This is a genomic window from Caballeronia arationis, from assembly GCF_001544975.2.
Classification (GTDB): Bacteria; Pseudomonadota; Gammaproteobacteria; order Burkholderiales; family Burkholderiaceae; genus Caballeronia; species Caballeronia arationis.
The window spans coordinates 55,818-113,488 of the sequence record NZ_FCOG02000009.1 but is presented as its reverse complement, the minus strand read 5'-3'; the positions used below and the strand labels follow the sequence as shown (position 1 = coordinate 113,488).

At 64.0% G+C, this 57,671-nt stretch carries 48 protein-coding genes and 3 pseudogenes (1 of these 51 only partly in view); 19 read left to right on the top strand and 32 right to left on the bottom strand.

What is annotated here, in order from left to right:
• Nucleotides 1–181: 181 nt before the first annotated feature.
• The 13 genes and pseudogenes from AWB81_RS07825 to AWB81_RS07760 form a co-directional block, all read right to left on the bottom strand.
• A complete protein-coding gene (locus tag AWB81_RS07825; RefSeq protein ID WP_062633876.1) occupies nt 182–1,924 on the bottom strand; it encodes an ABC transporter substrate-binding protein in 1,743 nt (580 codons plus the stop codon).
• A gap of 88 nt (nt 1,925–2,012) precedes the next feature.
• Nucleotides 2,013–2,294 (bottom strand): DUF2160 domain-containing protein, encoded by a 282-nt coding sequence (locus AWB81_RS07820; RefSeq protein WP_062633874.1) that lies wholly within the window; start codon nt 2,292–2,294, stop codon nt 2,013–2,015.
• Nucleotides 2,294–3,106, bottom strand: a complete 813-nt coding sequence (locus tag AWB81_RS07815) for a carbohydrate ABC transporter permease (RefSeq protein ID WP_062633873.1) — start codon at nt 3,104–3,106, stop codon at nt 2,294–2,296. Before AWB81_RS07815 ends, AWB81_RS07820 begins: the two co-directional genes overlap by 1 nt.
• The gene (locus AWB81_RS07810; protein WP_062633871.1) at nt 3,099–3,989 is read right to left on the bottom strand and encodes a carbohydrate ABC transporter permease; all 891 of its coding nucleotides are present in this window, start codon (nt 3,987–3,989) and stop codon (nt 3,099–3,101) included. Before AWB81_RS07810 ends, AWB81_RS07815 begins: the two co-directional genes overlap by 8 nt.
• Entirely contained in the window at nt 3,986–5,074 is a 1,089-nt protein-coding gene (locus AWB81_RS07805) for an ABC transporter ATP-binding protein (protein WP_062633869.1), read from the bottom strand. Before AWB81_RS07805 ends, AWB81_RS07810 begins: the two co-directional genes overlap by 4 nt.
• Nucleotides 5,061–6,152: an ABC transporter ATP-binding protein gene (locus AWB81_RS07800; protein ID WP_062633944.1), complete on the bottom strand. Its 1,092-nt coding sequence runs from the start codon at nt 6,150–6,152 to the stop codon at nt 5,061–5,063. Before AWB81_RS07800 ends, AWB81_RS07805 begins: the two co-directional genes overlap by 14 nt.
• Before the next feature lie 542 nt (nt 6,153–6,694).
• A complete protein-coding gene (gene oxlT, locus AWB81_RS07790) occupies nt 6,695–7,999 on the bottom strand; it encodes an oxalate/formate MFS antiporter (protein ID WP_062633865.1) in 1,305 nt (434 codons plus the stop codon).
• Nucleotides 8,000–8,386: 387 nt separating this feature from the next.
• Nucleotides 8,387–9,261: pseudogene (locus tag AWB81_RS07785) on the bottom strand (OprD family outer membrane porin).
• Nucleotides 9,262–9,501: 240 nt separating this feature from the next.
• Entirely contained in the window at nt 9,502–10,485 is a 984-nt protein-coding gene (oppF, locus tag AWB81_RS07780) for a murein tripeptide/oligopeptide ABC transporter ATP binding protein OppF (protein WP_062633859.1), read from the bottom strand.
• Nucleotides 10,478–11,482, bottom strand: coding sequence for an ABC transporter ATP-binding protein (locus tag AWB81_RS07775; RefSeq protein ID WP_062633857.1), 1,005 nt, complete (start codon nt 11,480–11,482; stop codon nt 10,478–10,480). Before AWB81_RS07775 ends, oppF begins: the two co-directional genes overlap by 8 nt.
• 4 nt (nt 11,483–11,486) lie before the next feature.
• Nucleotides 11,487–12,311, bottom strand: a complete 825-nt coding sequence (locus tag AWB81_RS07770; RefSeq protein ID WP_159938849.1) for an ABC transporter permease subunit — start codon at nt 12,309–12,311, stop codon at nt 11,487–11,489.
• A gap of 87 nt (nt 12,312–12,398) precedes the next feature.
• Complete coding sequence (locus tag AWB81_RS07765) at nt 12,399–13,319, bottom strand: ABC transporter permease subunit (RefSeq protein ID WP_062633853.1); 921 nt, start codon at nt 13,317–13,319, stop codon at nt 12,399–12,401.
• 46 nt (nt 13,320–13,365) lie between these two features.
• Nucleotides 13,366–14,951: pseudogene (locus tag AWB81_RS07760) on the bottom strand (peptide ABC transporter substrate-binding protein).
• Between the two features lie 527 nt (nt 14,952–15,478).
• Here AWB81_RS07760 and AWB81_RS07755 point away from each other — a divergent pair.
• Nucleotides 15,479–16,351, top strand: a complete 873-nt coding sequence (locus AWB81_RS07755) for a LysR substrate-binding domain-containing protein (protein WP_235025746.1) — start codon at nt 15,479–15,481, stop codon at nt 16,349–16,351.
• A 19-nt stretch (nt 16,352–16,370) separates the two neighbouring features.
• Here AWB81_RS07755 and AWB81_RS07750 read toward each other — a convergent pair whose 3' ends face one another.
• Nucleotides 16,371–16,844 (bottom strand): VOC family protein, encoded by a 474-nt coding sequence (locus AWB81_RS07750; protein WP_062633850.1) that lies wholly within the window; start codon nt 16,842–16,844, stop codon nt 16,371–16,373.
• 392 nt (nt 16,845–17,236) lie between these two features.
• Between AWB81_RS07750 and AWB81_RS07745 the strand changes: the two genes are divergently transcribed.
• From AWB81_RS07745 to AWB81_RS07730, 4 genes are all read left to right on the top strand, one after another.
• Nucleotides 17,237–17,998 carry an SDR family NAD(P)-dependent oxidoreductase gene (locus AWB81_RS07745; protein ID WP_062633847.1) on the top strand — a complete coding sequence of 254 codons (762 nt, stop codon included), beginning with the start codon at nt 17,237–17,239 and terminating at the stop codon, nt 17,996–17,998.
• A gap of 74 nt (nt 17,999–18,072) precedes the next feature.
• Entirely contained in the window at nt 18,073–19,806 is a 1,734-nt protein-coding gene (gene ggt, locus AWB81_RS07740; protein ID WP_087134855.1) for a gamma-glutamyltransferase, read from the top strand.
• Between the two features lie 329 nt (nt 19,807–20,135).
• Nucleotides 20,136–21,551 (top strand): NCS2 family permease, encoded by a 1,416-nt coding sequence (locus tag AWB81_RS07735; RefSeq protein WP_062633845.1) that lies wholly within the window; start codon nt 20,136–20,138, stop codon nt 21,549–21,551.
• 152 nt (nt 21,552–21,703) lie between these two features.
• On the top strand, nt 21,704–22,372 hold the full coding sequence (locus AWB81_RS07730) for a gamma-glutamylcyclotransferase (protein WP_062633844.1): 669 nt from the start codon (nt 21,704–21,706) through the stop codon (nt 22,370–22,372).
• On the opposite strand, the gene AWB81_RS07725 is transcribed toward AWB81_RS07730, so the two are convergent.
• The 4 genes from AWB81_RS07725 to AWB81_RS45645 form a co-directional block, all read right to left on the bottom strand.
• A complete protein-coding gene (locus AWB81_RS07725) occupies nt 22,361–23,557 on the bottom strand; it encodes a fumarylacetoacetate hydrolase family protein (RefSeq protein WP_062633843.1) in 1,197 nt (398 codons plus the stop codon). The genes AWB81_RS07730 and AWB81_RS07725 overlap by 12 nt on opposite strands.
• Before the next feature lie 40 nt (nt 23,558–23,597).
• Nucleotides 23,598–25,394 carry an IlvD/Edd family dehydratase gene (locus tag AWB81_RS07720; protein ID WP_062633940.1) on the bottom strand — a complete coding sequence of 599 codons (1,797 nt, stop codon included), beginning with the start codon at nt 25,392–25,394 and terminating at the stop codon, nt 23,598–23,600.
• Between the two features lie 136 nt (nt 25,395–25,530).
• Nucleotides 25,531–26,523 carry a LacI family DNA-binding transcriptional regulator gene (locus tag AWB81_RS07715; protein ID WP_062633938.1) on the bottom strand — a complete coding sequence of 331 codons (993 nt, stop codon included), beginning with the start codon at nt 26,521–26,523 and terminating at the stop codon, nt 25,531–25,533.
• 352 nt (nt 26,524–26,875) lie between these two features.
• Nucleotides 26,876–27,025, bottom strand: a complete 150-nt coding sequence (locus AWB81_RS45645; protein ID WP_159462911.1) for a hypothetical protein — start codon at nt 27,023–27,025, stop codon at nt 26,876–26,878.
• A 238-nt stretch (nt 27,026–27,263) separates the two neighbouring features.
• Here AWB81_RS45645 and AWB81_RS07710 point away from each other — a divergent pair, with 238 nt between their 5' ends.
• On the top strand, nt 27,264–27,989 hold the full coding sequence (locus AWB81_RS07710; protein ID WP_062633842.1) for a DeoR family transcriptional regulator: 726 nt from the start codon (nt 27,264–27,266) through the stop codon (nt 27,987–27,989).
• Between the two features lie 24 nt (nt 27,990–28,013).
• Here the strand turns inward: AWB81_RS07710 and AWB81_RS07705 are convergent, their stop codons facing one another.
• Nucleotides 28,014–28,637 (bottom strand): AraC family transcriptional regulator, encoded by a 624-nt coding sequence (locus AWB81_RS07705; protein WP_143753699.1) that lies wholly within the window; start codon nt 28,635–28,637, stop codon nt 28,014–28,016.
• Between the two features lie 119 nt (nt 28,638–28,756).
• Nucleotides 28,757–28,930, bottom strand: a complete 174-nt coding sequence (locus AWB81_RS45640) for a hypothetical protein (RefSeq protein WP_159938847.1) — start codon at nt 28,928–28,930, stop codon at nt 28,757–28,759.
• Between the two features lie 396 nt (nt 28,931–29,326).
• Between AWB81_RS45640 and AWB81_RS07700 the strand changes: the two genes are divergently transcribed.
• The gene (locus tag AWB81_RS07700) at nt 29,327–30,145 is read left to right on the top strand and encodes an EAL domain-containing protein (protein WP_159938845.1); all 819 of its coding nucleotides are present in this window, start codon (nt 29,327–29,329) and stop codon (nt 30,143–30,145) included.
• Between the two features lie 57 nt (nt 30,146–30,202).
• On the opposite strand, the gene AWB81_RS07695 is transcribed toward AWB81_RS07700, so the two are convergent.
• The 8 genes from AWB81_RS07695 to deoC all read right to left on the bottom strand — a co-directional run bounded on the left by AWB81_RS07695 (nt 30,203) and on the right by deoC (nt 39,915).
• Complete coding sequence (locus AWB81_RS07695; protein WP_062633836.1) at nt 30,203–31,258, bottom strand: ABC transporter permease; 1,056 nt, start codon at nt 31,256–31,258, stop codon at nt 30,203–30,205.
• Nucleotides 31,255–32,784 (bottom strand): sugar ABC transporter ATP-binding protein, encoded by a 1,530-nt coding sequence (locus tag AWB81_RS07690; protein ID WP_062633833.1) that lies wholly within the window; start codon nt 32,782–32,784, stop codon nt 31,255–31,257. Before AWB81_RS07690 ends, AWB81_RS07695 begins: the two co-directional genes overlap by 4 nt.
• A gap of 73 nt (nt 32,785–32,857) precedes the next feature.
• Nucleotides 32,858–33,862: an autoinducer 2 ABC transporter substrate-binding protein gene (locus AWB81_RS07685; RefSeq protein ID WP_062633831.1), complete on the bottom strand. Its 1,005-nt coding sequence runs from the start codon at nt 33,860–33,862 to the stop codon at nt 32,858–32,860.
• Nucleotides 33,863–33,921: 59 nt separating this feature from the next.
• Nucleotides 33,922–34,965 (bottom strand): ABC transporter permease, encoded by a 1,044-nt coding sequence (locus AWB81_RS07680; RefSeq protein WP_062633829.1) that lies wholly within the window; start codon nt 34,963–34,965, stop codon nt 33,922–33,924.
• A gap of 3 nt (nt 34,966–34,968) precedes the next feature.
• Nucleotides 34,969–35,919, bottom strand: coding sequence for a ribokinase (rbsK, locus tag AWB81_RS07675; RefSeq protein WP_062633827.1), 951 nt, complete (start codon nt 35,917–35,919; stop codon nt 34,969–34,971).
• Nucleotides 35,916–36,386, bottom strand: coding sequence for an RbsD/FucU family protein (locus tag AWB81_RS07670; protein WP_062633825.1), 471 nt, complete (start codon nt 36,384–36,386; stop codon nt 35,916–35,918). The genes rbsK and AWB81_RS07670 overlap by 4 nt, the downstream gene beginning before the upstream one ends.
• A 75-nt stretch (nt 36,387–36,461) precedes the next feature.
• Nucleotides 36,462–38,858: an aldehyde dehydrogenase family protein gene (locus AWB81_RS07665; protein WP_062633818.1), complete on the bottom strand. Its 2,397-nt coding sequence runs from the start codon at nt 38,856–38,858 to the stop codon at nt 36,462–36,464.
• 43 nt (nt 38,859–38,901) lie between these two features.
• Nucleotides 38,902–39,915 carry a deoxyribose-phosphate aldolase gene (gene deoC, locus AWB81_RS07660; protein WP_062633816.1) on the bottom strand — a complete coding sequence of 338 codons (1,014 nt, stop codon included), beginning with the start codon at nt 39,913–39,915 and terminating at the stop codon, nt 38,902–38,904.
• A 205-nt stretch (nt 39,916–40,120) separates the two neighbouring features.
• Between deoC and AWB81_RS07655 the strand changes: the two are divergent.
• From AWB81_RS07655 to AWB81_RS07620, 8 genes and pseudogenes are all read left to right on the top strand, one after another.
• Nucleotides 40,121–41,013 (top strand): annotated as a pseudogene (locus AWB81_RS07655) (LysR family transcriptional regulator).
• A 307-nt stretch (nt 41,014–41,320) separates the two neighbouring features.
• Complete coding sequence (locus tag AWB81_RS07650; RefSeq protein WP_062633814.1) at nt 41,321–43,015, top strand: toll/interleukin-1 receptor domain-containing protein; 1,695 nt, start codon at nt 41,321–41,323, stop codon at nt 43,013–43,015.
• Nucleotides 43,002–43,856 carry a FecR family protein gene (locus AWB81_RS07645; protein WP_062633812.1) on the top strand — a complete coding sequence of 285 codons (855 nt, stop codon included), beginning with the start codon at nt 43,002–43,004 and terminating at the stop codon, nt 43,854–43,856. The genes AWB81_RS07650 and AWB81_RS07645 overlap by 14 nt, the downstream gene beginning before the upstream one ends.
• 282 nt (nt 43,857–44,138) lie before the next feature.
• On the top strand, nt 44,139–44,810 hold the full coding sequence (locus AWB81_RS07640; protein ID WP_062633810.1) for a glycoside hydrolase family 19 protein: 672 nt from the start codon (nt 44,139–44,141) through the stop codon (nt 44,808–44,810).
• Between the two features lie 159 nt (nt 44,811–44,969).
• On the top strand, nt 44,970–46,622 hold the full coding sequence (locus AWB81_RS07635; protein WP_062633807.1) for an FAD-dependent oxidoreductase: 1,653 nt from the start codon (nt 44,970–44,972) through the stop codon (nt 46,620–46,622).
• Nucleotides 46,623–46,753: 131 nt separating this feature from the next.
• Complete coding sequence (locus AWB81_RS07630; protein WP_062633805.1) at nt 46,754–49,951, top strand: efflux RND transporter permease subunit; 3,198 nt, start codon at nt 46,754–46,756, stop codon at nt 49,949–49,951.
• Between the two features lie 22 nt (nt 49,952–49,973).
• Nucleotides 49,974–51,170, top strand: a complete 1,197-nt coding sequence (locus AWB81_RS07625) for an efflux RND transporter periplasmic adaptor subunit (protein ID WP_087134853.1) — start codon at nt 49,974–49,976, stop codon at nt 51,168–51,170.
• On the top strand, nt 51,167–52,609 hold the full coding sequence (locus tag AWB81_RS07620; protein ID WP_062633802.1) for an efflux transporter outer membrane subunit: 1,443 nt from the start codon (nt 51,167–51,169) through the stop codon (nt 52,607–52,609). Before AWB81_RS07625 ends, AWB81_RS07620 begins: the two co-directional genes overlap by 4 nt.
• A 22-nt stretch (nt 52,610–52,631) precedes the next feature.
• Here the strand turns inward: AWB81_RS07620 and AWB81_RS07615 are convergent, their stop codons facing one another.
• Nucleotides 52,632–52,943, bottom strand: coding sequence for a hypothetical protein (locus tag AWB81_RS07615; RefSeq protein WP_062633799.1), 312 nt, complete (start codon nt 52,941–52,943; stop codon nt 52,632–52,634).
• A 195-nt stretch (nt 52,944–53,138) separates the two neighbouring features.
• Here AWB81_RS07615 and AWB81_RS07610 point away from each other — a divergent pair, with 195 nt between their 5' ends.
• From AWB81_RS07610 to AWB81_RS07595, 4 genes are read left to right on the top strand one after another with little or no spacing between them, the layout of a single operon-like run.
• The gene (locus tag AWB81_RS07610; RefSeq protein ID WP_062633797.1) at nt 53,139–53,918 is read left to right on the top strand and encodes a COG4705 family protein; all 780 of its coding nucleotides are present in this window, start codon (nt 53,139–53,141) and stop codon (nt 53,916–53,918) included.
• 19 nt (nt 53,919–53,937) lie between these two features.
• The gene (locus tag AWB81_RS07605) at nt 53,938–54,357 is read left to right on the top strand and encodes a hypothetical protein (protein WP_062633937.1); all 420 of its coding nucleotides are present in this window, start codon (nt 53,938–53,940) and stop codon (nt 54,355–54,357) included.
• Nucleotides 54,358–54,376: 19 nt separating this feature from the next.
• Nucleotides 54,377–55,039, top strand: a complete 663-nt coding sequence (locus AWB81_RS07600) for a response regulator (RefSeq protein WP_062633795.1) — start codon at nt 54,377–54,379, stop codon at nt 55,037–55,039.
• A complete protein-coding gene (locus tag AWB81_RS07595) occupies nt 55,036–56,346 on the top strand; it encodes an ATP-binding protein (RefSeq protein ID WP_087134852.1) in 1,311 nt (436 codons plus the stop codon). The genes AWB81_RS07600 and AWB81_RS07595 overlap by 4 nt, the downstream gene beginning before the upstream one ends.
• A gap of 93 nt (nt 56,347–56,439) precedes the next feature.
• Here AWB81_RS07595 and AWB81_RS07590 read toward each other — a convergent pair whose 3' ends face one another.
• The 3 genes from AWB81_RS07590 to AWB81_RS07580 form a co-directional block, all read right to left on the bottom strand.
• Complete coding sequence (locus AWB81_RS07590) at nt 56,440–56,721, bottom strand: DUF4148 domain-containing protein (RefSeq protein WP_159938843.1); 282 nt, start codon at nt 56,719–56,721, stop codon at nt 56,440–56,442.
• Nucleotides 56,722–56,771: 50 nt separating this feature from the next.
• A complete protein-coding gene (locus AWB81_RS07585) occupies nt 56,772–57,062 on the bottom strand; it encodes a DUF4148 domain-containing protein (RefSeq protein WP_062633790.1) in 291 nt (96 codons plus the stop codon).
• Nucleotides 57,063–57,298: 236 nt separating this feature from the next.
• Nucleotides 57,299–57,671, bottom strand: the 3' end of a protein-coding gene (locus AWB81_RS07580; RefSeq protein ID WP_062633789.1) for a heavy metal sensor histidine kinase. It continues 1,031 nt past the right edge of the window; 373 of the gene's 1,404 nt are visible here — the last part of the coding sequence; its start codon lies beyond the right edge, outside the window; its stop codon occupies nt 57,299–57,301.

The following is a 57,671-nucleotide window of genomic DNA, read 5'->3' as shown; positions in this document are numbered from 1 at the left end:
TCGCGCCGGTAACGCTCGGATAAAACGGACGAGGAGACCACCTGCCGGCAGCAGCGTCAACGCGCATCCAGGGAAACTTCCAGACGCGGCGGGCCAACCGCGCGATGCGCGTGCTCATATAAAAAAACGGGCGACCTGCCGGGTCGCCCGTTTTACATTGCGTCGCCGATTCGTGGATGACTCAGCGTACCTTGCCGCTCTTCCACGCCGACAGCAACTCTTCGTACTTCACCGTCTCGCCCTTCGGCTTCTCGTTGGCGAGCTTCTTCCACGGCGCGTGCTGGTCCGACAGCCACTTCGACGGATCGCTCTCCGCGTTCAGTTGCGGCGCGCAGACCTTCATGCCGGCGCGCTGCAGACGCGCGAGCACCTGGTCCATTTCCTTCGCGAGGTTGTCCATCGCGGCTTGCGGCGTCTTCTCACCCGCGACCGCCGTCGCGACGTTCTTCCACCACAGCTGCGCCATCTTCGGATAGTCGGGCACGTTGTTGCCGGTCGGCGTCCATGCAACGCGCGCCGGGCTGCGATAGAACTCGATCAGGCCGCCGTACTTGTCCGCGTTCTTCGTGAAGTAGTCGCTATGAATGTCCGAATCGCGGATAAACGTGAGACCGACGATCGACTTCTTCAGCGACACGCTCTTCGACGTCACGAACTGCGCGTAGAGCCACGCGGCCGCGCGCTGGTTGGCGGGTGTCGACTTGAAGAAGGTCCACGAGCCGACGTCCTGATAGCCGTTCTGCATGCCATCCTTCCAGTACGGGCCGTGCGGCGACGGCGCCATGCGCCACTTCGGCGTGCCGTCCGCGTTGGTCACGTTGCCGGGCTTGAGCATCGACGCCGTGAACGCGCTGTACCAGAAGATCTGTTGCGCGATCTTGCCTTGCGCGGGCACGGGGCCGGCTTCGTTGAACGTCATGCCCGATGCCTCGGGTGGAGCGTATTTCTTGAGCCAGTCGATGTACTTGGTCGTTGCATACACGGCAGCCGGGCTGTTCGTGCCGCCGCCGCGCGACACCGACGCGCCCACCGCATGGCAGCCGTCCGGCGTCACGCGAATGCCCCATTCGTCGACGGGCAGACCGTTCGGGATGCCCTTGTCGGCTTCGCCTGCCATCGAGAGCCACGCGTCCGTGAAGCGCCAGCCGAGCGACGGGTCCTTCTTGCCGTAATCCATGTGACCGAAAACCTTCTCGCCGTCGATGGTCTTCACGTCGTTCGTGAAGAAATCGGCGATGTCTTCATAAGCGCTCCAGTTGACCGGCACGCCGAGGTCATAGCCGTACTTGGCCTTGAACTTGTCCTGCAGGTCCTTGCGCGCGAACCAGTCGGCGCGGAACCAGTAGAGGTTCGCGAACTGCTGGTCCGGCAACTGATAGAGCTTCTTGTCGGGCGCGGTCGTGAAGCTCGTGCCGATGAAGTCCTTGATGTCGAGGCCCGGATTGGTAAAGGCCTTGCCCTCGCCTTCCATGTAGTCGGAGAGCGGAATGATCACGCCATAGCGATAGTGCGTGCCGATCAGGTCCGAGTCCGAAATCCAGCCGTCGTAGATGCTCTGGCCCGACTGCATCGACGTCTGCAGTTTCTCGACGACATCGCCCTCCTGGATGATGTCGTGCTTGACCGCGATGCCAGTGATCTCCGTGAACGCCTTGGCGAGCGTCTTCGACTCGTACATGTGCGTGTCGAGCGTCTCCGATACGACGTGCACTTCCTTCACGCCCTGCGACTTGAGCTTCGCCGCTGTATCGATGAACCACTTCATCTCGTCGATCTGCTGCTGCTTCGAAAGCGTGCTCGGCTGAAACTCGCTGTCGATCCACTTCTGCGCCGCTGCCGTATCCGCAAGCGCGGCGCCACTCGCCAGCGCCCCCGCGAAGATGCCTCCGACTGCAAGCGCGACGATCCGTCTCCTGTGTTTCATTGTCTTCTCCTCACTCTCTCACCCCTTGGATCATCTGCCGGCCCCCGTTCGGGGTAACAACGGAACCGGATAACCGGATATCGGACTGCTAGCCCTTCCACATGATCCCGACGAGCACGAGCATCGAAACTGCAAATCCCGGCCACGCGCTCGCGCCCTCCGCGCTCACGCCGATCCACGCCAGATTGAGATACGCCGCCGTCAGCAAGCCGATGAACAGGCGGTCGCCGCGCGTCGTCGCGATCGGCAGGAAGCCCTTGCGCTCGACCGTCGGCGAGCGGATTTCCCAGACCGTCATGCCGGCCAGCATCACGGCGATGCACGCGAAGAAGATCGCGACTTCGGGCGTCCAGTACATCCAGGTGATCATCAGACTCTCCCCATCGCAAAGCCCTTCGCGATGTAGTTGCGCACGAAATAGATGACGAGCGCGCCGGGAATGATCGTCAGCACGCCCGCCGCCGACAGCACGCCCCAGTCCATGCCCGCGGCCGAGATCGTGCGCGTCATCACGGCGGCGATCGGCTTTGCGTTCACGGTGGTGAGCGTGCGCGCGAGCAGCAGTTCGACCCAGCTGAACATGAAGCAGAAGAACGCCGTCACGCCGACGCCCGACTTGATGAGCGGCAGGAAGATCTTGATGAAGAAGGCCGGGAACGAATAGCCGTCGATATACGCGGTCTCGTCGATCTCGCGCGATACGCCCGACATGAAGCCTTCGAGAATCCACACGGCGAGCGGCACGTTGAAGAGCATGTGCGCGAGCGCGACGGCCACATACGTGTCCATCAAACCGACGCTCGAATACCACTGGAAAAACGGCAGCAGGAACACGGCCGGCGGCGTCATGCGGTTCGTGAGCAGCCAGAAGAACATGTGCTTGTCGCCGAGAAAGCGGTAGCGCGAAAACGCGTACGCCGCCGGAAGCGCGACCAGTACCGACATCACCATGTTCATCAGCACGTAGATGATCGAGTTGATGTAGCCCCAGTACCACGAGGGATCGGTGAAGATGACCTTGTAGTTCTCGAAGGTGATCTGGCGCGGGAACGTCGAGAACGCAGAGAGCGTTTCTTCATTCGTGCGCAGCGAGATCGACAGCATCCAGTAGAGCGGGATCAGCGCGAAGAGAATGTAGACGACGATCGTCAGCGTGCGCATCCAGCGGCGGTCGTCACGCATGGTCGTCTCCCGTCGTCGACGGACCGCCCTTGCCCACTCGCTCCATCCAGTTGTAGAGAATGAAGCAGAGCAGGAGGATGATCAGGAAGTAAATCAGCGAAAACGCCGCGGCCGGGCCGAGATCGAACTGGCCCACCGCCTTTTGCGTCAGGTACTGCGAGAGGAACGTGGTCGAATCGCCGGGACCGCCGCCCGTCAGCACGAAAGGCTCCGTGTAGATCATGAAGCTGTCCATGAAGCGCAGGAGGACCGCGATCATCAGCACGCCGCGCATCTTCGGCAATTCGATATAGCGGAACACGGCGAAGCGGCTCGCGCCATCGATCTCCGCCGCCTGATAGAACGCATCCGGAATCGCGCGCAGGCCCGCGTAGCACAGTAGCGCGACTAGCGGCGTCCAGTGCCAGATGTCCATCACGAGCACCGTGACCCACGCGTCCGAAGGACTCGCCGTGTAGTTGTAGTCGATGCCCGCATGATTGAGCCAGTAGCCGAGCAGGCCAATATCGGGCCGCGCGAAAATCTGCCAGATCGTCCCGACGACGTTCCATGGAATCAAAAGCGGCATCGCGAGAATCACGAGCGCGGCCGACGCGCGCCAGCCCGTCGCAGGCATGGCAAGCGCGAGTCCGACGCCAAGCGGTATTTCCAGCAGCAGCACGCACAGCGAAAAGATCACCTGACGGCCGAGCGCGCCGCGCAAATCCGAATCGTTGATGATGTTGCGGAACCACTCGGTGCCGACGAACACGTGTTGCGTCGGGCTGATGATGTCCTGCACCGAGTAGTTCACGACCGTCATCAGCGGCAGCACCGCGGAAAACGCGACGCAGATGAACACCGGCACGACCAGGAGCCACGCCTTCTGATTGATGGGCTTCATCGTCCGATCCTTTCGTCGTTGCTGAAGAACACGGTTTCGGGCGCGGCGAGCCGCAGCCAGACCGGCCCTTCGGCGAGCGTCACGTGCGTTTCGACCTTCGCCTTGAACACGTGGCCGTCGCAATCGGCGGTGACGAGCTGGTAGTTGCCGAGGCTCTGTGCGCGCAGCAGCCGCGCCTTCACCGCGCCGGGCTCTTCGCTTGCCGCGATACGTGTGAACTCGGGACGAATGCCGAGCTTCAGTTCGCCGTTCGCGCTCTTGAGCGTGGCGAGCGTGTTGCCGTCGACGTGCAGGCGCTGCGAGCCGACCTTCACGGCATCGGCATCGAGCGAGATCGGGCAGAGGTTCATCCCCGGACTGCCGATGAAATAGCCGACGAATGCGTGATCCGGGCTCAGGAACAGCGCCTCCGGTCCGCCCTTCTGCACGACACGGCCATTGGTCATCACGACGACTTCGTCCGCGAACGTGAGCGCTTCGACCTGATCGTGCGTAACGTAGATCAGCGTGAGCTTCAGTTGGTGGTGGATCTTCTTCAACTGGCGCCTGAGCATCCACTTCATGTGCGGATCGATGACGGTGAGCGGCTCGTCGAAGAGAATCGCCGCAACGTCCTTGCGCACAAGGCCGCGCCCGAGCGAGATCTTCTGCTTGGCATCGGCCGCAAGGTTGCTCGCCTTGCGTCCCAGTTCGCGCGTCATGTCGAGAATCTCCGCGACCTCGTGCACGCGCGCCTTCACTTCGGCCGGAGGCAGCTTGCGGTTGCGCAGCGGGAACGCGAGATTGTCGAAGACGCTCATCGTGTCGTAGATCACGGGGAACTGAAATACCTGCGCGATGTTGCGCTCGCGTGCCGAGAGCGCGGTCACGTCGCGGCCGTCGAAGAGCACCTTGCCTTCGGACGGCGTCACGAGGCCCGAGACGATATTGAGCAGCGTCGATTTCCCGCATCCCGACGGCCCGAGCAGCGCATACGCGCCGCCGTCCTCCCACACCATGCTCATCGGCTGGAGCGCGTAGTCATCAAGCGTCGCCGGGTTCGGGCGATACGCGTGCGCGAGATTCTGGAACTCAATGCGCGCCATGGCTCGCCTCCGGGTGGGACACGAGCTTCGCGTCCTTGTCGAATACGAAGAGTTCGGCTGGGTTGATGAACACGTCGAGATCGGTGCCGAGCGCGATCTGATGCACGCCCTGCAACTGCGCGACGAGATCGATGCCGCCGGTTTTGGTGCGCAAGTGCAGATAGGTTTCCGAGCCGCTCAGTTCGGCGAGTTCCAGCCGGCACGGCACGGCGATCGCGCGCGGCGAGCGTGCCGCAAGCCGCAAATGTCCGGGACGAAAGCCGATGCGGCAGATGCCGCCGCCCGCGTTCACACGCACCGGCACATCGACGCCGATCGGCAGGCGCGCGAGGCCTTCGGCGGTAATGTCGCTCGTCAGCATGTTCATCGGCGGATCGTTGAAGACGGCGGCGACGTCGACGGTCGCGGGCGCGTCGTAGACGTCGAGCGTGCGGCCGTACTGCAGTACGCGACCCTTGTCGACGATCGCCGTATAGCCGCCGAGCAGCAGCGCTTCGAGCGGCTCGGTGGTCGCGTAGACGACGGTCGTCTTGCCGTCGGCGAAGAGCGTCGCGAGTTCGGCGCGCAGTTCCTCGCGCAGTTTGTAGTCGAGATTGACGAGCGGTTCGTCGAGCAGCACGAGCGACGAGCGCTTCACCAGCGCCCGCGCCAGCGCGCAGCGCTGCTGCTGCCCGCCCGACAACTCGCCGGGACGGCGCGTGAGCAAGTGCTCTATATGAAGCTTCCCGGCGACTTCGTTCACGCGCGCATTGACTTCTTTCGCGGCGATGCCTTGCAGCCTGAGCGGCGACGCAATGTTTTCGAACACGGTCATCGCCGGATAGTTGATGAACTGCTGATAGACCATCGCGAGATTGCGCTGTCTGACGCCGACGCCCGTCACGTCGCGTCCGTCGACGAGCACGCGGCCGCTCGTCGGCTTGTCGAGGCCGGCCATTACGCGCATCAACGTCGTCTTGCCGGCCTGCGTAGGCCCGAGCAGCACGTTGATCGCGCCCGGCGTGAGGCTCAGATCGACGCCATAGAGATGCGTCTGTCCGCCTGCAACGACGGTGACCCGCTCCAGTTCCAAGACCAAGTTGCGCTCCTTGTGGATGCCTGTTTTGCTGCCCGCGCTACCACCGATGGCCGTGCGCGCGTCGTCGACGGCCCGACGCCAGATGGCGTTCATCGAAACGGCCCGCACAGGGCGCGGGAGCCGTCGCGTGAATTCAGGTGTCGAGCAGACGGGCGGCCGAGGCGGCGCTCGGGCCGGCTCGGGCAACGCACGGGCAGGAGCCGCTCGGACGGCGGCCAGAGGTGCTGCTGGGCATATGGTTCATCCATGTCTCGTTCGTTTTTTATTTGGACACCGATGCTGCGTTCGTGGCCCTGATTTTCAAAAAGGAACCCAAAACAACAAGGAGCATGTTCCTTTTTGTTCGTTTACGTTGAAATCGGGGTTAACCATACGAATCCATGCGTCCTCGACCCACGAAAGGCTGACGAGGAACGAAGGCAAGTGTAATCGGGCGGCGCGTTCTCGCGTATATGACAGGCTCGCTGTAAACGAACACGGCGGACGCCGTGAGCGTCCGCCGCGAGGGAAAAGCTTAAAGAGGCTTAAAAGAGCGAACCGCGTCAGTCCTTTACGGTCGTTGCGTATGACATGTCGACGTCCCCGCGTGAATGCTTCTGCACGTGGGCGTTGCGCATCGGCTTGAGCACGAAGATCGCGAGCAGGGCCGAGAGCGCCGCCATTCCGGCGGCCAGCGTGAACACCGCGTGCCAGCTTCCGGTCATCGTCGTGATGACGCTGCTGAACGGCACCAGCAACGCGGCGGTCCCCTTCGCGGTGTAGAGCAGGCCCGCGTTGGTCGCGGCAAACTTCGGTCCGAAGGTATCGCCGCAAGTCGCCGGGAAGAGGCTGTAGATTTCACCCCAGGCGAAGAACACGATGCCCGTCAGCACGACGAACGCCACCGGGCTGTGCCCGTACTTCGACAGCATCATGATGCCGACCGCCTCGACCGCGAACGCGATGAACATCGTGTTTTCCCGGCCGATCCGGTCCGACACCCAGCCGAAGAACGGACGCGTCAGACCATTGAGCACGCGGTCGATCGTGAGCGCGAAGGTCAGCGCGGGCAGCGTCAGGCCGAGGATCGACACCGGCGAATCGTGCAGGCCGAAGTCCTTGGCGATCGGGCCGAGCTGCGCGGTTGCCATCAGGCCGCCTGCCGCCATCATCACGAACATCAGGTACATGACCCAGAAGATCGGCGACGTAAGCACCTGTTTCGGACTCGCGTTGTAGACGGCGCGCTTGAGCGCATTCTTCGCCGGAGCGAGCATGCTGGCGGGCGGCGCGAAGAGCGCCATGCCGAGCAGGAACACGATGATGCCCTGGCCGAGGCCGAACCAGAGGAACGTCTGTTCGTAGCCGCTGCTCTTGATCATGTGCGCGATCGGCACGACGGTCGCCGCCGACCCCGCGCCGAAGCCCGCCGCAGTAATGCCGGCCGCGAGCCCTCGACGATTCGGGAACCACTTGAGCGCGTTGCCGACGCAGGTGCCGTACACCGCGCCCGCGCCCACGCCGCCAACGGCTGCCGCGAAATACAGCATCGGCAGCGACGAGGCATAGGAGTTCATCACCCACGCGATCGCGCACAAGAGGCCGCCTATGACGACCACCGGACGCGGTCCGTACTTGTCGACGAGATAGCCTTCAATCGGCACGAGCCAGGTTTCGGTCACCACGAAAATCGTGAACGCGACCTGAATGGCCGCGCGTCCCCAGTGGTACTTTTCATCGATGGGGTTCACAAACAGCGTCCAGCCGTACTGCATGTTCGCGATCATGGCCATGCAGATCACGCCGAATACGAGTTGTACCCACGGCGAAGCCAGCCGCGACGCTCCTGCCTGACGTTCCGTTTCCATTGCCTGTCTCCTTGGCGTATTGCCTTGTCGTTCGAGATGCCGAGCGGCACCCTCCGTCTTGCCCAATTTTCCTGAGCGATTAGATATACACAGTATGTGATATATCAAGTAAGTCAAGCGAAAGAATCGATGGGGTTTTCACTAGGAAACCCTTCAACGTAAGGTTTTGAAAGCATGCGCTTAACAAAATTGGCGGGGCGAAAAAAAAGGCCCGCAGGAAAGCCTGACGGGCCTGAGACGTGACGCGAGACATGGCGATCCACGGCACGCACTCACGTTATAGTCGAAAGCTTGTTGTAATGCTAAAGTTTGTGATTGTAGGTTTCCCTAGGATGATCGTCGCTGCAGTTTCGGGCATGCTTCCAAGCCCCTTTCAGCGCTGTAAGGTCAGAATACGTTCACCGGCACATTCACCATCCGGCGACAGACGTCGCTGGTACTGTCGGAGTAGTACTTGCTGCCGTGGTGATGCTTGACCGAGGTGTCCTTCAGTTTTCCGCTCGCGACCGTATAGCTCGGGATTACGCCGAATTCGTAATGCGTGCCGTGTACCGGTTCGCCGTTTTTCCAATAGAGATCGTGGAGCGAGCTATTCGGATCGGCATAACGATTCGCGGAATCCGTTGCGTCTGCTCCCCAGCCATAGGCCGTCCACATCGTCATTTTCAGCCCGGGCACACCGTAATCCTTGAAATTGAGCGAATACGACAGGCTCAACGACTTTTCATGCGGCGCGTTGTAATCGACGTCGAGCGAATTCGACAGATAGTCGCCCGCCGACTGCCCGACATAATCGAAGAACTGATTGCTGGCGATTTGCTGGAATCCGACCTGCACCGTATGCGCGCCTTCACGTCCCACACACCCGGATACGTCCAGGCGACCTGATTCTGTCCGGTGCCATCTGCATTCAAGTGCACGCGATTACCCGCGCCCTGCCCGCCGTTCAGTTTCAGTGCACTGAAAAGCGAAGCATCAAAACCGACGCCGAACAATCCGCGTGTATAACCCGATTCGAAAACCGCCTGATTGCCGATAACCCACGCATCCTTGTTCTTGGCGCCTTCCATTTCGAAATGCTCCGAATAGGAGCGGAAAAGCAGCTTGAAATGCGCGTCCTCGATAAATCCATTCGATTTCGCCTGATTGCTGATCGGCGCATCGGCTTCGGTATTCGGCGGTGAGCTCGGCGGCGCTTCGGTATGGCGCGAAGGCGGATCGGTTTCGGTTTCGTCGGCATGCGCGAGAACCGTCCCCGCCATTAAACCGCTGAACAGCAAAATCGACAACGCGAGTGAATGCTTTTGTTTTTTCACGGATGGATCTCCACTTTTCTTGTTTCAACTGATTGCTAACGCCGTTGCAAATCGATGGAATGCACGAAGCCGTGCCCGGCGACCGGTGAAGGTCGGGGCATCGATGGCGACGACAAGGGACGGGTTGGTCTGAGGCGGGTCGTTCTTTAGTTCATGGCTTCCACAGTTCGTCGGGTAATGAAGGGATCAGGCCAGCAGGCACGCCGCCGCCGCACTGTCCGAGAGCGCCCGCAGCGCGGGCGTTTCGATCGCGCAGCGCGCCTCGGCAATCGGACAGCGCGTATGGAACACGCAACCGGAAGGCGGACTGATCGGGCTTGGGATATCGCCTGAGAGAACCTGCACGACCTTGCGGCGCTCGATTGCCGGATCGGGCACCGGCACCGCCGACAGCAGCGCGCGCGTGTACGGATGGCGCGGCTCGGCATAGAGCGAATGCTTGTCGGCGAGTTCCATCACGTGGCCGAGATACATGACCATCACGCGATCGGAGATGTGCTTGACCACGGCCAGATCGTGGGCGATGAAGATGAGCGCAAGGCCCATCTCCGACTGCAGCGACTTCAGCAGATTGACGATCTGCGCCTGAATCGACACATCGAGGGCGGACACCGGCTCGTCGCACACGACGAGCTTCGGCTCCACGATCAGCGCCCGCGCGATGCCGATGCGCTGGCACTGGCCGCCGGAAAATTCGTGCGCATAGCGGTTGATCATCTGCTCGCGCAAACCGACTTTCGCCATCATCGCGCGCACACGCTGCATCATCTCGTCCTTCGACATCCCCGGGCGATGCTCGCGCAGCGGCTCCGCGATGATCTGCCCGACCGTCATGCGCGGATCGAGCGACGCAAGAGGGCCCTGAAAGATCATCTGGATGTCGCGGCGCACGTCGTGCCACGCACGCGGTGACGCGCCGGAGAGCGTCTTGCCCATCCACACGATCTCGCCTTGCGTCGCGGGAATCAGGTTGAGGATCGCGCGTGAAAGCGTCGACTTGCCGCAGCCCGATTCGCCGACCACGCCAAGCGTTTCGCCCGCCTTCAGGTCGAAGCTGACGCCGTCGACGGCTTTGAGCGTGCGCGAAGGCGCCCACGGCAGCCGGCTCTTGCCCTTCACCTTGAAATGCACCTGAACGTCGCGCACGGAGAGAATGGTTGGCTCAGACATGACGCACCTCCTCGTGCAGCGACTTCATCTGTTCGATGGGGCGATAGCACGCGCGCAGCCAGTCAGAATCGCCGTGCAAGGGTTCAAGCGCAGGCGCGCGCTCGCCGCAGCGCGCGTTCGCATCGACGCAGCGCTCCTGAAACGGACAGCCCGCGGGCGGATGCGCCATGTTCGGCGGATTGCCGGGAATGCCCTGCAACGCGGCGCCGTTCTGATCGAGACGCGGCAGCGCGCGCAACAGTCCGATCGTGTACGGATGCGATGGCCGCGCGAACAGGTTGGTCGCGCGGCAGTGCTCCATCACGCGGCCGCCGTACATCACCATCACCTTCTCGCACAGACCCGCCACCACGCCGAGATCGTGCGTGATCAGCACGATGGCCGTGCCGAAGTCGTGCTGGAGATTGCGCAGCAGCTGAAGAATCTGCGCCTGCACGGTGACATCGAGCGCGGTCGTCGGCTCGTCGGCGAAGAGCACTTGCGGTTCGCACAGGAGCGCCATCGCGATCATCACGCGCTGGCGCATCCCGCCCGAAAGCTCGTGCGGATACTGGTCGATCCGATGCGCCGCCTCTGGAATGCGCACGGCTTCGAGCATGCCGATCGCGCGCGTTTTCGCCGCGCGGCGCGTCATGTTCGTGTGCAGCTCCAGCACTTCGGTCATCTGCCGCTCGATCGTCAGGTACGGATTGAGCGAAGTCATCGGGTCCTGAAAGATCATCGAGAGACGGTTGCCGCGGATGCGGTTCAGCGCCTTCGCCGGCATCGTGAGCAGGTTCTCGCCCTGATACATCGCACGGCCGCCGGAGCGTCCGTTGCTGGCGAGCAGGCCGAGCATCGCGAGCACGCTCTGGCTTTTGCCCGAACCCGATTCGCCGACGATGCCGAGCGTCTCGCCCTCTTCCAGATCGAAACTCACGCCGTTGACTGCGCGCACAGTGGCGTCGGGCGTGGTGAACGCGACTTCGAGGTCGCTTACCTTGAGCAAAGTCGACATCGCGTCACCGGTCCTTCGGATCGAGCGCATCGCGCAGCCCGTCGCCGACAAAATTGATGCAATAGAGCGTCACCGACAGGAGCGCCGCCGGAAACAGCAGGATCCACGGCGAGCTTTCCATCACACCGACACCATCCTGGATCAGCACGCCCCAGCTCGTCATCGGTTCCTGCACGCCGAGTCCGAGAAACGACAGCACGGACTCCGTGAGGATCACGCCCGGCACGGTCACCGTCGTGTAGATCGCGACGATGCCGAGCAGGTTGGGCACGACATGCCGCACGATGATCCCGCCCGTCGACACGCCGCTCGCGCGCGCCGCTTCCACGTACTCCTTCGAGCGGATCGCGAGCGTCTGCCCGCGCACGACGCGCGCCATGTCCATCCACGAGAACACGGTGATCGTGAGCACGACGAGGTAGAACTCGCGGCCGAGGAGCGTCACCATCAGGATCGCGATCAGCAGGTAGGGAATCGCGTACATCATGTCGACGATGCGCATCATCGTGTTGTCCACGCGACCGCCGACGAAGCCCGCAATCGCGCCCCACACGATGCCGAGCGTCACCGACGTGAGCGTGGCAAGCGCGCCGATGAGGAGCGACACGCGTCCGCCGATCAGGCAACGCACGAGCAGGTCTCGGCCGGTTTCGTCAGTGCCGAAAAGATGCCAGTTCGCGAACGTCGGCGTGGCGCTCATCGCGTTCCAGTCGGCGGAATCGAACTGGTTCGGCAGCAACATCGGACCGACGACGCATGCAAGCGTGATGAGCGCGAGCAGCACGAGGCTCGCGACGGCGGCCCTGTTGCGCCGAAAGCGCATCCGCATCCTGCCAGGGGCTACGGCCTTCGACGGGCGCGGCAGCGGCTTTTTCGAGCAGCGGCGCGAGGGAAGATTTCATGATGGGTTTCATGCTCAATAGCGGATTTTCGGATCGAGCCACGCGTAGGCGAGATCGACCAGCAGGTTGAGCAGCACGGCCACGACCGTGACGAGCACCACGAGACCGAGGACGAGGGTGTAGTCGCGATTGGCCGCGCCGTTCACGATCAGCTTGCCGATGCCCGGCAGCGAGAACACCGACTCCGTGACGACCGCCGAGGTGATCGATGCGATCGCGAGCGGCCCGAGCACCGAGACGACCGGAATCAGCGTCGGACGCAGCGCATGACGCAGCACGATGGTCCGCCGCGAAAGGCCTTTTGCAAACGCGGTGCGGATGTAATTCGTGTTCATCACTTCGATCAGGCTCGCGCGCGTCACGCGGCCCACGGTTGCGACGCCGATCATCGTGAGCAGCGTGACCGGCAGCACCATGTAGCGGATGTCGAAGCCGTTCCAGCCGCCTGCCGGAAGCCACTTCGGCAGGATCGCGAACACGAGGATCAGCACCGGTCCGATCACGAACGAAGGGAACGCACTGCCCGCGTTGCTCACGAGCATCAGCAGGTAGTCCGCGGGACTATTGCGATAGAGCGCGGCGAGGATGCCGAGCGACACGCCGATCAAGATCGCGAGCAGCATCGAAATGCCGCCGATTGCAAGCGATACAGGCAATGCACGCAACACCAGCTCGTTCACGCTCCAGTCCGCGTAGCGAAACGATGCGCCGAGGTCGCCGTGCAGGAGACTGTCGAGATAGAGCAGGTATTGCTTCCAGAGCGGCTCGCCGAGATGGTATTTCGCCTGCAGGTTCGCAAGCACTTCCGCCGACACCTTGCGCTCGCCGTCGAACGGGCCGCCGGGGGTTGCATGAAGCAGCAGATAGCAGACCGTGACGACGATCAGCAGCGTGGGCAGCGTCAGCAGTACGCGCCTCAGTGTGTAAGACCACATGTTTTTCTCCTCGCGGACGGCGCCGCCTCAAGCGGCGCCTCAGGCGTCAATGCTTGACGATGTAGAGGTCCTTGCTGCGACAGCGGTCCATCGGATTCTTGAGCGAATATCCACCGACATAGCTCTTCACCAGCCGCACGAGCGTGTATTGCAGGAGCGGCAGCATCGGATAGTCGTCCATCGCGAGCTTCGCCGCCTCGGTCTGCAGTTGCGCGCGCTTCGCCTGATCCGTAGTGGCGTTCGCTTCCCGGATCAGCGCGTCGGCCTTCGGATTGCAGCTGAAGTTGTCATTCTGTTCCGAATTGCACTGCACGAGCGTGAGGAACGTGGTGGCGTCGTTATAGTCCGCGACCCAGCCGTTTCGCGCGATCTGATAGTCGCCCGCGTGGCGCTTCTTGAGCAGCACCTTGAATTCCATCGACTCGACCTCGGTATCGAGCCCGAGCTTCGTCTTCCATTCCGATGCCGCGAAGATCGCCATCTTCTTGTGGTATTCGCTCGTGTTCATCGCGAAGCGCACTTTTGTGCCGGGCTTAACGCCGGCATCCGCCAGCAGCTTCTTCGCTTCCTCGACGCGCTTCGCCATCGGCCACGCCGACCACTCGTAGTTCGTCACGTCCGCGCCCTTGATGCCCTTCGGGATCACGCCGTAGGACGCCAGCTGGCCGTCGGCGGTCACGCGTTGCGCGAGAATGTCGCGGTCGATCACCATCGAAAGCGCCTTGCGTACGCGCACGTCCTTCAGCAGCGGGTCCTTGTTGTTGAACGAGTAATAACGCAGGCCGAGCATCGGCGCATTCCTGATGTCGGCGGGAAACTGCTGCTTGTACTTCGAGTACGTGCCCGACGGCAGTTGATACACCCAGTCGTTCTCGCCCGACTGGAACAGCTTCACGTCGCTGTTTTCATCCTCGATGGGCAGATACGTGACCTGAGTCAGCGGCACGCGCGACGCGTCCCAGTAGTTCGGGTTCTTCACCAGCACGAGCTTGCTGTTGACTTGCACTCCTTCAACTGATAAGCGCCGTTGCTCACGAGCTTGCCGGGCTTCGTCCAGTCGCGACCGTACTTCTCGACCGCGGCCTTGTTGACGGGACCGAGCGTCGTGTTCGACACCAGGTCGGGCAGGAACGGCACCGGATTCGGCGTCTTCAGTTCGAGCGTGTTCGCATCGATCGCGCGCACGCCGAGTTCGCTCACGGGCTTCTTGCCCGCGATGATTTCGGCGCCGTTCAGCAAGAACTTGCCGAAGGTTTCGGCGGACGGCGAAGCCAGTTTCGGATCGACGAGACGCTGGCAGCCGTACACGAAATCGTTTGCGGTGACGGCCTCGCCAGTGGACCATTTGGCATTCTTGCGCAGATGGAAGATCCAGGTGGTCGCGTCCTTCTGCTCCCATTTCTGGGCGACGCCCGGCTGTACGTTGCCCTCTGCATCGGTGACGGTGAGGCCTTCGAAGAGGTCCTCCGATACGTTGTTGGCCGGCACCGACTCCACGAGATTCGGATCGAGCGTTTCGACTTCCGACGCGTTGTTGCGCACCAGTTCCTGTTTCGCCGCGAGCTGCACACCCGAGGGAACGTTGGCCGCGTTCGCGCACACCGCGACGGTGCCGAACACGGCAGCGAGCATCGCGGACAATGCGCGGCTGCGTGCCGAAAAACCGTTCGATTGGAAAGCGCGCACGAGATGCGCGGGTCGCGTCGCGGGAACTGCTAAGAACGTCATGGGGATCCTCTTGCCTAGTCTCCGTTTGTTGTAGCGGGCCGCGATAAGACGGCCCCGATTCTTATTGGCGGAACGTCGTTTAGCTTTGTCTGGCTAAACTCAATCCTGGCGATGCTTAGCCAACCTAACGTTCCGCTTACTCTGCCGCTTCGTGCATGCGCCATTGTGCGCCCCTTGCGGCAGCATTTCAGGTTGGCGGCGAGTATTTAACAACAATATGGCGGAATCCACTCACATGTACTTATAGCCAATGCGTTTTGCGAATACTTGCCACGTTTTTTTGACAAATGGCGTGTTCCATTGTGCTAGCGCCCAATGGTCGGCGCAGTAAGTCTTTGTTTCCTATAAGATTCGGGTCCCAGTTTGTCATGCATTGTGATCCGTCAAGAATGATCCGTTTTCGCCAGATCGAAGCCTTTCGCAGCCTCATCATGACCGGCACGAGTGTCGGTGCCGCACGCAAGATGCACGTCACGCAGCCCGCCATCAGCCGACTGATTGCCGATTTGGAAGCCGATCTCGGCTTTAGCCTGTTCAGTAGAATCGGCGGTCGTCTGAATCCCACGACCGCGGGGCTGCGCTTCTACAAGTCGGTCGAAGAGAACTTCCTGGGGCTGGAACGACTCAAGCAGGTCGCAGACATGATCCGCGACGAAGCCTCCGAAGGCCTCACCGTCGCGTGCATGCCGGTGCTCGCGACCACGCTCCTGCCGCCGATCCTCGCCGACTTCGTCGAGCGCCATCCGGGCGTGCCGATTCGCGTCGACTCGGTGAAGGTGCCCGAAGTGCTGGTGAGCCTGCAGAACCACAAGGCCGATGTCGCGATCAGCCAGGCATTTCCGGCTGTCGCGGGCATTGAGGTGCAGACGCTGCTCAAGACGCGCGCGCTGTGCGCGATGCCGGCCGGCCACAGGCTCGCGAAGAAGAAGGTGGTGCGCGCGCAGGATCTGCGCGGCGAACGGATCATCGGCTGGCTTCCGAATTCGCGGCAGGCTTACGAGGCCGAGCAGTCGACCATCTCCTCCGCCGAGGAGCGCCCGCACTACACAGTACTGACCGACACCGCCCACACACGCTATGCGATGGTCGCGGGCGGCCTCGGCGTGTCTATCGTCGAGCCGTTCGCGGCGAAGGTGTGGCGCGCGCACGGCGTCGTCGTGCGGCCGTTCGAGACGCCCCCCGAATACGTGATCGAATACGAATACGCGCTCTCGTATCCGAGCAGCGGCATTCGTTCGGATCTTGTGGCGTCGTTCAGGGAGTCGGTGCTGCGCGTCGTCGAGACCTACTCGTTCGACGACTGAGCGCGCGGCGCCCGGGCCGTCACCCTCCGTCGCTGAAGAGCTTTTCGGCGCGCACGCGCATCTCTTCCGGCGACACGTCCTCGATATGCGTCGCGATCCACCAGAGATGGCCGAACGGGTCGCGCAGCTTGCCGCCCCGGTCGCCGTAGAACTGGTCCGCGACCGGACGGATCAGCGTGGCGCCTTCGTCGACGGCGCGTTGCGCGACCGCGTCGACGTCCTCCACGTACAGATGCAGCGTGACGGGCGTGCCGCCCACCGAGAGCGGTCCGCGCACGTCCATTTCGGGAAACTCGTCGGAGAGATAGACGACGTTGCCGCCGATCGCCAGTTCCGCATGCCCGACGCGTCCGCCCGGCGCATCGAGCCGGAACACTTCGGTCGCGCCGAATACCTTCGTGTAGAACTCGATCGCGGCGGCGCCGCCCGCCACCGTCATATAGGGCGTCACGCCGTGGCGGCCCTCGGGAATCGGATCGACTTTCGCATTCATCGCTGTCTCCTGTTCGTTTCTGGACCGCTCGCGTGATGCTTTGCAACGCCTTGCCTTGCCTTGCCTTGCCTTGCCTTGCCTTGCCTTGCCTTGCCTTGCCTTGCCTTGCGACAAGCATAACGCTTTTGCGCAGGGCGAACGGACCGTCGGCATTGGGTTGCGCATGCCGCGCCAGCACGGCAATCTCACTATTCGAAACGACGTGCGGCCCTTGCTGGCACGGTCCCGGCGCAACCGTGATCACCGATGAATTTTAGGCGCAAACGATAGTCCGACGCGTTATGTAAGTGCAGAATAGGCGGCGACCACATTTCGAATCGCTCGTCCGCGCATCTCGGCCCGCTTCTCGCGCGGCGAGGTTTTTTCTTCATCCACGCATTTCGGGAGCACTCATGCACGATCTGAAAGGCAAAACGGTCCTGATCACGGGAGCCAGCACCGGCATCGGCGCAGCGGCCGCGCGCGCGTTCGGCCGCTACGGCGCGAACGTCGCGATCCACTACAACCAGTCGAAGGAAGCCGCCGACGCCGTCGCGCAGGAAGTACGCGCGCTGGGCGTGAACGCGATCACCGTCGGCGCGGACGTGCGCGACACGAAGGCGATCGATGCCGCCGTCGCTCAGGTCGCCGACGAATTCGGCAAGCTCGACGTACTCATCAACAACGCCGGCAGCCTGGTAAAACGCGAACCGCTCGAAAGCGTGACCGACGAACTCTTCGACGAAGTCCTGCACATCAACGCGCGCTCGGTCGTGGCATTCACGCGCGCGACCCTGCCGTCGCTGCGCGCCAATGGCGGCGGCTCGATCATCAACGTAACTTCGGTCGCGGCGCGCAACGGCGGCGGCCCGGGCGCGCTGCTCTACGCGGCGTCGAAAGGCTTTGTCAGCACGCTCACGAAGGGCATGGCGAAGGAGCTGATGGCCGACCGGATTCGCGTGAATGGCGTAGCGCCCGGCGTGATCCAGACGCCGTTCCAGGACCGTTTCACGTCGCCGGAACAGCTCGAAGCGTTCCGCAAGTCGATTCCGATGGGCTTCATCGGCGAACCCGACGATTGCAGCGGCGCGTTCCTGTACCTCGCCTCCGAGACGATGTCGCGCTACGTGACGGGCCAGATCATCGACGTGAACGGCGGCCAGCTGATGCCGTAAGCCCCCGCTTTTCCGACGGCGGCCGCGATCATGGTATAAGCCCATCTTCACCGCAAGCCTAGGAGACAGAAGGGATGTCGTCGAAACTGGAACAACGCATGCGCTCATCGGTGCTCGGCGCGTTCACGGCCGCCGCGCTTTTCGTATCGACGGGATTCGTCGAGACCACGCCGGCCTACGCGAAAACCGATACCCAGCCGGCGGTACTGACCGCGTCGGCGGTAGCCGTCGCGGACAAATACGCTGCGGCAACCGCCGAGCAGATCTTCAAGCAGGGCGGCAATGCCGTCGATGCAGCCGTCTCCATCGCGTTCACGCTTGCCGTGACGTATCCGGAAGCCGGCAACATCGGCGGAGGCGGCTTCATGACGCTCTACGTCGACCACCGGCCGTACTTCCTCGACTATCGCGAGCGCGCGCCGCTCACCGCGACCAAGAACATGTATCTCGACGACAAGGGCGAGGTCATCAAGGGCATGAGCCTCTACGGACATCGCGCGGTGGGCGTGCCCGGCACGGTCGCGGGCATGTGGGAAGCGCAGAAGCGCTTCGGCAAGCTGAAGTGGAGGCAGGTGCTCGCGCCCGCGATCGCGTACGCGCAGAACGGCTTCGAAGTGGACGACCAGTTGCAGGACCGGCGCGACAAGGCGTCGAAGGAGTTCGCGGGCAAGACCAACTTCGACCTCTACTTCGGCAGCATGAAGCAGGGCGCGGTGTTCAAGCAGCCGGATCTGGCCGCGACCTTGCAGCGCGTCGCCGACAACGGCGCGAAAGGCTTCTACGAAGGCAGGACGGCCGAGCTGATCGCGACATCGATGAAGGGACACGGTCTCATCACCGAACGCGACCTGAAGGAATACAAGGCAGTGTGGCGCCAGCCGATTCTCGCGAGCTGGAACGGCTACCGGATCATCACCGCGCCGCCGCCGAGTTCGGGCGGCATCGGCCTCGTGCAGTTGCTGAAAATGAAGGCGGACCTGAAGGATAAATTCGCGAACGTCCCGCTCGATTCCGCGCAGTACATCCACCTCGTCGCGGAAATCGAGAAGCGCGTGTTCGCCGACCGCGCGCAGTATCTCGGCGATCCCGACTTCTACAAGGTGCCGGTCGCGCAGCTTACAAACGACGATTACATCCTGAAGCGCTCGCAGGAAGTGAACCCCGAGACGCCGTCGGACACGAAGAGCGTCCAGCCGGGGCTCGGCACGACGATGCCCGAGAAGGCCGAGACGACGCACTACTCCGTCGTCGACAAATGGGGCAACGCGGTATCGAACACTTACACGATCAACGGCTACTTCGGCTCGGGCGTCGTCGCGGAAGGCACGGGCGTCGTGCTGAACGACGAGATGGACGACTTCTCGTCCAAACCGGGGGTCGCGAACATGTTCGGCGTGGTCGGCAGCGACGCGAACGCCATTGCGCCGAAGAAGCGCCCGCTCTCATCGATGACGCCGACCATCCTCACGAAAGACGACAAGGTCGCGATGGTCATCGGCACGCCGGGCGGCTCGCGCATTTTCACGTCGATCTTCCAGGTGCTCTCCAACGTGTACGACTTCTCGATGCCGCTGCCGGAAGCCGTCGGCGCGACGCGTTTCCATCATCAGCTGCTGCCGCCGAACACGATCTATCAGGAGCCGTACCACGCGCTCGATCCGGAAGTCGTGAAAGCGCTCGAAGCGAAGGGCTACACGTTCACGATGCAGGGCTTCAACGGCGACATCCAGGCGATCCGCATCGACGGCGATACGCCCGAGCCGATGTCCGATCCGCGCGGACGAGGCGTATCGCGCGTGATCCAGTGATTTCGTCCACGTAAACCCTGACGTCACCCGAAGTCGACAGGAAGGCCAGGCCCCGCGCCTGGCTTTTTTTCATTGGGGTTTGCATCGGGGCCACCTGCCGCTCGCGCCCGCTGCAGAAGACTTATAAGGATGCCGGCATGCGCGGCATGCCTTTTTTGAGATTGGATCATGACTTGTGTTCCCCTAGTCTCTGTCCTGACCGAGTCCAGCCCTGCTGCTGGCGCGGATCGAACCCAAAACTACACAGACGAGACGACCCTGACGACGGCCCCGCGCGCTTGTCTGCGCCCGGAACCAGCCGTTTCAGCGTGCTGATAAAGGAGCAGCTCATGATGGAATCCCCCGCCCGGCCCCTGGCCGACATCACCACCATCGATTCGACCATCGAGCGCGAGGAATCGCGCGAGGCCCTGCAAGGCGGTGGCTTCATCGACCGCTATTTCGGCATTTCCGCACGCGGCAGCACTCAAAGGCGCGAAGTCGTCGCCGGCGTGACGACGTTTCTCGCAATGGTCTATTCGGTGTTCGTCGTGCCGGGCATGCTCGGCAAGGCGGGCTTCGACACGAGCGCCGTGCTCGTCGCCGTGTGCCTGACGACCGCGTTCGGCTCGCTCCTGATGGGCATCTGGGCGCGCCTGCCGATCGCGATCGGCTGCGCGATCTCGCTCACCGCGTTCACCGCGTTCGGACTCGTGCTCGGCAAGGGGCTCTCGCCGGCGGTCGCGTTGGGCGCGGTGTTCCTGATGGGGCTCGTGTTCACCGCGATCTCCGTCACCGGCGTGCGCTCGTGGATCCTGCGCAACCTGCCGACGGGCGTCGCGCACGGCACCGGCATCGGCATTGGCCTCTTCCTGCTGCTGATCGCGTCGAACGAGGTCGGGCTGATCGTCAAGAATCCCGCGCCGGGCATGCCGGTGTCGCTCGGGCACATCAACGCGTTCCCGGTGATGATGTCGATCCTCGGGCTCGCCGCGATCTTCGGTCTGGAGCGCCGGCGCGTGCCGGGCGGCATCCTGCTGGTGGTGGTCGGGCTCTCCGCGATCGGCCTCGCATTCGATCCGTCCGTGCGCTTTCACGGCATCTTCGCGCTGCCGTCGCTGTCGGCGCCGGGCCACTCGTCGCTGATCGGCGCGATGGACATCAAGGGCGCGCTGTCGATGGCGGTGCTGCCGAGCGTGCTCGCCCTCGTGATGACAGCAGTCTTCGACGCCACCGGCACGATCCGCGCGGTCGCGGGCCAGGCGGGCCAGATCGACGAGAACGGTCGCATCGTGAACGGCGGCCGCGCGCTGACGGCGGATTCGATCAGCTCGATTTTCTCGGCGTGTTTCGGCGGCGCGCCGGCGGCGGCTTACATCGAGTCGTCGGTGGGCGTGGCGGCGGGCGCGAAGACGGGGCTGGCGGCGGCGGTGGTCGGCGCGCTCTTTCTCGCGGTGATGTTCCTCTCGCCGCTCGCCAGTCTCGTGCCGTCCTACGCGACGGCGCCCGCGCTGATGTACGTCGGGCTGCTGATGCTCGGCAACGTCAGCAAGCTCCACATGGACGATACCGTCGATTCGATGTCGGGCCTCGTCTGCGCGGTGTTCATCGTGCTCTCGGCGAACATCGTGACGGGCATCATGCTCGGCTTCTGCACGCTCGTGATCGGGCGGATCGTCGCGGGGGAGTATCGCAAGCTGAATGTGGGGACAGTGCTGATCGCGCTCGTGCTCGCGGTGTTCTATCTCGGCGGCTGGGCGATCTAGCGGCATCCGCCTCGTTTCATCCCCGAAAAAGGCGCCGATCGGCGCCTTATTTTTCATTTTGAGCATCAGCCGGCGGCCGCGCGCGTTTTTTTCTTGTTTGTCATACTGGAGCACCGCGGCCCGCGCCTCGCCAACCCATCGGAAAAAACCGGATGCTCAATCGTGACGCCATCTGCTCGGGAGCCTATCTCGAAAGCTTCGACTCGCTGCCGAAGGACATTCTGTGGACGCAGGCGCGCATCGACGAGTCGCTGAAGGAAACGATGGCGCTCAGGCCCAGGGACCACGACGTCTGGGTGTTCGCGTACGGCTCGCTGATGTGGAATCCCATCTCGCGCTACGACGAGCGCATCATTGCCACGCTGCACGGCTGGCACCGGACCTTCAGCCTGCGCGCGATCGCCGGCCGGGGCACGCTCGAGCGTCCGGGCCGGATGCTTTCGCTCGAACCCGGCGGCAGCACGGAAGGCGTCGTGCTGCGAATCCCCGAGGAAACGCTCGATGAGGAGATGCGTATTCTCTGGACGCGCGAAATGGTGACGGGCGCTTATGCGCCCACCTGGGCGCCGGTCACGTTCAGGAGCGGCGAAGAAGGCCTGGCCGTCGTGTTCGTCGCCAATCCGCTGCACGCGCATTACGAAGCGGATTCGCGTCCCGCGACGATCGCGCCGCTGATCGCGGCGGCGTGCGGTTCGTTCGGCACCAACGCGGAGTACGTGCTCAAGCTGCAGCACGCGCTCGCCGAGTGCGACATGGAGGACGCGTATATCGACGAACTGGCCGCCGAACTGGCGCGCATCGGCGCCGTATCAGACGCCTGACGCCGCGCCGAGCAGTCCACGTCTAGCGAGATTCGCGTACAGCGCTCGCACGCCGAAAGTCCACGGTTCGATCTCGGTCGAGAGGCGCACGGTGTTGACGAGCGCGCCCAGCTGCGGCGTCGAAATGACGACGCGGTCGCCGAGGTGATGCGTGAAGCCGCCGCCCTCGGTGTCGCGATCCTTGATCGGCGAGAACATCGTGCCGAGGAACAGCATGAAACCGTCCGGATACTGATGATGCGCACCGCAGGTCTGCGTGACGAGATCGGCCGGGTCGCGGCTGATCTCGCTCATGTGGCTCACGCCGTCGAGCACGAAGTTGTCGTCCGTACCCTCGACGCGCAGCGAAACGCTCGACGCGCGCACCGCATCCAGCGTGAACGCATCGTCGAAGAGGCGCACGAACGGACCGATCGCGCACGACCCGTTGTTGTCCTTGCACTTGCCGAGCAGAAGCGCCGAGCGGCCTTCGATGTCGCGCAGGTTCACGTCGTTGCCGAGCGTCGCGCCGACGATCTCGCCGCGGCTGTTCACCGCGAGCACGATCTCCGGCTCGGGATTGTTCCAGGTCGATGCCGCGAGCAAACCGACATCGGCGCCGAAGCCGACGGCCGACATCGGCTGCGATTTCGAGAACACTTCGGCGTCCGGGCCGATGCCCACTTCCATGTATTGCGACCACGCTCCGCGCCGCTCCAGTTCTGCCTTGAGCTTCATCGCCGCCTCGGAGCCCGGCTCGATCTTCGAGAGATCCGTGCCGATCGTGGTCGCGATCATCTCGCGCACTTCACGCGCCCTGGCCGGGTCGCCGCCCGCCTGCTCCTCGATCACACGCTCTATCAGGCTCACCGCGAAGGTCACGCCGCAAGCCTTGATCGCCTGCACGTCGCAGGGCGCGAGGAGCCGCACGGCGGGCGTTGCGGCGCCCGGCACGTTTGCAGCCATCAGTGTTTCGACGCGGCCGAGCGACTCGCCCGGCGCTGTGCGCGCGATGCTTGCCGCATCCGCGCGCTCGAAGAGATCGGCGGTAGTCGGCACGGCCGACGTGATGTCGAACACCTCGCCGCCGCGCACGGCCACCACGCACGGGCCTTCGTAGCGGTCGGACTTGCGCCATACGCGGCCGACGAGCAGCGCCTGGTCGAGATCCTCGGGGAGGAAACTGGGTTCAGATGTCGCGGACATGGAAAGAATGTTCCCGATGAAGTGAATGGACTGCAGCGATTCAGTGCGAATGGCGCGGGTTGCCGCGCTCGGCGATCACTTTCAGATAAAGCGTCGCGGGTTCGAGGCAACCGCCCGTCGAAAGCTGGCCGACCGTCTGCCGGTACAGCTCCTGCCAAGGCGTTTGCGCGGCGGGAATCTCGAAGTGCATCGTGGAGTGCCGCTTTTCGAGCTCGTCTTCGTCGATGAGCACGTTCACGCTGCGCGCGTTCAGGTCGACGCGAATGCGGTCATTCGTGCGCAGCAGCGAAAGTCCGCCGCCGACGGCCGCTTCCGGCGACATGTTGAGAATCGAAGGACTCGCGGACGTGCCGCTCTGCCGGCCGTCGCCCATGGTCGGCAGCGACGTGATGCCCTGCTTCACGAGCGCGGCGGGCGGCGCCATGTTGACCACTTCGGCGCTGCCCGGATAGCCCACGGTGCCCGCGCCGCGAATCACGAGGATGCAGTGCTGGTCGATGTCGAGCGACGGATCGTTGATGCGCGCGTGATAATCCTCGGGGCCGTCGAAGACGATCGCGCGGGCTTCGAAGGTGTTCTCCGCGCCCGGCTCGCTCAGGTAGGTCTGCTGGAACGCCTCGCCGACGACCGACATTTTCATGATCGCGCTGTCGAAGAAATTGCCGGACAGCACGATGAAGCCGGCGCCGTGCTTCAGCGGCTCGGCGGCGGTCATGATGACGTCGCGGTCCGCCTCGGGCGCCGCGTCCGCAATCTCGCCGATGCTGCGGCCCGACACGGTCAGGCAATCACGGTGCACGAGGCTTGCCTGCGTTAGTTCACGGAGCACGGCAGGCACACCGCCCGCGCGGTGGAAGCTCTCGCCGAGATACTCGCCGGCCGGCATGCAGTTCACGATAAGCGGCACGTCGACGCCTACTCGCTGCCAGTCCTCAAGACTCAGGTCGATGCCCATGTGCCGCGCGATGGCGATCAAGTGCGGCGGGCAGTTGCTCGACGCTCCGAGCGCCGACGCCACCACGATCGCGTTCTCGAATGCCGCCTTCGTCATGATCTGCGACGGACGCACGTCCTCGCGCACGAGGTCGACGATCCGATTGCCGGTCGCGTAGGCCATCTGGCCGCGCTCACGATAGGCGGCCGGAATGCTCGCGCATCCAGGCAGCGACATGCCGAGCGCTTCGGCGAGGCTGTTCATCGAGAGCGCCGTGCCCATCGTGTTGCAATGGCCGATCGAAGGCGACGACGCGGTCGTCAGTTCCATGAAGCCTTCGTAGTCGATTTCGCCCGTCGCGAGCAGATTGCGCGCGTGCCAGATGACCGTGCCCGAGCCGACGCGCTTTCCCTGATGCCAGCCATCAAGCATCGGGCCGCCGGACAGGACGATGGCCGGCATGTCGACGGTGGCCGCCGCCATCAGGCAGGCGGGCGTGGTCTTGTCGCAGCCGGTGGTCAGCACCACGCCGTCGAGCGGGAAGCCGTGCAGGATCTCCACGAGCCCGAGATACGCGAGATTTCGATCGAGCGCGGCGGTCGGCCGGCGGCTCTGCTCGGCGAGCGGATGCATCGGGAATTCCATCGGGATGCCGCCCGCGTCGCGAATGCCGGCCTTCGTACGCGCGGCGAGTTCGATGTGATGGCGGTTGCACGGCGCGAGATCGCTGCCTGTCTGCGCAATGCCGATGATGGGGCGGCCCGACTGCAGTTCCTCGCGCGTGAGACCGTAGTTCATGAAGCGCTCGACGTAGAGCGCGGTCATGTCGGCATTGGCGGGATCGTCGAACCATTCCTGGCTGCGCAGGCGCCGGGCGCCGCGCGGTGTGCTGGGCTGGGACATCGTGCTCATCTCCGTGATTGTTTTCCGACGACGCATCGAGTGCGTTCGCTCAATTCCAGTGACTGCTTCGCGTGCTGTTGCGTTACCGGTAACATATTTTTAATGTTAGCACGCCGCGACCGCACGCTTCCCGAGTTTAGGCGCTTTCCCGTGCTATCACCGTGTAGTCGATGTTCACTTTCGTATGTGCGCGGTCTTGCGCGCGATGTCCGTTCAAGGCGGCCAGCAGCGTTTCGCCGGTGCGATAGCCGATGCCGTGCGCGTCCACGGAGACTGTCGTGATCGTCGGATGCGAGCAAGCGGACACTTCAAAGTTGCCAAATCCGGCGACCGCGATGTCGTCGGGCACGGAGAGGCCGCGGCGGTGGCACTGCATGATCGCGCCGAACGCGGACATGTCGCTCACGCACATGACGGCGTCCGTGTCGGGCCATTGATCGAGAAGCGCATCGAGCGCGGGCGCGCCGTGACTCATCGTGATCGGCGAATCGCCCAGTCGCACGACGCGCGGCTCGCCGAGCGACAGCGCCCTGATTTCCTGCCGATAACCCTTCAGGCGCTCGTAGCCGCGCCGGTCGAGATCCCCGGCCCCGCCGATAAAGCCGATCCGCCGGTAGCCGCGCGCCTGCAGATAGCGCACCATCTCCCGCGCGGCTTTCGCATTCGAAAAGCCGACGACCGCGTCGATCGGATCGGACGGCAGGTCCCACATCTCGACCACCGGAATGCCCGAACGCACAAGGAGCGTGCGCGTCGCCGCCGTATGCTGCGCACCGGTAAGCGCGACGCAGCGCGGTTGATGCCTGAGCATCGAGCGCACGAGCCGCTCTTCGCGGTCGAGGTCGTAGTCGGTGTCGCCGAGCAGCAACTGGAGGCCCTGCGGTTCGAGCGCAGCCGTCAGACCGCGCACGGTATCGGAGAAGTTGGAACTGGCCAGTGACGGCACCAGCACGGCAACGAACTCCGAGCGCCCCGAGGACAGCGCACCGGCGGCGGCATCGGCGACGTAGCCCAGTTCGTCGATCGCTTGCTGCACGCGCTCGCGCGTCGCGAGCGCGACGCTGTGTCCCGCGAGCACGCGCGAAACCGTCATCTTGGATACGCCTGCGAGACGCGCGACGTCGGACATGCGCGCCGGCCCGCTCGGGTCGAGGGATTGGCTCGCGGCGTTGACGGTGGTGCTGGAGTTGCCCATCGGGTGAGGTGGTGTCCAGATCGTGAGTGAAGGCTGCTCACAATGATACGGCAGGCCTCATTCGCGGCCCCACGACGTCCATCGCCTCGATGGGATGTGCGAGCCGCCGGAGCCGAGGCGAAAAAAAAGCCGCAGCGTACGCTACGGCCCTTTTGCGTCTCTCGACGGTACTCTCGCGATTCAGCCAGCGAGCGCGGTTCACGCACGCCGGGGCAGTTTCAGCCCCGACACAGCGTCACTTCCCGCGCACTTCGCCAGCGAGCAACGGCGCGACGCCGCTACTGGCTTACTTGCGACGATAAGCATCGACGAGGATTTCGCAGTTCTGGACATGCAGGTCGAGCGCGCGATTCCATTCGCGGCGCGTGACGGCCATGGCGTTGCGCAGCCAGGAGCCGAAGGAAACGAGAATCGAGGTTTGAGCAGTGGTTTTCATGGCGGTTATCCGGGTAAGTAGCTAAGGGATAACCCTGATAATACTCTTTTTATGCTGCAGTGCAACCAATCTTTAAAAAACAACAGTCGGCGGCCACCCCGCGGCTTACTCGGGATTTACCCCGTACCGGTCGGCTTCGGGCCTCATTTTCGACTTGCGTTGTTATAATTCTTTCATCATCCGACCAGAATCTAACACTGCGCACGGCGCTACTGGCGTCCGACCCGCAGGCCCTCCGATGGCCAAAACCGATCGTCTGCGACTGCTTGCCAGTGCCCTCGAAAACCAGAGCGTGATGCGCCTGCGCGATGCCGCGACGCTGCTCGGCGTGTCCGAGATGACCGTGCGGCGCGACATCGCCGCGAGCCCGGCGCAGTTCACGTATCTTGGCGGCTATATCGTGAGCGCCGCCGATGTACCGAACGCGGCTGGCTACACCATCGAAGAAGAAAAGGACCACTTCGCGCAGGCGAAGGCGGAGGCTTCGGGCGCGGCGGCGCGCTTGCTGGTCGACAGCGAGACGGTTTTCATCGACTGCGGCACGACCCTCACGACGCTCGTGCGCCAGATTCCCGCGGACATGCACCTGACGGTCGTCTGCTACTCGCTGAACGTGGCGGAAATCCTGCGGCGCAGGCCAAACGTGCGGATGATTCTGCTGGGCGGCGTTTATGTGCCGTCGTCGGATTCGTTCGCGAGCGACGAAAGCGTCGAGACGCTGCGGCGCATGGGCATCAACAAGGCGTTTCTGTCGGCGGGCGGCGTCGACGAAGCGCGCGGCGTGACCTGCTGGAACTTTCATGAGGTCGCGATCAAGCAGGCGGCGATGGCGAGCGCGGTGGAACGGCATCTGGTCGTCGACTCGAGCAAGTTCGGCAAGGTGAAGGCCGTGCGCTTCTCGCAACTCGACGACTTCGACTCGGTCATCACCGAGAACGGGCAAGCCGCGCGGCGCGCGAAGTGACGTCGTGCGGCGGGCAATGCCGCCTTACCTTATCCGAAACCGGGTTCTGAACGCACTTGGCAACACGCCCTCGACGCGTCGGAAAAACTTCACGAAGTTGGTGTCTTCCCCGAACCCGACCTCCTGGGCGATCACCTTGATCGAAAGGTCGGTGTGAACGAGGAGCCGCTTCGCCTCCAAAGCGACACGATTCTCAATCAACTTTTTGGGCGTCAACTGACTCGCCACCAGACACGCGCGTGTCAACGTCCGCGTCGTATAGCCGAGCGCTGTCGCATAGTCCTCGACACGCCTCGTGTGCGAGTACCGCTGTTCGAGCGCCTCGATAAAGCGCAGATAGGTGCGATGAGCGACATCGGGGACTGCCAGAACCGCTTCGGCTTGATCAGAAATGCGGACGAGGCGGACGATCAGCGTCTGCAACTGAAGCTGGAGCACCCTGTCCGACAGCGCGGAGCCGTCCGCGTCGCGATATTCCTCCGCCAGCAAGTAGACATCCTCGATCGCCCGCCATTCCGGTCGCCGCGGAGGATGCAGCACTGTCGCAGGCCGGCCGCGCCACATCAGACTGCCGCAGGCGCTCCTGTCCGGAGCGCCCTTCTCCGACGCGAGAAACATGGGCGTGAACAAGATGATCTTCGCCTCCATGTCGGGCTGGAGCCTGAACTTCTGCACCTGCCCCGGCCGGATATGGAAGATCGTGTACGGAGTCCAGTCGTAGCGAAAGAAATCGACCCAGTGCTTGCCGCTACCTTCCAGGCAAAGAATCAACAAGTGAATTCGGGACGCTGCGGGTGATCGAAGTGATGGGGCGGTACCCGCGCAATCAGATCGGATAGCGAGAGCACCTCGATCTGCATACCGGGACGATCGCGGTTGCTGTATCGGATCTCAGGAATCGAACCGGAATACGGCAGCGCATCCATGGTATTCCGGCGCATGCTCACCTCCAGGCTTCCGGTGTCCTCATTTGACCATTCATCAGGCCCATTTTGACATTTCCTGGACAAGCCAGGAACGCGAACATGGCGTCGTGCGTACATTTTTACAACTAAACCGAGGCGGGGCCACGTTTCCCTGAATCAATCAACGCAACGTTTCGAACTCCGAATTTAAGCGCACGGCGTAGGCGATACAGGAACGCGCTCCTTGGGCGAATGGAGGGTGTTGTATGAGCTTGTAGCAGCACCGTTATCGACAGCAGTGCTGCATTGATGCCCACGCCGTAAGCGAATACTTACGATCCATGCTGCCTCGCGTTGTTGCGCATCGCGCATGCAGACGATCTCTTCACTTCATCGATTGCAGGGATGCCCGTGAACGATACTCAACAGCAAATGAACGGCAAGGAAAGTATGGACGTCTTGCGCACGATGGCCTCCGCGCATCATCGAGGCAACCTGTCGCCCCAACGCGCGCGTGAGGGCTTGCGCGACGGAGAGTTCGCAGTCGCCTATCAGCCCGTCGTGAAGGCAAGGACACTCGATCTCCTGGCCGTGGAATGTCTGATCCGGTGGCAGCACCCGGATCTCGGCGTGCTTCTTCCCGGCAGCTTCATGACAGCGCTGGAAGACACCATTACCGCACGCGCAATCAGCTATTTCGTGCTGGAGACAGCCTGCCGTCAACTGGGCGGCCTGCAACACAGCGGAGTGCTGTCGGCGCGTGCCACCATCAACATCCAGCCGTCGCAACTCGCTGACAGGGAACTTAGCGAACGGATCGTTGAGACGTGTTCGCGTTACCAGATCGAACCATCGCTGATCGAACTCGAGTTGCTCGAGACCGAAAACGCGTCGCAGGTATTGACCGTCAGCGACTACACACGCCCGTTCGAAAAACTGGGTGTGCGCTTCGCACTCGACGATTTCGGCTCGGGCTATTCGTCACTTGCGATGCTGGGGTCCACGCGCATCCAGACAATCAAGCTGGACCGTGCATTCATCGCAGGCGTCCCGGCATCGACGCGTGCGTGCACGTTGTTGACCGGTGTCCTCCAGTTGCTCCACCGAATGGGATTTCTTGTGGTGGTCGAAGGAGTTGAGACACTGGAACAGTTACGCTGGCTCGCGCTGCATCCCGAGGTCTTTGTGCAGGGCTATTACATCGCTCGCCCGCAAGCCGCTATTCTGCAGGCGGTGGCGCCCTTCAACTAGATGCCTGCACGCAGCACCGGCGATCCGTGGCACGTCCCGCGTGCCACGGACCGGCTGCTAGCTTCTGCGGCCTAACGCGAACAACGTTCCTGCGATCAGAATGAACGCGCCGATAATCACCTTCTGCCACGTGCTCGGCACGCCGACGAGGATCAGCACGCTGTTGATGAGCGTCACGAGCACGACGCCGAGAAGCGTGCCCACGACTGTCCCGGTGCCACCGGTAATGCGCGCGCCGCCGAGGATCACGGCCGCGATCACGTCGAGTTCGGTGCCGACGAGATCGAACGGGTTCGCAAGACGGTTCGTCGATACGTGCAGGATGCCGGCCACACCCGCGAGCATCCCCGTATACCCGAACACAAAAAGGTGAATCGCGCGCAGGTTGTAGCCGAGCCGCTCGGCAATCGGCAGGCTGCCGCCCATCGCAAAGACTCCGCGACCCATCATCGTGCGATTGAGCAGCCACCACGTCACGACGGCCGCGATCACGAGTGCGATCACAGAGACCGGCAGCACCGCGCGCAAACCATCGGCCGTGTGATAGAAGAAGAGCGGCAAGCGTCCGAAGCTGTCCATGCTGTGCGGGATGTTCATGAAGAACTGCGTGCCGACGAACGTCAGCAGCAAACCGCGGTAGAGATACTGCGTGCCGATCGTGACGATCAGCGAGGGCGCTTTCAGCCGATGCACGAGCAAGCCGTTGACAATCCCGAGCACGACACCGCCCAGCGCGCCCGCAACGAGGATCAGCGCGAACGGCGCATCCGGCCACCACGCGAACACCGCCTTGGTGAGCGAGTACATCGTGAGCGCGGCGATCGCGGTGAACGATACGTCGATGCCGCCCGATGCCAGCACGACCAGCGTGCCGAGCGCGAAGAGCGACATCGTCGTGCCGGAATGCAACAGGTCGAAGAGCGTCGCGAACTGGAAGAAGCGCGGATTCAGCGTGCCGACGATCAGGCACGTCACCACGATCAGCGCGACCGTGAACCATTCGGGATTGCGCATCAGCCGCGCGGTCCAGCTCAGTTGCCGCACGCGCGGCGCAAGCTCCTGCACGGATTGCGGCATCGCTTCATGCGATACACGACGGATGGACTCGCTCATGCTGCCTCGGAAAGTAGAGCGTGATAAAGATCGGCCTCCGCCATCTGCTCGGCGCGATACTCGTTCGCGACGCGGCCTTTCTTCATCATCAGGATTCGGTCGCAGTTCTGCAGCAGTTCGGGCAGATCGTCGCTGATCAGGATGATGCCGATGCCCGTCTGCGCGAGCCGCTGCATGATGCGGTAAATGATGTCCTTCGATCCCACGTCGACGCCGACGGTCGGCCCGTGCAGGATCAGCACGCGCGGATCGATCGCGAGCCAGCGGCCGATCAGCACGCGCTGCTGGTTGCCGCCCGAGAGCGACTGCACCGGCTTGTCGACATCGGGAGTCGCGATCTGCAGGTCTTTGACCGTGCGCTCGGCAAGCTCCTGCGCGCGCTTGCGGTCGATCTGGCCGAAGCGGTCGCGCAGGCTCGAGATCATCGCGGTGATGACGTTGTCGCGGATCGACTTATCGAGGAAGAGACCTTCGTTCAGGCGGTCTTCGGGCACATAGCCGATGCGCTGCAATTTGGCATCGGCGGGGGATGAGAGGCGCACGAGCGAGCCGTCGAGCGTCACCGTGCCCTGGTCGGCCGGTGCGACGCCTGCTAGCGCACGCGCGAGTTCGTTGCGGCCGGAATCGAGCAAACCGGTCACGCCGAGAATCTCGCCGCGATGCAACGCGAACGACACATCGGCGAACTGACCCTTGCGACCGAGCGACTTCACGTCGAGCACGATCTCGCGCGCGGCTTCTGCACCCGCCTCGCGATAACGCTCGGTCGAAAGATGCTTGCCGGTCATCAGTTCGCTGATCTGCGCCTTGGTGTAATTCTGGATCGGACCTTGTGCCATTTTCTGGCCGTCACGCAGCACGATCACCTCGCCGCCGATCGCATAGCACTCGTCGAGCTTGTGGCTCACGAACAGCACCGCGACGCCGTCGGCGCGCAGTTTCGCGAGCACCGTGATCAGGTTATCCACTTCCTTCTGTGTGAGCGAGGTCGTCGGCTCGTCCATGATGACGAACTTCGCCGCGCTCGCAATTGCGCGCGCGATGGCGACCAGTTGGCGAGTCGCGAGCGGCAGTTGCTCGACGAGCGTCGCCTGGAAATCGGCGTCGCCGGGAAGGCCCACGGCTTCGAGCGCGCGCGCCGCCGTAGCTGCAAGCGCGCGGCGATCGAACGTGCGCGCGAGGCGCCCCGCATGCTCCGCGAGCTCGGACGTCAGCGCGACATTCTCCGCTACGCTCATGTTCGGCAGCAGCGACAAGTCCTGATAAACGGTTTCGATACCCGCCGAAAGCGCTTCGAGAGGCGAAAGCCGCGCATGGCGGCTGCCTTCGATCACGAGTTCGCCTTCATCGGGCGGCTGCGCGCCCGAGATGATCTTGATGAGCGTGCTCTTGCCGCAGCCGTTTTCGCCGAGCAGGTGATAGATCTGCCCGCGCTCGAACGCGAGGCTCACGCCGCGCAGCGCATAGACGCCGGTGAAGCGCTTGTGAATATCGACGACTTCGAGAAGCGGTGCTGAATTCATCATGACCTTGATTTGCTTTTGACCTGCCGGCACGCTTCGCCGTCGATAAGAAAAAGCGAAGCGTGCCGCATGCGCATCAGAACGGATACTGCTTGTAGTTCGACTTGTCTACGTCGACCCAGCCGGTGCCGCGCACGATCACGCCCTTGCCCGGTCCCTTCGTGACCGTGACCTTCGTGTAGCCCGGCACGCCGAGGTCGGAACCGTCGGCGACGGTCTTGCCGTCCACCAGCATCTTCGCCACCTTGTTCATTGCGAGGCCGGCGAGTTTCGGATCCCAGAATGCGATGCCGTTGATCGCGCCGCTTTCGAGGAACTTGCCCGCTTCGGTCGGCAGTCCAGTGCCGTATACGCAGATCTTGCCAACCTTGCCCGCTTCTTCCACCGCGCGGCCGATGCCGATCACATCCAGCGACGACGATCCCTGAAAGCCGGTGAGGTCCGGGTGCTTGCGCAGCACTTCCTTCGCGACCTGATACGCGCGCTCGCCGTCGTTATTCGTTTCGAGCTTCGGCTCGACGAGGTCCATCTTCGGGTACTTCTGTTTCGCATTGCCGATGCCGCCGTCCGCCCACTGCACCTGCGAACGGCTGCCGAGCGAACCCACCAGCACCGCCCACTTGCCCTGCGAGTTCATGCACTTGGCAAGGCGTTCGTTCAGGCCCGCGCCGTACGCAGTGTTATCAAACGCTTCGAGGTCAACCATCGTGTTCTTCGCGTTGTCAGCTTCGTGTGTCACGACCTTGATGCCTCGATCCATCGCCTTCTTGAGCGCGGGTTCGAGCGTCGGCGGATCGTAGGGAACGACGGCAATCGCCGTGACCTTCTTCGCGATCAGGTCTTCGATGATCTTCAGCTGCTGCGCGGCGTCGGCACGTCCCGGGCCCGTCTGGTAGACGGTTACGCCCGGCGTTTCCTTGCCGAATTCCTTCACGCCATCGTCCATGCGATTGAACCAGTTGATGCCGGTCACCTTCACCACGGTGACGATGGTTTCGTTGGTCGCGGCCTGTGCGGCGGCAATCGCGCCGGCGGCGAGTGCAATCGCGGTGAGCGCGGTTCCGAGTCGTTTGAGTTTCATGCGATGTCTCCTTTATGGTTCGAATGTGCTGCAAATGTGATGAAGATGCAGAGCCAGAACTAGCGTCCCGTCGAAGCGGGCGGCGGCGGTACCTTCGGTGTGGGCGCAACGCCGCCGATCCCGAAAATCGCGCGCACGCGCTCGCCGCCCGCGAAGGCGAGCGAAGCGAGCAGCAGGAAGCCCCATGCGCAGTCGCCGAAGAACTGCGAGACGCCGAGCAGGTTGAAGAGGCTCGACAGGAACTGCAGCACGGTCGCGGCGAGGAATACACAGACGATGCGTCCATAGCCGCCTGCGGGATTCACGCCGCCCATGACGGCGATCAGGATCGCGATCAGCAGATACGAATTGCCGTAGTCCCACTTCGCGCTCGACGTGTGCGTCGCGCTGATGAGCCCGGCGAGCGATGCGAGCATGCCGCACATGCCGTAGGTCAGGATCAGCATCCGTGCGCGCGGAATGCCCGCATAGAAAGCCGCTTTCGGATTCGTGCCCATCAGGTAGAGGCGCAGCCCGAACGGCGTGCGCTTCAGGACCCAGCCGAGCACGAGGACCGCCGCGATGAAGATCCACAGCGAGATCGGCACTTGCAGGAACGTCCCGTTGCCGATGTTCGACAGCGGATCGACGTATTCGACTCGCACCGAGGCGCCGTTGCTCAGCACCACCGCAATGCCCGTGAGGAGCAGTTGCGTGCCGAGCGTGCAGAGGATCGGCGTGAGCCTGAGGCGCGCAATCACGACGCCGTTGAGCAGGCCGCCGAGCAAGCCGATGAAGAGCACGACCCCTGTGAAAACGGCGGTATAAAGGGCGGGCGAATCGTCGGCCACGACCAGCTTCGGCAGCACCATCGCAGCCACCATGCCGGACAGGTTCGCGAGCCCGACGCCCGACAGGTCGATGCCGCCGTTGCCCGACACCATCGAGAGCATGATGCCGAGCGCGAGCAGACCAAGTTCGGGCAACTGGCCGCCCATCGACTGGAGGTTGTCGATATCGAGGAACTGGCCGTTCGAGAGCCAGGTCGCCGCGATCACGACCAACAGGTTCACGCCGACCAGAAAGTTGAGCTGGCGATCGGCGAGCCACTTCGACGCTTTCATCGATCAGGCTCCGTTCACGGAGGCGGTGCGGCGCTCGCCGAGCACCGCGTTGATCTCGGTAAGCGTCGGCATCGAAGGCGCCGTGCCCGCGCGCGTCACCGAGAGGCTCGCGAGCGCGCAGCCGAAGCGCACCGCGTCGAGCGCGGATTCGCCACGCGCAAGCGCCGCCGCGAAGCCGCCGGTGAAACCGTCGCCCGCGCCGGCCGTCTCCACCACGCGGCCGCAGTCGAATGCCGGGACCAGCACCGATTCACTTGCAGAATGCAGCAGCGCGCCCTGCTCGCCAAGCGTCACGATGACCGCGCGCGAGCCTTTCGCGAGCAGCGCATCGGCGGCGCGGCGCGCGTCGTCGACCGATGCGATCGCGATGCCGGTCAGCGCTGCAGCCTCGGTTTCGTTCGGCGTGATGTAGTCGCAAAGCGGATAGATGTCGTCGGGCAGCGGCAAGGCGGGCGCCGGATTGAACACGGTCGTCACGCCATGCTTGCGCGCGAGTTCGAGGCCGCGTCGTGCGGCCGGGATCGGCTGTTCGAGCTGCGTGACGAACACGGCCGCGTCGGCAATGTCGGCCTCGATCGCATCGACGTCCGCGGGACATAGCGTGCCCGCCGCGCCCGCCGCGACGATGATCGCGTTGCCGCCGGTGCGCTCGTCCACATAGATGTGCGCCGCGCCCGTGGAGACGCCTTCGAGCACCGTCGCGCGCGACGTGATGCCTTCCGCGCGCCAGGTCGATTGCGCGATCTCGCCGAACGCGTCGGCACCGATGCGCGTGCAGAAGACCACGTCCGCGCCCGCACGCGCCGCCGCCACCGCCTGGTTCGATCCTTTGCCGCCAGGCCCCATCGCGAAGGCGGAGCCGGGAATCGTTTCACCGATCTGCGGCATGCGCTCGGCGCGAAACGCGAGGTCCGTCACGTAGATGCCGAGAATCACTACGCTGCGACGGCTCATTTTGCGGACTCCGGCGCGTCCGGCGCGAGTTCGACGCCTTTCTTGAAGATGAAGCAGCCATAGCCGCGCGCTTCGCCCGTCGCGATCACGCAGTAGGCGTTCTTCGCGCGCTCGTAAAACGCGAAGCGCTCGACGGAGGCAAACGGCGTCTCGCGTCGCTCGGCGTCGTCGACTTCGCGTTGCGCTTCGCGCTGCACGGCGGGCAGCGCGCTCGCGTCGCCGACCACTTCCATGCGCTCGGCCGGATGATCGACGAACGTATCGAGCGGCATCACCGAGAGCACCGCGCGAATCGCACGCGGCGCGTTCGCGCCGTCGATGCGCAGCAGCTTGCCGAGCACCGTCTGGCGCGCGACGGAATCGGCGGGAAAATTGGCATCGCAGATCACGACTTCGTCGCCGTGCCCCATCGCGCACAGCGCGTGCAGGATGTCGGCGTTCAACAGCGGATCGATGTTCTTCAGCACAGCGTCTCCTCCATGCATGGGCGCGCTTCATCGTGAAGTCTTCGCCCTTGATTAGTCCGGAATCAGTCTCGGGTTTCAGTCACCATAAGGGACCCAGATGTTTTTCACCTGGACCGCCTGGCGCAGGAACGGCAGGCCTTCGCTCGCGGCATCGTGCCAGTCGAACGCGCGGCCGCGGTCCACGAAGGTACGCTTCAGATTGCCGACCGATTCGCGCTCCACCATCGCCGAGAGTTCGGCGCCGTTGAAGCACCACAATGCGTCGACATCGTCGTGCTGCGCGAGCGTCTTCGCAAGCGCATGCGATTCGCCCGTCACGATGTTGAGCGCGCCGCCCGGCACGTCCGACGTCTCGACGACCTGATAGAAATCCGTCGCCATCAGCGGACACGTCTCGCTCGGCACCGCCACCACGCGGTTGCCGAGTGCGAGCGCCGGCGCGACGAGCGACACGAAACCGAGCAGCGGCGCCTCATCCGGACACACCACGCCAATCACGCCAAGCGGTTCGTGCATTGCGAGCGCGACGCCACGCAACGGCGGCGCATGCACCGCGCCATCGAACTTGTCGGCCCACGCGCCGTAGGTGAAAAGCCGCGTGATCGACGCTTCGACTTCGCGCGCCGCATCGCGTTCGCTCGCGCCTGTGCGGGTTACCAATTGACGTACGAATTCCGCCGAGCGTGCCGACAGGTTCTCGGCAAGGTAATACAGCACCTGCGCGCGGTTGTGCGCGCTCGTGCTCGACCACTTCTGCGCGCCGCGCGCCGCCGACACCGCATTGCGAATGTCCTTGCGATTGCCTTCGCCCACTTCGCCGACGATCGCGCCGGAAGGCGCATGCACGAGGCGCGAATAGCCGCTGTCGGGACGCGCCTGCTTGCCGCCGATGAAGAGCTTCGCGGTGCGGTCGAGGGCGCTCACGTTCGCATCGGGCTGTGCCTGCGCTTCGTTCACGCGCGCCGGAGCGTTCTTGCGAACCGGAAGCCTGGTCCACGCGCGTGGCTGCAGATACTCGTAGATGCCCTCGCGTCCGCCTTCGCGCCCGAAGCCCGATTCGCGATAGCCGCCGAAGCCGACGGCCGCGTCGAAGAGATTGGTCGCGTTGATCCACACGACGCCGCATTGCAGGCGCGGCGCGACGTCGAGCGCGCGGCTGATGTTTTCGCTCCATACGCTCGCGGCGAGCCCGTAGCGCGTGTTGTTCGCAAGCGCAACCGCTTCTTCGGGCGTGCGAAAGCTCATCGTCACGAGCACCGGACCGAAGATTTCCTCTTGCGCGAGCATCGATGCAGGCGCGACGTTGGTGACGAGCGTCGGCGGGAAGAACGCGCCGCCTTCGGGCAGCCTGAGGCTCGCCGGCTGATGAATCACACAACCTTCGCTTTCGCCGAGCGCCACGAGTGCGCGGATGCGTTCGAGCTGCACGGTATCGACGATCGCGCCCATGTCGATGCCCTTGTCGAGCGACGGCCCGACGCGCAGCGTCTCCATGCGGCGCTTCAGCTTCTCGACGAAGCGCGCCTCGATGCCTTCCTGCACGAGCAAGCGCGAACCGGCACAGCACACTTGCCCCTGATTGAACCAGATCGCATCGACGACGCCTTCGACGGCGCTGTCGAGATCGGCGTCATCGAAGACGATGAACGGCGACTTGCCGCCGAGTTCGAGCGTGAGCGACTTGCCCGATCCCGCCGTCGCGACGCGAATTTGCCGCCCGACTTCTGTCGATCCGGTGAACGCGATCTTCGCGACCTGGCGGTGCTCGACGAGCGCCGCGCCCGTGCGGCCGTCGCCGGTCACCACGTTCAGCACGCCCGCAGGCAGGCCCGCGCGATGGGCGAGTTCAGCGAACAGCAGCGCCGTGAGCGGCGTGTATTCGGCGGGCTTGAGCACGACGCAATTGCCCATCGCGAGCGCTGGCGCGATCTTCCAGGCAAGCATCAGCAGCGGAAAATTCCACGGCACGATCTGGCCGATCACGCCGAGCGGCGCCCAGTCCGCGAATTCGCGCTCCTGCAGTTGCGCCCATCCCGCGTGATGCAGAAAGTGCCTTGAAACAAGGGGGATATCGATGTCGCGCGTCTCACGGATCGGCTTGCCGTTGTCGAGCGATTCGAGCACGGCGAAGAGCCTGCTGTGACGCTGCACCATGCGCGCGAGGGCATACAGGTGCCGCGCGCGGCCCGGGCCGCCGAGCGCCTGCCATGCGGCGAGCGCGCCATGCGCGGCATCGACCGCGGCGGCGACATCGGCGCTATCGCCTTGTGCGATCGATGCAAGCACGCGGCCTGTCGCCGGCTCGCGCGATTCGAAGCGCTCGGCCTGATCGGCCGCGCAAGGCGCACGCCAGGCGCCGCCGATGAAATGGCCGAAGCCGCTCGCATGCTGATCGAGCCATACGCGCGCGGCGCGATCGTCTTCCGGTGCGGGTCCGTATTCCATCGAAGAAAAGTATTCGGCTACGCTCATGAGGATGTCTGGTTGAGTCGACGAGTCGAAAAAGGGCGCGTGCTCACGCGACGGGATGACGGTTGAACGCCGAGTAGCGGCCGCTCACGTGATGTTCGAGTTGCCGCTCGATGTCGGCGAGCAGGCTCGATGCACCGATGCGAAACAGGTCCGCTTCGAGCCAGTCGCGCCCGAGTTCTTCCTTCATGAGGATCTGGTATTCGAGCACCGACTTGGCCGTCGATACGCCACCCGCCGGCTTGAAGCCGATTGCAACGCCCGTGCGCGCGAGGTACTCGCGAATCATGCGCACCATCACGAGCGAGACGTCGAGCGTCGCGTTCACGCCTTCCTTGCCGGTCGAGGTCTTGATGAAATCGGCGCCGGCCATCATGCAGACCATCGATGCCTTCGCCACGTTGGAGAGTGTGCGGATGTCGCCGGTCGCGAGAATCGCCTTCACGTGCGCGTCGCCGCAAGCCGCTCGGAAGTCGCGCATCTCGTCGTAGAGCGCCTGCCAGTTGCCGGTCAGAACGTGTTCGCGCGTCACGACGATGTCGATTTCGGCGGCGCCGTCCGCAACCGACGCCTCGATCTCGCGCAGCTTCAGCGGATGCGGAATCAGCCCGGCGGGAAAGCCCGTCGATACCGCCGCGACGGGAATGCCGCTGCCTTCGAGCGCGTGGACCGCCGCTTTCACGAAACGGTGGTAGACGCATACGGCGCCGGTCCTGATCGAGCCGGGCGCCATGCCGAGCGCGTCGAGCAGGTCGTCGCGCACGGGACGACGCGCCTTCGCGCAGAGGCGTTCGACGCGCGCGGTGGTGTCGTCGCCGTTGAGCGTCGTAAGGTCGATGCAGGTGATGGCCTTGAGCAACCACGCGGCTTGCGCGTCTTTCTTGACCGCGCGCCGCGTGCCGAGCGTCGAGACGCGCCGGGCCACAGCCGACTGATTCACGCGCAGGCCGTCGAGCCATGCGAGGTCGAAGGGAACGCCGGGATTGCGCGTGAGCGTCTCCGTGTGCGGCCGGCTTGCGCCTGGCCACGCTAGAACGGGTTTCGAAGCAGCATCGAGCATGAGATCGTTTCGGATTGTGCGATGCACAACACTTTTTTGATATATTGATCTCAGTTTATAACATCGTTGTTACGATCGTAACATAGGGAAAGTGCTGAGGACTTCCCTCCTGCCGCCATCTGGCGGATACGTCCTCTTGAGCGAGCGGCGCTTGAATGTCGATGTGCAGATAAAATCCGGAGACACCCATGAAACGGGCTCATCAATGCCGCGTGAAAACGTCAACGACCTGCTTGCATTCATCGCTGTCGTGCGCGAACGCAGCTTCACGCGCGACGCAGCGCAAATGGGTGTATCGCAATCGGCATGAGCCATACGATCCGGGCGCTCGAAACGAGACTCGGCTTGAGGCTCCTGACCCGCACGACGCGCAGCGTCTCGCCAACCGAAGCGGGCGAACGCCTGCTCGAAACAGTGGCGCGTCGCTTCGAGGAAACCGAAGCCGAGCTGACCGCAGTCAAAGAGCTTCGCGACTTGCCGGCGGGCACGATCCGCATCACCGCAACCGACTACGCCACCAAGACGATCCTTTGGCCAAGGCTGTCGAAGGTGCTTCGCCGCTATCCGGAGATCAGGATCGAGATGATCACGGACTACGGCCTCTCCGATATCGTTGCGGATCGTTATGACATCGGCGTTCGCAATGGCGACCAGATCGCGAAGGACATGATCGCGGTGCGCATCGGGCCCGACATGCGCATGGCTATCGTCGGCTCGCCCGCGTATCTGAAGAAGCTGGCGTTGCCGAAGACGCCACAGGACCTGACCGACCACAACTGCATCAACCTGCGTCTGCCCACGCATGGCGGCTTCTACTCCTGGGAGCTCAAGAAGGGGCATCGCGAAGTGCAGGTGCGCGTTGAAGGTCAGCTCGCTTTCAACGGTACCTATCAGATGCTCGAAGCCGCATTGTCCGGTTATGGGCTCGCGTACATTCCGGCGGACGTCGCGTAGCCGCACCTCACGGCCGGCCGCCTCGTCTGGGTGCTCGAAGACTGGTCTCCGACGTTCTCCGGCCTTCACGCGTACTACGCGAGCCGTCGCCAGTCGTCGCGTGCAATGCGCGTGGTGATCGACGCACTTCGCTACCGCCCATAGAGACGGCTCGTCATGCATGAGACCGCCTCATAGGGACTTGCGGTTTCCAGCACCTTATCGATAACCGGCACTCCCCTCACTTCCGGGACAGCCCGAAGGGCGAGAATCACATTGAATTATCTGCCGCATGTAGTACTGTGCGAGCTATGGCACGCGCGGCATCGGGCACGCAAGCGCCGCCGTTGGAAGTGCTAACCGTGGTGGATGGAACGCAGGCGAAGCATCCGGCGGAAGCATTCAATGCGTCGCGTGTATGCCGTCCCGGACGCGCCCGAGACGGCCTGCTTCGTCGCCTGTCGATCCGACCATGCCCAACATCTTCATCACGTACAGACGCGACGACAGCTCGGCGACCAGCGAACTGCTGCACGACCGGCTGGCCGCTCTGTTTCCGCGAAACCGCGTGTTCATCGACATTCTGGACATACCGGCGGGCACGAACTGGCAGAAGCTTCTGTCGGAGCGGCTCCGGAAATATGACGTGGTACTGGCGGTCGTCGGCACTGCATGGCTCTCGATGCTCAACGAGCGTGCCGCAAATGGCGCGACCGACTTCGTCCGCTGGGAGGTCGCCGAAGCGTTACGCCAGAAGAAGCGCATCATTCCGGTCCTGGTCGACGGCGCACAACTTCCCGACGCGCACGAACTGCCCGCGGACGTCGCCGAACTGGCGAACCTCCAGTCCATGCCCCTCAAGCGGGACACGCGTGACCGCGACATCGCTGCGATCGCAGCCCAACTGGAAGGCACCGGCCTCATCGAGTCGATCAGACTCAGCATGCAGAAGCTGCGGATCTTTCGCGCCAGCGCGGCCGTTTCGGTTCTGGTGGGTGCCACGGCCTTCTCCTTCGTGTGGGTCAATGTCTTCGATCTCCTCGGCCTCGACACGCGCACCTCAAGCTTCACCATGCTGATCGGAGACGTGCTGTTCGAACCCGCGCTTTCGAAAGACCTGGTTCTCGTCGGCATCGTGCCGAACGCGTCCGAAACCCGCAGCCTCGCGCGTACGCGTCGCGCCGATTACGCGCGCCTGATCGCACTCGCGGCGCAGCAGAAGGCGAAGGCGATCGCCTTCGACATCACCACGGAGGAGCCCGGACCAGCCGACGCCACCCTGATCGATGCGATACGCGCGGCACGTCAGAGCGGCACACGCGTCGTGTTCGGCTTCAAGGCCCTGACACCCTACGGTCACGCAGTCGCGCTTCCCGGCCTCGGCGAGTCGGGCGCGTTTCTCGGGCTGACGTGCATCGGCCAGAAACTCGACAACGCGGTATTCGGCACGGTCGCCATGCAGGCGGGAAAGAATGTGTATGGGTCGTTCGCGTTGTATGCGGTCACCGGCGCGACCAACATCGAGCGCATTCCGTCGTCGGAGACGATTCTGCATGCGAGCGCCGGCGCCGAAGAGCAGAACATCCGCTTCTCCCTGCGCGAAGTCGCCGAATGGCCCGACAAGGACTGTCCCGCGCGGCCGGCGGGTGCCGTGCTCGCGCGCATCATCTTTCCGCTGTCGCATCGCGAACGCCTGCGCGATCCGGCGAGGCGGCTCAATACCGATACCCTGCTCGCCGCCGCTTCGCCTGCGCCCGCGTGGCAAGGCAAAGTGATCGTCGTCGGTGCCGAACATCCGCTGGACCTTCTGCAGACACGGCTCGACGTGGCAGGGCCGGAGCGCTACGGCTTCGAATTCCAGGCGGGCGCGGTCAATGCCCTCATGACCGGGGCGATCGTCACGCCCCTTGGATTCGTTCAGCAATGGCTTCTGGTGCTCGTGATGGTGGCTGCGGCAATCGCCTATCGCATCTGGCGCGTGGGCAAGTCGCGATGGCTCGACGTGATCGTCCTGCCTGCGGCCTGTTTCGCCTTTCTCGCGATCACGGTGCTGCTTTACGCCAGGCTTGGGTTGCTGGTCGACAGTCTTTATCACCTCGTCGCCTTTGGCGTGACATGGTGGATGCTGCTGGCACTCGAAAAGAGGTGGTCCCATGGCAGGAGCTGATCATCGTCCCCGTGCATTTGTCGCAGTCGTGCGACTCGCGCTGTGCGTGGCGCTGCTTGCGGGTTGCGCGGACGCGTCGTTCGGCCTCGGTCCGTTCGTCGTGGCCGGGGGGGCGCCGCAAAAGGGCACGCTCTTGTATTCCGATCCCGGGGTGAGCGTCGAGCGCCCGGACAAGGGCGTGATTCGCAATCCGTCCGGAATGCAACTGCTTCCCGGCGACATCGTCGACACGGCGGGAGGGCAGGCTGTCATCGAATACGACGACGGCAGCACGGTCACCCTCAACCGCCAGACGCGCGTTCAGCTGGGCTCGATCAAGCTGCTCGTCGGCGAACTGTTCGCCAAGATCAAGAGCATTGCGAAGCAAGGCGGCGGCCAGGTGGTCACCAAGGAGCTATCGGCCTCGGTGGAGGGTACCGAGTACGACGTGCACCGCAGCGAAGGCTATCCGGCGACGGCGCCCGGGAACGTGGCGGTTTTCGTGCGCGAAGGGCGTGTCCTTTGCACGCCGGGGAGCGACGCAAGCTGGTCGCCGATCCTTTTGACAGAGAATCTCTCGCTTGCCGTAGTCGGAACTCGCGGGCCGTCCGCCCCGCAGCGCGTGAACGCCGGCGCCCTCTCGCGCTGGGCCGACGAAGCCGAATCGAGGCTTCGGAAGCCGCGAGCTTCGCCCGTGACGTGGGGCGTCGCACCCGCAGTCGAACCGATGGGCGGTCCGCGTCTTCCGGGCGGCCCTCCGTCCAATGAGCGCCCAACGACGGGAACCGGTACAAACTCACGCATCCGGGATCGCGCTGTTCCATACAATCCGCCGACGACCCCATCGACGCCAATCAGGTAACGGACGACGCGCCTGCAATTGCATCACCTTGCCTGCCGCTCGCTTCGACAATGTTATGCGGCGCTCATAAGACGGCATCCTAAGCACTGCATTCGCGAAAATACGTGCTAAAACGCTATTCACGTCGGCGCCGATCCAGCACAAAAGGTCGCGCGCCGTCTCGATCCCCGCCTGCTAATAAAGCTTCCCCTTCAAACATTCCCGGCGGCATTCCATTTCGGGTACGGCTCGTTCAGCGTGCAACGACGTCTGTTCCCGACGAAACATGATGTGGAGAACAGCATGGACCAGACAACGTTCACGGCGGCAACCGGCGCATCCCAGGCGAGCGCCGCATTTTGGCTCGCGCCGATCTCGGCTGCGATGGAGCGATTTCAGATCAATACACCTCCTCGGCAGGCGGCGTTTCTGGCGCAAATCGCATACGAAAGTGGAGGCTTCCCGTTGCCGCCGGTCGCCGAGAAATTCAACTACGCGGCGTCCCGTCTGGATGCGGTCTTCTCCTCGCTGACTCAGGCGCAATGCAACGCCCTCGGCCGTCAGACCGGCGAGACGTGTGTGCCGCCCGATCGCCAGCAGCAGATTGCGAATCTCGTCTATCAGAACAAGTGCGGCAACGGGCCCGCTGCGAGCGGCGACGGATGGCGCTATCGAGGCTCGGGGCTGATCCAGCTCACCTTCAAGGGCAATTTCGCCGCGGCTGGCAAAGCAATCGGCGTCGATCTGGTTGCCAACCCGGACAGCGTGCGCAACGATGCCGGCACCGCCGCGCTCGTCGCCGCATGGTTCTGGCAATCGCACGGCTGCAACGAACTCGCCGATCAGGGCAGCTTCCACGCGATCACCGCGAAGATCAATCCGGCGCACGAGGGTGAGCAAGGGCGCGACAACGCGTTCGAACTGGCCAGCAACGCGCTCGGCGCGGCCGTGCCCGGCGGCAACGCGATGGCCTAGCGGCGCGCGTCAGGGCGATGGCGATACATGATCGAATTCGCCGTCGCCGACGCGGCGGGTTTCCGTAGACCAATATCTTCCCTGACACGTCATATACTTCGCTTGGGTCCACCGCGGCCACCCTTCCCGATCCCTCGCTTGCCTGCTCTCGACGATGCCATGCTGACACTTGACGACATTCGGGCAATTCCGCTGTTCTCCACCCTTTCCGACGCCGAACTCGACCATCTCGCGAACACCTCGGCGGACCTGCATCTGTGTCCCGGTGAGTTCGCTGTCCACGAAGGCGGCGAGCGGGCGCTCTATGCGGTGCTCTCCGGCAAGATGGAGGTCGTCAAGCTGTTCGACGGCGTCGAGCGCACGCTGGGCTGGCGTCTTCCCGGGACGATCTTCGGCGAAGTGCCGCTCGCGTTGAGTTCGCCGTTTCCGGGCGCGTATCGGGCCGCGGAACCGTCGCGTGTGATGCGCGTCGATGCGCAGCGCTATTACGCGCTGGCGGCGGCATCGCCGGAGGTCGCGGTGAAGATGGGCGCACTTGCGCGCGAGCGCATCGGCGGACTGCAGGGGATCGCCGCCGAACCGCCCAAGCCGCGCGTGACGATGGTCGGCAGCCGGTGGGACACGGTGTGTGCCGGCTTGCGCAAGTTTCTCGCGCGCAACCAGATCAGCTTCGACTGGATGACGCCGGACGCGCCCGAAATGGCGACGCGCTGGCACGCCCCCTGTCCCGCCGAGGAAGACTGCCCCGTGCTGCGCCTCGCTGACGGCACGCTGCTCAGCCGGCCCGCGACGCGCGAACTCGCCGAGTTGCTCGGTCTGCAGACGAAACCGCGCCTTGCCGAATACGACACGATGATCATCGGCGGCGGCCCCGCCGGCCTTGCCGCGGCGGTCTACGGCGCGTCCGAAGGCCTGCGCACCATCGCGGTCGAGCGCGAGGCGCCGGGCGGACAGGCCGGCACTTCGTCGCGCATCGAGAACTACCTGGGCTTTCCGAGCGGCGTCTCCGGCGACGAACTCGCGAGCCGGGCCTTGCAGCAGGCGAAGCGCCTGGGTGCGGAGATTCTGGTGACGCGCGCGGTCGAGCGCATCGATGTCGAGTCGCGCTGCGTTCACCTCGACGGCGGCGATGTGATTCGCGTGCGCACGCTGATCCTCGCGACGGGCGTCACGTGGCGCCGCCTCGCGATCGAAGGCTTTGACCGCTTCATCGGCAAGGGCATTTACTACGGCGCGGCGCGCAGCGAAGCGGGCGCGACTCACGGACTCGACGTGCATCTGATCGGCGGCGGCAACTCGGCGGGCCAGGCCGCGCTGTTCTTCGCCGGTCACGCGCGCATGGTGACGCTCGTCGTCCGCGGCGACGCCCTCGAAAAGAGCATGTCCCGCTACCTTGTCGAGCAGCTTGCCGGCAAGTCGAATGTCGTGGTCAAGTTGCGCTCGGAAATCGTCGGCGCGTATGGCGACACGCACCTCACCGCCATCGACATACTCGATAACGCCACGGCGACGGTGAGCCGCCACGATTGCGGCGGCCTGTTCGTCTTCATCGGCGCCGACGCGGAAACCGAATGGCTGCCGCCCGAAATCGCATGCGACAAGCGAGGCTATGTCCTGACCGGCGACGACGTCGTCAAGGCGGGGCGCTGGTCCCACAGCCGCGATCCGTATCTGCTCGAATCGAGCGTGCCCGGCGTATTCGCCTGCGGGGACGTGAGACTGAGCCCGGTCAAGCGCGTGGCGTCGGCGGTCGGAGAAGGAAGCATGGCGATCGCCTTCGCGCACAAGTATCTTCAACTCGAAGGTCGATAGCAGCGGCTTCGACCTTGACGGCCACATTACAGACTTGTCATCCGCGCGTCAGAAACGGGTAAAGCGCGCTCCCGCACACTGGGCTTTTGCATTCCTTTGCGCTTCAGGCGCATCAACGCCCGGGAACTCTTGTGTGGATCGTCCGACTGGCCCTTCGCCGGCCCTATACCTTCATTGTCCTCGCGCTCCTGCTGTTCCTGATCGGCCCGCTCGCGATCATGCGAACGCCGACGGATATCTTTCCGAACATCGACATTCCGGTGGTGAGCATCGTCTGGTCCTACAACGGATTCTCCGCAGAGGACATGGCGCAGCGCATCACCTCGAACTATGAACGCGCGCTCACATCCGATGTCGAGAACATCGAGCACATCGAATCGCAGTCGCTGAACGGCGTCTCGGTCATCAAGGTCTTCTTTCACCCGGGCGCCGACATCAATCGCGCGGTCGCCGAGGCCACGGCGAATTCGGCATCGATCCTGCGCATCCTGCCGCCCGGCACGCTGCCGCCGAACATCATCACCTACAACGCGTCGACGGTGCCGATCCTGCAACTCGGGCTGTCGAGCAACACGCTGCCGGAGCAGACGCTCTACGACCTCGGCAACAGCTTCGTGCGCACGCAGCTCGCGACCGTGCAGGGCGCGGCCGTTCCGTTGCCGTTCGGCGGCAAGATCCGGCAGATCATGGTCGACATCGATCCGCGCAAGCTGCAGGCCAAGGACCTCTCGCCGAGCGACGTGGTGAACGCCGTCAATGCGCAGAACCTGATCCTTCCCGGCGGCACCGTGAAGATCGGCACGCGCGAATACAACGTGCAACTGAACGGCAGCACCGGGAGCGTCGCGGCGCTCAACAACCTGCCGATCAAGGCGATCAACGGCGGTGTCGTGTATCTGCGCGACGTGGCGCATGTACGCGACGGCTACGCGCCGCAGACCAACATCGTGCGCAGCGACGGCAAGCGCGCGGCGCTCCTGACCGTCGAGAAGACCGGCAGCACCTCGACGCTCACGATCATCCAGCAGATCAAGGCGATGCTGCCGAAGATCTCCGCAGGCCTGCCGAGCGCGCTCAGGATCACGCCGCTCGCCGACCAGTCCGTGTTCGTCAAGTCGTCGATCATGGGCGTCGTGCGCGAGGCGCTGATCGCCGCGTGTCTCACCGCGATGATGATCCTGCTCTTTCTCGGCAGCTGGCGCGCGACGCTGATCATCGCGGTGACGATCCCGTTGTCGGTCATCACATCGCTGATCGCGCTCTCGGCGCTCGGCGAGACGATCAACATCATGACGCTCGGTGGCCTCGCGCTCGCGGTCGGCATTCTCGTGGACGACGCGACCGTCGCCATCGAGAACATCACGCATCATCTGGAGAACGGCGCCTCGTTGCAGGACGCGATCCTGAACGGATCGGGCGAGATCGCGGTGCCGACCTTCGTCTCCACGCTCTCGATCTGCATCGTGTTCGCGCCGATGTTCCTGCTCTCCGGCGTGGCGCGCTATCTTTTCGTTCCGCTCGCCGAAGCGGTCGTGCTCGCCATGTGCGCATCGTATTTCTTCTCGCGCACGCTGATTCCGACACTCGCGATGTACCTGCTCAAGGCCGGCGGCAAGCGCGAGCCGCACGGACGCTTTGCGTTCCTGGCGCGCTGGCAGGCCGCGTTCGAACGACGTTTCGAAGCACTTCGGACGCGCTACAAGAGCGCGCTCGCCCGCGGCATCGACAATCCGCGCAAGGTGATCGCAGCGTTCGCGATCTTCTGCCTCGGGTCGATGGCGCTCGTGCCCTTCACCGGCCGCGACTTCTTTCCGAGCGTCGATACAGGCGAGATCCGTCTGCACATGCGCGCGCCGACCGGCACGCGCATCGAAGAGACGGCGCGCCTCGCCGACGAGGTCGAAGCGAAGATCCGTACCGTGATTCCGAAGTCCGAAGAAGCGGCGCTGCTCGACAACATCGGCGTGCCGGTGAGCGGCATCAATCTCACCTACTCGTCGTCGGCGCCCATTGGCAGCGAGGACGCGGACATCATGATCTCGCTCACGCCCCATCATGCGCCGACCGCGAGTTATGTCGCGAGACTGCGCAGCGTGCTCGCCGCGTCGTTTCCCGGCACGACCTTCGCGTTCCTGCCCGCCGACATCGTGAGCCAGATTCTCAACTTCGGCCAGCCAGCGCCCATCGACATACAGATCGTCGGCCGGAACCTCGCGCAAAACCGGGTCGCGGCCAATGCGCTGCTGACGAAGCTTCGTCACGTGCAAGGGCTCGTCGATGCACGCATTCAGCAGCCGGGCAATGCGCCCGCCATCGATCTGAACGTCGACCGCACCAAGGCGATGCAGGCAGGCCTCACGCAAAAGCAGGTCGCGCAGGACCTCTTGATCGCGCTCTCCGGAAGTTCGCAGACGACGCCCAACTTCTGGCTCGATCCGAAGAACGGCGTGAGCTATCCGCTAATGACCGAAGTGCCGCAAACCGACAACCATTCGCTTCAGACGCTCGCCAACCTGCCGCTCACCAACGGCGCGACGAATACCGCGACCCAGGCCTCGCAGCAAAGCATTCTCGGTTCGCTCGGCACGATGACGCGCGTGTCGCAGCAGGCAGTGGTGTCGCACTACAACGTGCAACCGGTGCTCGATATCTATGCGTCCGTGCAAGGCCGCGACCTCGGCGGCGTTGCGTCCGATGTCGCGAAGCTCATCAAGGAGACGGAGCCGTCGCTGGCGGCCGGTTCGTCGATCGTGATGCGCGGCCAGGTGCAATCGATGACGCAATCGTTCAGCGGACTCGCGCTCGGACTCGCCTTCGCGATCGTGCTCGTCTATCTGCTGATGGTAGTGAACTTCCAGTCATGGCTGGACCCGCTCATCATCGTGAGCGGCTTGCCCGCGTCGATCGCGGGCATCGCGTGGATGCTGTTCGCAACCGGCACGACCCTGAGCGTGCCAGCGCTTACCGGCACCGTTCTTTGTATCGGCATTGCGACGGCCAACAGCATCCTCGTCGTCAATGCAGCCCGCGAGATGCTGCAAGGCGGCGCCGAACCGCTTCGCGCCGCGCTCGAAGCAGGCTTCAGCCGCTTCCGGCCCGTGCTGATGACGGCCCTCGCGATGCTGATCGGCATGCTGCCGATGGCGCTCGGCCTCGGCGACGGCGGCGAGCAGAACGCGCCGCTCGGACGGGCGGTCATCGGCGGACTGATGCTCGGCACCGTCTCGACGCTGCTCTTCGTGCCGGTCGTATTCGGCATGGTGCATGCATGGCTCGCCCGGCGCCGCGCGACCCGATACCCCGCTCCGAGCCCCGCCGCCGGCCAGTGACATTCCACTCAGTCCATCGACCATGAACCAGCAAGACGACCAACAAGAATCCCGCGCGATGCCTTCACCCCGCAAGCGGCGTAGCGTGTTCGCCCCGGTGCTGATCGCAGGCGTCGTGGCCGCGCTGCTCGCCGCGGGCATCCTGCCGCGACTGCACGCGCAGACCGCGCTCACCGCACAGACGGCATCGCTCAGCATGCAGACGGTCTCTGTCGTCGCACCGCGCACGGCGCCTTCGATGCAGGAACTGTTGCTGCCCGGCGCGGTGACCGCCTTCGCCGATGCCGCGATCTACGCACGCACAAGCGGCTATATCGAGCACTGGTACGCGGATATCGGCGCGCACGTGAAAAAGGGCGACGTGCTGGCTACCATCCAGACCCCCGAACTCGATGCACAACTCCTGCAGGCGCGCGCCGACGAAGCCACGGCGCAAGCCAACTTCGATTACGCGAGGGTCACGGCGCAGCGCTGGCAGGACATGCTGAAGACGCAGTCCGTCTCGCAGCAGGATGCGGACACCAAATCCGGCGACATGCAGGCGAAGCGCGCAATGCTGCAGTCCGCGCAGGCTAACGTGCGCAGACTCGCGGAACTCGTGTCGTACGAGAAGATCACCGCGCCTTTCGACGGCGTAGTGACCGCGCGCAATGTCGACGTCGGCGCGCTCGTGACGGCGGGCGGCGCGCCAGGGCTGGCGGCCTCGGGCGGCGAGCTTTTTCATGTCGCCCAGCGCGACACGTTGCGCGTGTTCGTCGACGTGCCGCAGAACGACGCGCCTTTCATCTCGGCGAACACGCAGGCCTATCTCACGGTGCAGCAGTATCCCGGCCGCCGCTTCGCCGCGAACGTCGCGCGCAATGCGGGTGCGATGGACCCGACGAGCCGCACCCTGCGCGTGGAAGTCGACGTCTCGAACGGCGACGGGGCGCTGCTGCCGGGCGCGTATGCGCAAGTGCATCTCGCGCTCGAGAACAGCAGGCCGGCGCTCGACCTGCCTGTGAGCGCGCTGCTCTTCCGGCCGGACGGCGTGACCGTGGCGACCGTCGATTCCGCCGGCAGGACGCAACTGAAAACGGTCACAATCGGACGCGACTTCGGCACGCATGTCGAAGTGACGACCGGCCTCAATGCGAGCGACCGCGTGATCGATAACCCCGGCGACGCGATCACGAGCGGCGAGACTGTACGCGTCTCGAAGATGGCGAGCGCGTCATGAACAGCAGACCGATGTTGCTTCGCGTGCTCGTCGCTGGCGTGGTTTGCGCCGTGCTCGCTGCCTGTTCCACTTTGCCGCCTTATTCGAAACCGGACGTGGCCGTGCCGGCACATTACGCCGCCACGCCGGGCTGGTCGGCCGCCGCTCCCGCCGATCAGACGCCGCGCGGCCCGTGGTGGACCGTCTTCAACGATCCCGAACTCGACCGGCTCGAAGCACGCGTCGACGTCTCCAACCAGACACTGAAGAAAGCGGTATCGCAGTTGCACCAGGCCCGCGCGCTAGCGGACTATCAGAATGCCGGCTTTTGGCCGAGCGTGACAGCGGGTGTCGCGCAAAGCCGCGCGCGCACTTCGCAGAACGTGCTGGGACACTCGCTCGCGGGCAAGACGGTGCCGGATTATTCGGCGGGACTGTCGGCCTCGTGGGAACCGGACCTGTTCGGCCGCATCCGCGACGCCGCCACGAACGCGCAGGCGAATGCCGACGCCAGCGCGGCCGATGTCGAAGCGGTGCGCCTGTCGGTCACGAGCGAACTCGCCACCGATTACTTCAACCTGCGCTCGCTCGACACGCAAAAGAAGCTGCTCGACGATTCCGTGTCTGCCTACGCTGCGGCGCTGCGTCTCCTGAACCAGCAACTCGCGAACGTCGCGATCGACGCATCCGCCGTCGCGCAGGCGCAAGCGCAGCTCGAAAGCACCCGCACGCAAGCGACCGACACCGGCGCGCAGCGCGCCCAGCTTCAGCATGCGATCGCCGTGCTGGTGGGCGAACCGGCATCGACGTTCACCGTTGCCGCCCATGAGCAGACGCTGTCCGTGCCCGACGTGCCGCCCGGGCTGCCCTCCCAGTTGCTCGAACGCAGGCCGGACATCGCCGCAGCGGAGCGGCGCGTGTTCGCATCGAATGCGCAGATCGGCGAGGCTCGCGCAGCCTATTTCCCGAATCTGGTGCTGAGTGCGAGCGTGGGCCTCGAAAGCACCTTTTTCGCGCCGTGGCTGAGCGCCCCGAGTCTCTTCTGGTCGCTCGGACCGCAACTCGCCGCCACGATCTTCGACGGCGGCCAGCGCAACGCCACGCTCAAGAGTGCGCACGCGCAATACGACGGCTCGGTCGCCGATTACCGGCAGACCGTCCTCACATCGTTTCAGCAGGTGGAGGACGACCTGACCTCGCTGAATGCGCTCGCCGACGAAGCGCAGAGCCAGCGTCGCGCATCCGATGCGGCGGCGCTCTCGCTCCGGCTCACGACCAATCGCTATCAGGCGGGCGCAGTGAGTTATCTGGACGTGGTGACGGCGCAGACCATCGCGCTCACCAACGAGCGCACGGCCGAACAGATCGATGCGCGGCGGGTGATCGCCTGCGTGCAACTGCTCGTTGCGCTGGGAGGAGGATGGCAGGACACGGCAAGCCCATTAGCAAGCACGAAGTGAACCGGAGCGGAGCCGTGAAGTTTCAGGGGCCCTTGGATGCCAGGCGAATGCGCGCGGCGCACCGTTCGAACGCAGTGGCGAGTTCGTTCAGCGCGGCACTGTCTGCCCCCGACAGGAGAAGGCAGTCGTTCACGAGATCGGACAAGGTTGCGAGTTGCTGATCGACGGCATATCGGCTGCCGTCCGGGCGCGAGTTCCACAACAGATGCGATGCCGGCGGATTCGGCTGTGACAGATACACGGCGACGCATGCGGGTTCCGCGCCCATGGGCGGCAATAGCTCCATCTCGACGGACTCGAGCAGGCCGCCGTTTGCGTTCGCAATGATCGTCATAAAGACCCCGTGCAGGTCGCAATGCAATCCGCCATCGTCCCCCGGCAGAGTTAGCACATCCTGAGCTTGCGCCAAAGCGCTCGCTAAGCGACTACTAAGTCTCGCCGCCCAAAGTTGCTTCCGACACGACGCGCAGGCCATGCCATCCCGTCCCGGGAAGCGGCTGCGCGTACGCCCTTCCCGCGAGGCATTTTCATGGCCAAGACCCGAAGCGCCTATCTGACCCGAGCCATCAACAAGGTGCCGGAGGTGACGCTCGCCTTCTGGATCATCAAGATCATGTCGACCACAGTCGGCGAGACTGGCGCGGATTATCTCGCCGTGAACGTCGGTCTCGGCGCGATCGTCACCGACGCGATCACCGCTACGCTGCTCATCATCGCCCTGCTCGCGCAATTGCGCTCGCGCCGCTTCGTGCCGTGGATCTACTGGCTCACGGTCGTGCTGGTGAGCGTGGTGGGCACGCAGATCACCGATGCGCTCAACGACGGCGCCGGCGTCAGCCTCTACGCGAGCACGGCCTGCTTCGGAGCGATGCTCGCGGCAATCTTCTGGATCTGGTATCGCTCGGAAGGCACCTTGTCGATTCGCGCGATCGACACCCGCCCCCGCGAGCTCTTCTACTGGGCCGCCATCCTCTGCACCTTTGCGCTCGGCACCGCTGCCGGCGACTTCGCGACCGAAGCGCTCGGCCTCGGCTTCTCGCTCGGCGTCGTGATCTTCAGCGCGCTGATCGCCCTCACGGCGTTCGCAGCGTACATCGGACTGAACCGCGTGACGGCCTTCTGGATCGCGTACGTCCTGACGCGTCCGCTCGGCGCGTCGCTCGGCGACCTGCTCTCGCAGTCGCGCACGTACGGCGGCGTCGGCCTCGGGACGATCTACACCAGTGTCATTTTTCTGACGATTATCGTTGCGCTCGTCGCTTACGTGAGTATCGCGAAGCCGAACGCGGACGAATCGAGCCTTGCCTGACCTCAATTGGGAGAAGAAGATGAAAGCACCACGCCTCCTCACCGTCGCACTGAGCATCGCGCTGGGCGCAGCCACGTTCGGCACCGCGTTCACGCCTGACGGATTCGCACTGATCGGATCGATTCAGGCCGCGACCGCTTCGAAGCTCGGCGACCTCACGCCGTTTCGGGCGATCGTCGCGGATACGGCTGCGCGAGTCGACAAGGGCGACCTCGCCGGCGCGAAGACGCGCATCAAGGATCTGGAGACGTCGTGGGACGAAGCCGAACCGTCGCTCAAACCGCGCGCGGCGCCGGACTGGCATACGGTCGACAAGGCGATCGACCGTGCACTCGATGCGTTGCGGGCCAAGGCGCCCGATCAGGCGAACTGCAAGCAGGCGCTCGCGGACCTGCTCGCGACAATGGATCGCATCGGCACCTGTCACGGGACATGTTGAGTCTCTTCGGGGGCACGGGATGAGAGTATTGCTGGTAGAAGATGACCGCATGATCGGCGAGGCGGTGCAGGATGCGCTGAGAGACGACAGCTACGCGGCCGACTGGGTACGCGACGGCAAGCTCGCGCTCACGAGCTTTCAGACGCACGTCTACGACGCGATCCTGCTCGATCTCGGCCTGCCTGGGAAAGACGGGCTCGACGTGCTGCGCGCCGTGCGCCAGGCGGGGAGTCTCGTGCCGATACTGATCATCACTGCACGCGACTGCATCGACGATCGCATTCTCGGCCTCGATGCGGGCGCCGACGATTACCTCCTGAAACCCTTCCACATGTCGGAGCTGAAGGCGCGCATGCGCGCGGTGATCCGGCGGCGCGGCGGGCAGGCGGCGCCCAACATGAGCAACGGCCTGGTCACGCTCGATCCCGCCACCCGCGAAGCCAGTTCCGGGCCGCATTTCTCGCGCCTGTCCAGTCGCGAGTTCGCGCTGCTGCAGGCGCTTCTGATCCGCCCCGGTGCGATCCTTTCGCGTGCAGAACTGGAGGAGCGCATCTATGGCTGGAACGAGCAAGTCGAGAGCAACGCGGTGGAATTCCTGATCCATTCGTTGCGCAAGAAGCTCGGCACCGCTGCCATCAAGAACGTGCGCGGTGTCGGCTGGATGGTGTCGAAAGCGCCATGACGCGCTCGCTTCAGTTCAGGTTGTCGGCGTGGCTGTCGGCGCTCGTGGTGGCGATTGCAATCGTCGCTGGTGTGATCGCGTTCAAGACGGCCTTTCACGAGGCGAACGAATTGCAGGACGACCAGCTCGAGCAAATCGCCTTGCTCATCACGCCGCAGAGCCTCGGCGTCATGGAGCACGAGGCGCTCGCCAACGTCGCGAATCGGGCGGACCTCGAAGCAAAGCTCGTGATCCAGACGACCATCGAGCGCAAGCCGCTTACGCTCGCCGCCGATTTGCCCGACGGTTTGCAGAACGCGAGCGTGCAAGGCGTGCCATGGCGGATCGTCGTGAAGACACTCGCGAGCGGGACGCGCGTCGTGGTCGGCCAGCAGACGGCCGGCCGCGACGAGATCGCGCGCAACAGCGCGCTCGCTACCGTCATGCCGTTCGGGACGCTCGCCCTCGTACTGCTTGTCGTATTGCATCTCGTGGTCCGCCGCATGTTCAGGCCGCTGACGCTGCTCGCCACAAGCCTCGACAACCGGCCCGAACACGACCTCTCCGCGCTCGCCGGCGACGCGCTCCCGAGCGAGATCACGCCATTCGTCGTGGCAATCAATCGACTGCTCGCCCGCGTCGAGACATCGGTTGCCGCGCAACGCCGCTTCGTCGCCGATGCCGCGCATGAACTGCGCTCGCCGCTCACCGCGCTCTCGCTACAGGCCGAGCGGCTCGATGCCAGCGAGATGCCGGACGCGGCGCGCAAGCGGCTCAGGTCGATGCGTTGCGGCATCGAGCGCACCCGCGTGCTGCTCAACCAGCTTTTGACGCTTGCTCGCCTGCAGGAAAAGCCGCGCGCGTCGACGGTTGCCGAATTGCGCGTGCAGGAAGTGTTTCGGCATGTCCTTGAAGACCTGATGCCGCTCGCCGAGGAACGGCGCATCGATATCGGCGTGTCGAGCGACGGGGACGTGCTTGTGCATGCTCCCGAAGCGGATCTCACGATTCTGGTGCGTAACCTCGTCGACAACGCGATTCGCTATACGCCTGAAGGGGGATCTGTCGATCTCTCGACCGGGCTTGCTGACGGACGGCCGTGGATTTGCGTGACGGATACGGGTCCCGGCATCGCGCCCGAGGAACGTGCGCGGGTGTTCGATCCGTTCTATCGCGTGCTCGGAAGCGATGTGGACGGCTCGGGGCTTGGCTTGTCGATCGTCGGGAGCATCGCCGCGCGGATCGGCGCGCAGATCGAATTGTCCGACGGGGTGCCCAGCGGGCTCGTCGCTACCGTGACGCTCGCACCGGGGGCGCCTGGCAAGTAACAGCGCCGAGGTGCACAACAGCGGCGACGCCCTGCCCGGATGCGCATGACATCACGGCCACGCGGGACGCCGCATGCACGACGTTCACCCTTTTCAATTCGACGCGTACGCTTCGGTCGCGCCCGCATCGCGCGTGGATTGCGCGAACGAGCCGATCTTGCCTTCATGCCGTGCTTCGAAGATCGCACGGTTGCGGTCGATCGCACGCTCGCTCGGCGGATAGTCGACGGAGGATGACGGCGCCAGGCCCTTCGCCTCGGCCTGCACGAGTTGCTGCTCGACCTCGGTACGGGTCAGTCCGCCGGCTTGCGCCGACGCTTGCGTGGCAACGGCAACCGTGATCGATGCAAGCAGGAACAACGCGGTCTTCTTCATGATGATTTCCCTTTTCGACAATTGAACAAGTGCGACCGGTTCGGCGCGACTCATTGCGCCGCTGCATGGCTTGCGCCCGGCATGCCGTTCGAGGCGGAGCCGTCCTGAGCGCCGCCGTAAGCAACCGAGCGATCATGCGTCGCCGCGACCTTGGCTTCGGCAACTTGAAGTGCGTTCGGATAGTCCGCGTCGTGCGTGCTGGGTTGATAGCCCGCGGCCTCCAGTTGCACGAGATCCGCGCGTACTTTAGCGCGCGTCACATGGTCGCCCGTCGTCTGGGCAAAAGACGCCAGCGGCGCCAGCATTGCGGCCGTCAGGACCGCACACAGGATTTTCTTCATGATGATCAGCCTCCAGGAATCAATGACAAAGGGCTCATTCGAACCGATGGAACCGAATGAAACCCGCTGGAACGCCGCTGTTTGAATGATTGGCGTTGAAGTGATTGTGGTGCCCGGAGACCGACACGATGCTGACGCGGACGTTACAAGTTTGATAACTTGCACGATAAAGTTCGTCGCGCGCGAAGGAGCGATGACGGCGTGGGCCCGCTGCTCCTGCGGGGCAGCGCGTCGGCCTATTGCGGAGGGAAGGACAGCACGAAGCGCGTGTTGCGTGCGTCGCTTTCGGCGTGCACGCGGCCACCATGCAACTCCATGATGCTCCGGACGATCGCAAGGCCAAGGCCCGACGAACCGCTCGCAGGACCGCCGGCGCGTGACGGATCGCCACGATAGAAGCGGTCGAAAATGCGCTCGAGCAACAGAGGATCGATGGGCTCGCCCTCGTTCTCTACAGTCACCCGCACCCCGGCGGAATCCGCATGGGCAGCGAGCCTGATCGCGCCTTCGCGCGGCGTATGACGCACCGCATTGGCAAGCAGATTGCTAACCGCGCGCCTGAAGAGCTCGACGTCGGCCCTGAGATGACCCGAGCCGCTCACGGTCAGA

What these genes read in the sequence shown, in the direction of transcription:
- AWB81_RS07825 (WP_062633876.1), bottom strand. Translation starts at nt 1,924, where the DNA reads ATGAAACACAGGAGACGGATCGTCGCGCTTGCAGTCGGAGGCATCTTC.
- AWB81_RS07820 (WP_062633874.1), bottom strand. Translation starts at nt 2,294, where the DNA reads ATGATCACCTGGATGTACTGGACGCCCGAAGTCGCGATCTTCTTCGCG.
- AWB81_RS07815 (WP_062633873.1), bottom strand. Translation starts at nt 3,106, where the DNA reads ATGCGTGACGACCGCCGCTGGATGCGCACGCTGACGATCGTCGTCTAC.
- AWB81_RS07810 (WP_062633871.1), bottom strand. Translation starts at nt 3,989, where the DNA reads ATGAAGCCCATCAATCAGAAGGCGTGGCTCCTGGTCGTGCCGGTGTTC.
- AWB81_RS07805 (WP_062633869.1), bottom strand. Translation starts at nt 5,074, where the DNA reads ATGGCGCGCATTGAGTTCCAGAATCTCGCGCACGCGTATCGCCCGAAC.
- oxlT (WP_062633865.1), bottom strand. Translation starts at nt 7,999, where the DNA reads ATGGAAACGGAACGTCAGGCAGGAGCGTCGCGGCTGGCTTCGCCGTGG.
- oppF (WP_062633859.1), bottom strand. Translation starts at nt 10,485, where the DNA reads ATGTCTGAGCCAACCATTCTCTCCGTGCGCGACGTTCAGGTGCATTTC.
- AWB81_RS07775 (WP_062633857.1), bottom strand. Translation starts at nt 11,482, where the DNA reads ATGTCGACTTTGCTCAAGGTAAGCGACCTCGAAGTCGCGTTCACCACG.
- AWB81_RS07770 (WP_159938849.1), bottom strand. Translation starts at nt 12,311, where the DNA reads ATGCGGATGCGCTTTCGGCGCAACAGGGCCGCCGTCGCGAGCCTCGTG.
- AWB81_RS07765 (WP_062633853.1), bottom strand. Translation starts at nt 13,319, where the DNA reads ATGTGGTCTTACACACTGAGGCGCGTACTGCTGACGCTGCCCACGCTG.
- AWB81_RS07755 (WP_235025746.1), top strand. Translation starts at nt 15,479, where the DNA reads ATGACCGGCACGAGTGTCGGTGCCGCACGCAAGATGCACGTCACGCAG.
- AWB81_RS07750 (WP_062633850.1), bottom strand. Translation starts at nt 16,844, where the DNA reads ATGAATGCGAAAGTCGATCCGATTCCCGAGGGCCGCCACGGCGTGACG.
- AWB81_RS07745 (WP_062633847.1), top strand. Translation starts at nt 17,237, where the DNA reads ATGCACGATCTGAAAGGCAAAACGGTCCTGATCACGGGAGCCAGCACC.
- ggt (WP_087134855.1), top strand. Translation starts at nt 18,073, where the DNA reads ATGTCGTCGAAACTGGAACAACGCATGCGCTCATCGGTGCTCGGCGCG.
- AWB81_RS07735 (WP_062633845.1), top strand. Translation starts at nt 20,136, where the DNA reads ATGATGGAATCCCCCGCCCGGCCCCTGGCCGACATCACCACCATCGAT.
- AWB81_RS07730 (WP_062633844.1), top strand. Translation starts at nt 21,704, where the DNA reads ATGCTCAATCGTGACGCCATCTGCTCGGGAGCCTATCTCGAAAGCTTC.
- AWB81_RS07725 (WP_062633843.1), bottom strand. Translation starts at nt 23,557, where the DNA reads ATGTCCGCGACATCTGAACCCAGTTTCCTCCCCGAGGATCTCGACCAG.
- AWB81_RS07720 (WP_062633940.1), bottom strand. Translation starts at nt 25,394, where the DNA reads ATGTCCCAGCCCAGCACACCGCGCGGCGCCCGGCGCCTGCGCAGCCAG.
- AWB81_RS07715 (WP_062633938.1), bottom strand. Translation starts at nt 26,523, where the DNA reads ATGTCCGACGTCGCGCGTCTCGCAGGCGTATCCAAGATGACGGTTTCG.
- AWB81_RS45645 (WP_159462911.1), bottom strand. Translation starts at nt 27,025, where the DNA reads ATGAAAACCACTGCTCAAACCTCGATTCTCGTTTCCTTCGGCTCCTGG.
- AWB81_RS07710 (WP_062633842.1), top strand. Translation starts at nt 27,264, where the DNA reads ATGGCCAAAACCGATCGTCTGCGACTGCTTGCCAGTGCCCTCGAAAAC.
- AWB81_RS07705 (WP_143753699.1), bottom strand. Translation starts at nt 28,637, where the DNA reads ATGGAGGCGAAGATCATCTTGTTCACGCCCATGTTTCTCGCGTCGGAG.
- AWB81_RS45640 (WP_159938847.1), bottom strand. Translation starts at nt 28,930, where the DNA reads ATGCGCCGGAATACCATGGATGCGCTGCCGTATTCCGGTTCGATTCCT.
- AWB81_RS07700 (WP_159938845.1), top strand. Translation starts at nt 29,327, where the DNA reads ATGAACGGCAAGGAAAGTATGGACGTCTTGCGCACGATGGCCTCCGCG.
- AWB81_RS07695 (WP_062633836.1), bottom strand. Translation starts at nt 31,258, where the DNA reads ATGAGCGAGTCCATCCGTCGTGTATCGCATGAAGCGATGCCGCAATCC.
- AWB81_RS07690 (WP_062633833.1), bottom strand. Translation starts at nt 32,784, where the DNA reads ATGATGAATTCAGCACCGCTTCTCGAAGTCGTCGATATTCACAAGCGC.
- AWB81_RS07685 (WP_062633831.1), bottom strand. Translation starts at nt 33,862, where the DNA reads ATGAAACTCAAACGACTCGGAACCGCGCTCACCGCGATTGCACTCGCC.
- AWB81_RS07680 (WP_062633829.1), bottom strand. Translation starts at nt 34,965, where the DNA reads ATGAAAGCGTCGAAGTGGCTCGCCGATCGCCAGCTCAACTTTCTGGTC.
- rbsK (WP_062633827.1), bottom strand. Translation starts at nt 35,919, where the DNA reads ATGAGCCGTCGCAGCGTAGTGATTCTCGGCATCTACGTGACGGACCTC.
- AWB81_RS07665 (WP_062633818.1), bottom strand. Translation starts at nt 38,858, where the DNA reads ATGAGCGTAGCCGAATACTTTTCTTCGATGGAATACGGACCCGCACCG.
- deoC (WP_062633816.1), bottom strand. Translation starts at nt 39,915, where the DNA reads ATGCTCGATGCTGCTTCGAAACCCGTTCTAGCGTGGCCAGGCGCAAGC.
- AWB81_RS07650 (WP_062633814.1), top strand. Translation starts at nt 41,321, where the DNA reads ATGCCCAACATCTTCATCACGTACAGACGCGACGACAGCTCGGCGACC.
- AWB81_RS07645 (WP_062633812.1), top strand. Translation starts at nt 43,002, where the DNA reads ATGGCAGGAGCTGATCATCGTCCCCGTGCATTTGTCGCAGTCGTGCGA.
- AWB81_RS07640 (WP_062633810.1), top strand. Translation starts at nt 44,139, where the DNA reads ATGGACCAGACAACGTTCACGGCGGCAACCGGCGCATCCCAGGCGAGC.
- AWB81_RS07635 (WP_062633807.1), top strand. Translation starts at nt 44,970, where the DNA reads ATGCTGACACTTGACGACATTCGGGCAATTCCGCTGTTCTCCACCCTT.
- AWB81_RS07625 (WP_087134853.1), top strand. Translation starts at nt 49,974, where the DNA reads ATGAACCAGCAAGACGACCAACAAGAATCCCGCGCGATGCCTTCACCC.
- AWB81_RS07620 (WP_062633802.1), top strand. Translation starts at nt 51,167, where the DNA reads ATGAACAGCAGACCGATGTTGCTTCGCGTGCTCGTCGCTGGCGTGGTT.
- AWB81_RS07615 (WP_062633799.1), bottom strand. Translation starts at nt 52,943, where the DNA reads ATGACGATCATTGCGAACGCAAACGGCGGCCTGCTCGAGTCCGTCGAG.
- AWB81_RS07610 (WP_062633797.1), top strand. Translation starts at nt 53,139, where the DNA reads ATGGCCAAGACCCGAAGCGCCTATCTGACCCGAGCCATCAACAAGGTG.
- AWB81_RS07605 (WP_062633937.1), top strand. Translation starts at nt 53,938, where the DNA reads ATGAAAGCACCACGCCTCCTCACCGTCGCACTGAGCATCGCGCTGGGC.
- AWB81_RS07600 (WP_062633795.1), top strand. Translation starts at nt 54,377, where the DNA reads ATGAGAGTATTGCTGGTAGAAGATGACCGCATGATCGGCGAGGCGGTG.
- AWB81_RS07595 (WP_087134852.1), top strand. Translation starts at nt 55,036, where the DNA reads ATGACGCGCTCGCTTCAGTTCAGGTTGTCGGCGTGGCTGTCGGCGCTC.
- AWB81_RS07590 (WP_159938843.1), bottom strand. Translation starts at nt 56,721, where the DNA reads ATGAAGAAGACCGCGTTGTTCCTGCTTGCATCGATCACGGTTGCCGTT.
- AWB81_RS07585 (WP_062633790.1), bottom strand. Translation starts at nt 57,062, where the DNA reads ATGAAGAAAATCCTGTGTGCGGTCCTGACGGCCGCAATGCTGGCGCCG.